Below are 57,671 nucleotides of genomic sequence, written 5' to 3' on the forward strand. Positions count from 1 at the left end.
GCAGGTTGTAGCCGTCCGCCTTCCATTTGGCGGCCTGCCGGGCCGCTGTTTCCATGACCCAGCGGCCGAGCACGCCGATCAGCCCGGACTCTTCCGCATAGCGGATGAAATCAGCCGGCATGATCTGCCCGCGCTCCACCGAGTTCCAGCGTACCAGCGCCTCCGCGCCCTGCACCGCGCCGGTGGCGAGCACGAGCTTGGGCTGATAGTGCAGCGTCAGCTGGCCCTCTTCGATACCGCGGCGCAGGTTGGTGTCGAGCCACATGTACTCGGCGACCTTGCGGTTCATGCCGGGCGAGAACACGCGATAGGTGCGCTTGCCTTCATCTTTGGCAACGTACATCGCCGTGTCCGCGGAACGGATCAGCGATTCGAGACTGTCGCCGTGTTCCGGATGCAGCGCAATGCCGATCGAGCAGCCGGTGTAGACCTCGACGAGCCCCACGCTGAATGGTGCGCGCAGGCGTTCGAGAATGCGCTGCGCGGTGGCTTCGAGATCGTGGGCCGTGCCTTTGGCGGCGAGCACGATGAATTCGTCGCCGCCAAGGCGCGCGAGCGCATCGTCGTCGTTCAGGCAGGTACGGATGGCCGCCGACACATCGCGGATCAGCCGGTCGCCGAAGACGTGGCCGTAGTGGTCGTTGACCCGCTTGAAGTTGTCGAGATCCAGGAACAGCACGCCGACGGATTCGCCCGGGGCCGCCTCTTCGATGGCGGTACGGATTTTGTCCTGGATTGCGTTGCGATTGGCGAGGCCAGTGAGCGAATCCGTGTTCGCCAGTTCGGTGAGCCGTTCCTGCGCGAGCCGTTCTTCGGTGATGTCGGTGCCCGAGCAGATCAGGAATTGTTCTTCGACGCCGCTGCCGCTGTGCACGAACTTGTTGCGAAACAGGAAGAGCCGTTCGCCGTGGAGGGTTTTCACGCGCCGCTCCACTTCGTACGAGACGCCGCGATTGAAAAACCCCGCGATGTTCTGGCTGGAGGCCGCGCCGGCTTCCGTGGACATGAAGAGCGCCCACACATTGCGGCCGATGATGTCTTCTTCCTTGACGCCGGTGAGTTCCTCGGCGAGACGGTTGAAGCGCTGTATACGGCCGTGCCTGTCGACGATGACCACGACCGAATTGACTTCGGAGACGACCTGTTCGGCGAAAGAGAGGCCCTGGACCAGATCGCGCGCGACGGATTCCGTGTCGTCGTAGGCCGAGGCGGTGCCGGCCCACGTATTGCTGGCGAGCTTTTTACCGACGAGATGCAGGCGCAGCGGTTCGCCGAACAGCCGCACGTCGAGGATGAGGTGCGAGGTGATACCGGTGAGGCAACGGATTTGCGAAGCCTGTTGGGGATTCAGCGGAATGGCGACATTGGCCGGCACGTCGCCGGTAACCGGCGCGAGTTCCAGAGCGTTGCTGTCGTTCGACAAACGCCAGCAAGGGCTGCTTGTGCCGAACTGGGCATAAAGCACCTGATCGTGTTGGTCGTCGTTCATGAGATCCCCGGGCCGGTGTGTGCCGATGAGCCCCCCGTGAAGGCGGGCCGGCGGCAAACAGTCTTCATCATACTTAAAGACTCGCCCCATTGTAGCGAAGCGGCTGGCGTTCAGGCTTATAAACATTAACGGTTGGGATGGCCTTCGGCTTTAGGCTTTGGTTCGGGGTGCGCGCTGGCGCGAAGCCTCGAAAACGCATCAAAATTGCCTCAGAACCGCCGGGCCAGCATGCTCCGGGCGTGCTCACGCTCCGAAGGAATCGCTTCCACCGAGGGGTCAAACCAGAAAGCGCCTGCCACAAGCGTCGCGACAACGACCCCATCCCGATACAAAACCCGATTTCCCGCAACAGCGGGCACCCGTTCGCCGACCAGCAACGTACCCGCAAGATTTAAAGGATCCGTTCCGGCGACGCACACAAAAGCACCGTCGTTCGCATGTCGTCGAACTTCCCGCAACAATGGAATCGCTTCCGGTAAAGCAAACTGTTCGCCCGCGAGGCCATTCACAAACCGCCCGCCGCGAATGATGCCGCGCGCTTCGAGCCGCTGCAACACGCGCAACAGATCCCGCCACGGCGGCAACCATTCGGCCTCGCGTTCGAGCAAACGCCAGAACACCACGCCATAGCGGCGTAGCAAGGTCATCGCGACATGCTCGAGTACTTCGGGGGCAAACTTCTGACGGCGCGCGGGCGAAGTTTCCGCTGCAGTAACAACGGGCCGCCGGCTGACTAATGCCCAGCGTCCCGCATCGTCCATTCCTCCGATCAATGCGCTCGTCCTGACACGCCGGCTACTCGAATAAGCACTGCGTTTCGCGACGGGTTTTAATAACGCCCGCAAGCCGGCGAAACTGTCGGAATTGACGAGGCCCGCGGCAACCAGCTCGCCCAGCGCGTTCTCCAGTTCCATACGCAGGCCGCTTACTTCGGTCAGCAATTCGTCGAAGAACATCGCGCCATGTTGCGATAATGTGTCAAAGACGTTTTGCGCGCGAGCCGATAGCTCCGATTGTTTCGACGGGTCGATCAGCGCGCGCCATACGCGCACCTGAGCGCGCGGCAAAAGCACGATCGGCGTGCTGCGCACCGGCCCCGCCGCACTGCGTGCCCGCTCGGTCAGGCGGGTCCAGACGATCTTGCCGGCACGGCATAGTTCGTCCAGCGAACTGTTCGCGTACGCCTTCACGCGCGCAGGCAGAATGTCTTCTTCCCATGCGCCCGCCGCGGCCTGAAAACCCTCCATCTGGTCGAGCACGGCAGCCAGTGCGTCGCGTCCTTCGCTGCGCGTGTCCGGCGTTAAATGCTGCCACTCGAATAGAAAACGCATGAAGTCGTGCCGTTCCACCGGTTCGATTTCGCGTCGCAAGCGTTTCACCGTGTAACGGTGTATCCGTGCCAGTAGATGACGCTCGCACCACTCTTCTTCGGTTGCGCCCGGCGAGAAGCGGCCGCGCATCATGTAGCCTTCCGCTTCGAGACGCGTCAGCGTGAGTTCGACAGATGCCGTGGGCAAACTCAGCGCCTGCGCAATCGCGCGTGCCGGGAGCGGGCCGAAGCCGGTCAGCCGGGCGCGCATCACGTCGAGCAGCGCGTCGTCCGCGCTCCACGTATCGGTGTAGCCCTTCGGGGCGGTGAGCGGCGGTTCAAAAGGGGCGTCGGGGTAGAGCGCCTGGAAGCAGGTCAGGCGCTCGGCGGGCAACCACAGCGCGTCGTCGTCGGTGATTCGCAGGCGCGTCGCGCGGCCGGATTCGGCCAGCGACGCGAGCCATGCCGGCCAGCCTTCATCGTTGCGCACTTCGGCCTCGGTCATGCAGGCGAGGCCGCTCAGCGCTTCGTGCATCTCGTCGGCGCTGCGCGCTTGCGGCCATGCTTCGTCGCGCACGCTGTCGATCGCGTCGGCATCGAGCGCACCGAGGTCGTCCGCGCTGGACGGATCGGTCCAGCGGCGGTTCAGCACGGCTTGCGTGCGGCGCTCTTCGATCGGCGCGTCGTCGAGAAAGGCGTAGGGCTTGGCGTTGAGGATTTCGGCCGCAAGCGGCGAGGGCGCCGGCAAATCGCGGGCGATCAGTTGCACGTCGCCCTGTTCGATACGACGCAGCAAGGCAAGCCAGCTTTCGCTGTCCATCGCTTCGTGCAGACAGTCGTCGACGGTTTGGTCCACTAATGGATGATGCGGCAGTTCGCGTTCACCGACGATGTTCTCCAGGCACGCGGCCTGCTCGGGAAACACGCTTGCCAGCAGATCTTCGCTACGCATGCGCTGCAATTGCGGCGGCGTCTTGCGCCCGCCGGTATAACGCGGCAAGCCGAGTGAGGTGGTCGCGTTCCAGCGCCAGCGCACGCCGAAGAGCGGCGCGTCGAGCAGCGCCTGGATCAGCAGATGCTCGGCCGTGTTCGAATGCAGGTAACGCCACACGTCGTCGAGGATGAACGAATGGCTGCCGGTCAGCGAGAGGACGATGGCGTCTTCGGTGGCGGCGGCTTGCAGTTCGAAGTTGAAGTTCCGGCAAAAACGCTTGCGCAACGCGAGGCCCCACGCGCGGTTCACGCGGCTGCCGAACGGCGCGTGGATCACGAGTTGCGTGCCGCCGGATTCGTCGAAGAAGCGCTCCATCACCAGCGTGTTTTGCGTCGGCAGCACGCTGAGGGCGCCGCGTGCTCGCGCGAGATAGTCGACGATTTGCCGCGCGGCGGCTTCGTGGAGACCAAGCGTGTCGACGAGCCAGTCAATTGCGCGGTGGAGGCGCGCAGTCAGCAACTGACTTTCAGACTGCGTCGCTTCGGCGATAGTCAGTGCTGTCGTGCCGTGAGCGGCGCTCGAATCTGAGTCCGTGCGTGATGCTGCGCGGGCGGACTTGCGCCGTGGCGAATGCGGTTCGACTTGCGACGCCACGGAGTCGCCCTCGGCCTCCTTCCCATCGAGCAAACGCCCAATCTGCTCCCGCAAGCGCGCGACGCCGAACGACAGTTCATCGCTTCGCCCCGGCGCCTCGCCGAGCCAGAACGGAATACTCGGCGGCTGCCCCTGGGCGTCCTCGACCCGCACCCGGCCGCTCTCGATCCGCAGAATCCGGTATGACGCATTGCCGAGTTGAAACACATCGCCGGCAAGACTCTCGACGGCGAAATCCTCGTTGACGGTGCCGATATTGATCGCCTGCGGTTCGAGCACCACCGCATAGTCGGCGTTCTCGGGAATCGTGCCACCTGAGGTTACGGCGACCAGTTTGCCGCCGCGCCGGCCGCGCAAGGTGCCGCTCACCGCGTCACGATGAATATAGGCGCCGCGCGGGCCATTGCGACTCGTATAGCCCTCAGCGAGCATACGCAGCACGGCGTCGTATTGCTCGCGCTCCAGGCCGGCGTAGGGTGCCGCGCGCCGCATCATCTCGAACAGGGCGTCTTCGCTCCATTCGGCGCTCGATACTTCGGCGACGATCTGTTGTGCGAGTACATCGAGCGGTGCGCGCGGAATTCGCAACGCATCGAGTTCGCCACGCCGCACGCAATCGAGCAGCGCCGCGCATTCGATCAGATCGTCGCGCGAAGCCGGAAACAGCCGCCCCTTCGGCATGCCGCCGACATGGTGGCCCGAGCGCCCCACCCGTTGCAGAAACGGCGCGATCGCGCGTGGCGACCCCATCTGGCAGACCAGATCGACGTCGCCGATATCGATACCCAGTTCCAGCGAGGCGGTGGCGATCAGCACACGCAACTCGCCGCGTTTGAGGCGCTGCTCGGCGTCGAAACGATGCTCCTTGGCGAGGCTGCCGTGATGGGCGGCGACGACGTCCTTGCCCAGACGCTCGGTCAGATGGCGCGCGGCGCGTTCGGCCATGCGTCGTGTGTTGACGAAAATCAGCGTGGTTCGATGCATCGCGACCAGTTCAGCGAGGCGGTCGTAGACGCGCTCCCACACTTCGTTGGGCATCACCGCTTCGAGCGGCACAGGTGGAATCTCCAGCGCGAGATCTCGCGCGCGGATGTGACCGACGTCGACGATTGCGCAGTCCGCGGGAATGCCGCTTTCGATGCTTGCGCCGCCCACCAGAAAGCGCGCGACGGCGCTGACCGGCTTTTGCGTTGCCGACAGGCCGATCCGCGGCAAGCGCCGCTGACACAGCGCGTCGAGCCGTTCGAGGCTGAGCGCCAGATGACTGCCGCGCTTGCTGCCGGCGAGCGCATGAATTTCATCGACGATCACCGTGCGCACCGTCGATAGCATGCGGCGGCCCGAATCAGAGCCGAGCAGGACGTACAGCGATTCCGGCGTGGTCACGAGAATATGCGGCGCGCGTTTTTTGAGCGCGTTGCGCTCCTGCTGCGTGGTGTCGCCGGTGCGTACGGCGGTTCGGATGTCGAGCGGCGGCAGGCCGAGCGCGTCGAGTTCCGCCGCGATGCCTTGCAACGGCATTTGCAGATTGAGGCGGATGTCGTTGGAGAGGGCCTTGAGCGGCGAGACGTAGACCACGAGGGTTTCGTCCGGCAAGGCGCCGCCGCTGGCGAGGCCTTGCTGGACGAGTTCGTCGAGCGCGGACAGGAACGCGGTGAGCGTCTTGCCCGATCCGGTGGGCGCGGCGACCAAGGTCGAACGCCCACTGCGAATCTGCGGCCAGGCGGCAGCCTGGGCGTCGGTGGGGGCGGGGAACGCCTTGCGGAACCAGTTGGCGACCGCGGGATGGAGATCATCTAGCGCGCTGGCCGTTAACGGAGTTGAAGCGGGAGTCGAAGCGGGGCTCGAAGCACGGGCCGAAGCGGAGCGCGAGACAGTATCTGAAGTCGCCCGCAATGCCGGATCCAGGCCCGCAGAATCAGAGGGCGCGCCTAAGGCGGTGGCGGATGTCGAGGCCGAAGTCATGCTGGCATAGATGGGGACGCGGCGTGCCATATCCAGAGGGCGGCAAACGCCGGCCTGTTACGAAAATCAGTGACCAGTCTGGCAGGTTTTTACCTGCTTTGCCGAGGGTTGGGTGGCAGCGATCGCGCGGAACGTGGCGGCAATAGCTGCCGGTGCGGACCGGACCGCGCCGCACCCAACGCGCAGCGCTGCGCAAAATTACCAGACCCAGCGTACCCCCGCATCGCCCGTCACGGTTCTCTGATGCGCGCCCCCCAGGTTCGTCACCCAGCCGAGCGTCGCGAATACGCTGCCCGACGTGCTGAATTTGCCGACCACGCCCGCGCCGAGTTGTGCCGCGGTTTGCCCGACGGTGCCCGGAATGACGGTCCCGCCGCCGAAGGTGACTTTGTCGTCGGCGCCGAAAGTGCGTAAGAAGCTGACGCGCAGATAAGGCCGCCATGCTGTCGCGAAGGCATCGAACTGGCCTTGCAGGCGCGCGCCGATTCGTGCGACGAAAGTATTGCCGCTATTGAAGCCGACGCTCGATACGCCATCGTTGAAATCGGAGAGCGCGAGGCGCTGCCACACGAGTTGCGCTTGCGGTTCGAGCGTGAGCCCCGCACCGAGCGGAATCGGCAGACCGCCTTCGAGCGAGCCGGTCACCGCGTTGCCGTGCGTGGTTGTGTTGAGTCCGTCGCGCGAGACCGGATCGACGGTCAACGAACTGCCCATCAGCACGGCGTCCGTGTACCAGCCGCTTGGGCCGATATGCGTCCAGTAGCCGCCGAGGCTGTATGCGTTGATCGCGAGGTGGCCCACGGCCAGATTGGGCATGCCGAGCGCGAAGCCGTCGACGTCGCCGGTCGCCCGCGCGAAACCCACGAACAAACCGTAGTGATTGCGCTGGCCGCTCGCGCTGTGATCCGCGTAAAGATCCTGCCCGGCCTGAATGCCATACACCGAACCGTCGAACTGCGGACTCACCGCACCGTTCTGGCTCAGCACGCTATGGCCGCCCCACACGCGGCCCCATGCGGCAGGCAGTGTGCCGCTCTCGTTCAACAAGGCCTGATCGCCTTGCCGGTCATGAAATGTATCGATCTGCATGAGGCCGAGTTCACGCGCGACGCCGGGCGCTGCTGCGTAGACCGGCACTTCGACGCGATACAGCGGTACGGCGGCCGAGCCCGCTGGCGGCGCGACCGGCAGAGGCGGCGTGCCCTCGGCCGCAATTGGTTCGCCGGGAACGGCTACGGGTGGCTCACCAGGCGTAGTGACGGGCTGGCCTGGCGTGGTGACCGGCGGCGGAGGTGTCACTTGGTTGGGCAGCGGCGCGACTGTATTGCGCAGATACCAGTTGTCCGTCGTGCCGCTGCTCACACCACCTTTGGCGAGATAGTAGGAGTACGCACCGGCCTTCACCGGCGCGGCCAGCGTGAAGGCGCTCGCGTTAGTGGTGGCGCCGTTGGCCGCCTGAATCAGTTGAATACCGTCCGCTACCGTTTGTGCGCCCTGGCCGCCGACATTCGTGACTTGCAGGCGCGTTGAGCCGGTGGCTGTGCCGCCGCTCAGTACGAGGCGATCGGACGCCGCGCCGTCGCCGGCGACGAAGGTGTTCAGTCCGATGGTGCCGTTCTGCCCGGCATAGTTGCCCGTCACATTCAACCGGTTGCCCACACCCGCACCGGCCGGGCCGCCGATCTGCACAAGCCCGGCGTTCACCAGCGAGCCATTGATCGAGAACGCGCCAGTCCCCTCGCTTGCCAACGACGGCAATGCATTCGCCACCGCGAGCGTGCCGTTGTTCGTGACTGCGCCCGTCACGCTGCCATAGCCGCCGAGCGTCGCGCCTGAGGCAACGGTGGTGGCGCCGCCGCCCGTGAGCGCGGCGCCGGCATGGGCTGCATCGCCAATCGCGAGGCTGCCCGCGGCGACCGTGGTGGGGCCGCTATAGGTGCTCACGCCGGTCATCAGCAAGCTGCCGCTGCCGGCTTTCGTCAAGGCGCCGGTCCCGCTCACTGCCTGGGTGAGGGTGGTATTGAACGATTGCGTGTCGATCGTGCCGCCGCCCGCTGCCAACGTGATTGCGCGCGAGCCAGCCAGATCGAAGCTCGTCGTCAATTGCAGCGTGCCGCCGTTGAACGTGAGACCGCCGGTGTTCGCGCCGAGCGCATTGTCCGCGGCGACGGCGATCGTCCCTTGATCGATTGTCGTGCCGCCCGAGTAGGTGTTGCCGTTCGCCGCAGCCGGTGCGAGCGTCAACACGCCGGCGCCGGTTTTATCGACTGCGCCCGTGCCGCTGATCGATCCCGCATAGGTGCCCGCGTTGTCCTGGGCAAACCGCACGAGCCCATTGTCGGTCACGCTGGCGGGCAGGTTCTGCGCGTTCGCCTGCAAGGTCGCGCCACTATCGACCAGCGCTGTCGCACTGGCGCCGAGTGTGCCGGTCAGATTGAGCGTGCCGGTCTGCACATGCGCGAGCGAGAAGGTCCCGCTACCGGTCCAGTTCCACAACGCGCCTTGCATCTGCAAGGTCTGAAAGTTGGTAAACGCATTCGACGCCGTGCCCGAGCCTTGCAAGGTCACCGTGTTGGTTCCCCCTCCGCCGTCGGCCGTGCCGTTGATCACGGAGCCGGTTTGCAGAATCAGCGAATCGTTGCCGTTGCCCATCGTGATCGCCGTGCCGATGCCGCTTTGCACGAGCCCCGCATTGATGATGGTGCTGTTGCCGTTGAGCGTGCGGATGCCGGAGCCGTTCTGGCTGATGATGCTGCCGCCCGCGAGGTTCTGGATCGTCGCCACGAAGCTCGATCCCGCCGTGTTCGAAAACACCGCGTCTGAGCCGCTGCCGCTCGCGCTGATCGTGCCGCTGTTGATCAACTGGTCGTTATTGCCTTGCAGATAGGCGGTTGGACTGGCCGCGCCGGTGGTGGACAGCGTGCCGCTGTTGTTGATGGTGCCGCTGCCGCCCAGAATCGATGCCGCGCGCGCGTTGCTGCCCGAGGTCGTCACCGTGCCGCTGTTGATCAGCGTGTTGTTCGACTGGCCGACGTTCGTTTGTCCCCACGCGGCTGTCATGCCGTACGCGTTGGGGCCGCTGGTGGTGATCGTGCCGCGATTGGTCAGGGTGTTGCCGCTACCGTTGGCGGCCATGCCGTCGTTGTAGGCACCACTCGTGGTGATGACACCGCCGCTCGCGTTGGTAATCTGATTGCCGTTGTTCACGCCGAGCAGGACGGCGCCGCGCACGGTGCCCGACCCGCCGCCGCCGGTCAGTGAGAAGTTGCCACTACTGTTGATCGCGCTATTGGTGTCGACGCTGAAGACGACCGGGTTAGCGCTGCGCAGGAAATTGCCTGAGGTGGTGCTATCGGCATTGATCGTCACACCCGTGCTGCCGGTTTGCGCAATCACGGCAGGAATGCTGCCCGTGCAGGTGACGGTGGTGTTGCCAGGCGGTGCGGTATTGCTGCACGCGGCCATTGCGGAAGGGGTGAGTGCTTTGGAGAGCAGCACGACACTGCCCAGGCCGATTCCTAACTTTTTCTTCTTCTTCATACGCGCGGTCCTTTGTGAAGGCACTACACCATACGAGCGGAATGGTCCGACTTATACACGCCTTACCGAAACTTTCCAAATGCCCCCGGCATAACTTACGGATATGTTGCAAATCGCCGACGCTAGCCGCAGACCCGCATGGCGCCTCGCTTGCGGAGGAGCCGGGCGATTTTTCGAGGAGGGAGAATTGCTGTCACAGGTGCTGTGCGACCCGTAAAGGGTTTGAAACATCCGTTCCCCGGGGCGACCGGTTAACACTCACACCAGGTCCTGCTGAAACTTGCCAGGTGCAGTACTCTGTACGGCTCACTCATCCACGAATCCATGATGGAGTTTCGACGATGCGATACAACCAGTTAGGCCGTACCGGTGTGTTTGTTTCAGAGCTATGCCTCGGCACGATGACCTTCGGTGGCGGCGAGGGCATATGGAAGCAGATCGGCGATCTGCAGCAGGGCGATGCGGAGCGGCTGGTCGGCCGGGCGCTCGACGCGGGTATCAATTTCATCGACACCGCCGACGTCTATGCCGAGGGCTTGTCCGAACAGATCACGGGCCAGGCGCTGAAGAACCTTAAAGTGCCACGCGACAAAGTTGTGGTCGCAACCAAAGTATTCGGCCAGACGGCAGAATTCCCGAACGCACGCGGCGCCTCGCGCTATCACATCATCGACGGTGTCAAGGCGAGTCTGAAGCGCCTGCAACTCGATCACGTCGACCTGTATCAGATCCACGGTTTCGATCCGGCCACGCCAATCGAAGAAACGGTGCGCGCGCTCGATACGCTGGTTCAGCATGGCCATGTGCGCTATGTCGGCGTGTCGAACTGGGCCGCGTGGCAGATCGTGAAGGCCTTGGGTATTGCGGAACGCCTCGGCCTCGCGCGGTTTGAAACCCTGCAGGCCTACTACACGCTGGCGGGCCGCGACCTCGAACGCGAACTCGTGCCGATGCTGCACAGTGAAGGTCTTGGACTGATGGTGTGGAGTCCGCTCGCGGGCGGCTTGCTGAGCGGCAAATTTGGGCGTGAGCAGCAGGGCGAAGCAGGCAGCCGTCGCACGACGTTCGATTTTCCGCCGGTCAATCGCGAGCGCGCTTATGACTGCATCGACGTGATGCGCGATATCGCGGAGGTGAAGAAGGTGTCGGTGGCGCAGATAGCGCTCGCGTGGCTGCTGCATCAACGCGTGGTGACCTCGGTGATCGTCGGCGCGAAGAAAATCGAGCAACTCGACGACAACATCGCCGCCACCGGCGTCACGTTGACCGCCGACGAGCTTGCGAAGCTCGCTCAGGTCAGCACGCTCCCAGCTGAGTACCCGGGCTGGATGCTGGAGCGCCAGGGCGAGCCGCGCCGCAAGCAGCTTGAAGAGGCGCGTCATCCGGTATAACGCGTGCAGACAACTGCCACGGCCGAGGCGTGGTGGGTACGTGGCGGGTAATCGGTAGCGGCTCGCCGGAAATCCGTAGCGGGGTGCGGGCTAGCGGCGCGACAGTGAGCCTGTTTAACGGAAAGCCAGGCTCACTGAGCACCGCCAAACCGCTTCCTTCACGCCGCCGGTTTGCCGTCCGCCTGATAAGCGGCGACGGCGTCCATCGTGCGGGCCGAGTACACCATGGCGGCGCCCGCGTTCACCGCGATCGCCACGCCGAGCGCTTCGGCGATCTCTTCACGTGTCGCGCCGTGTTTCAGCGCTTCGGCGGTGTGCACAGTGATACAGCCGTCGCATCGCACGGTCACGGCCACCGCGAGCGAGATCAGCTCACGCGTCTTCGCGCCGAGCAGATCAGCCATCTGGCCGGCGCCCGACATCGTTTGATAGGCCTTCACGGTATCCGGCGACAGTTTGGCGATCTCGCCGATGCGGCCGAACAGTTCTTTGCGGTAATCGATCCAGTTCAACATGACAGTGCTCCTTTGTTCGCAACGCGCCAGCGGATGCCGGTGCCGTGGGACAAAGTATTGCGCTGTGCCGCGATATCCTGAATACTCGATTCGCTCAACTTTTAGCGCGATCGTCTCATGGATATGCTCAGCCGACTGATCGACCTTGCCCGGCTGCAGGCCAGCCTCGATCTGCGTTGCCTGCTCACGGGTGGCTTCGAGATCGATCATGCGCCGATGGAGGCGGGTATTGCGCCTTTTCATCTGGTGCTCAGCGGGGCGTGCGTTGTCGAGACTGCGGGTGGGGCGCAGATTGCGCTGCACGCGGGGGATTTCATGCTGTTTCCGCGTGGCGCCGCGCACCGGGTGCGCGACACGGGGTGTGCTGCGGCTGCGGCACCGCTGACCTTGAGTCATGACGGCATGCTGCCGTTGCGCCGCAATGATGGCGGCGATGATACGCGCCATCCCCATGGCGAGCGCCACGCTGGCGCCGATCTCGATCTTCTATGCGGCCGGTTCGTCTACGCACCGGGTTCCTCCGCCTTGTTGCTCAACGCGCTACCCGATCCATTTCATGTGTCGCTCGCCGGCAAGCACACGCTCGGTGCGTTGCAGACGGTGATTGCACTGATGCGAGCCGAAGCCGGGCAACGTCAGCCCGGCGCGCTCACGATCGTCACCGCATTGAGTCACGCACTCTTCGCAATGGCCTTGCGCAGGCATGGCGAACAGCATGCATCCCGCTCAGGCGTGTTGGCGCTGCTGGCCGATGCGCGCCTGGGTGCTTCTGTGCAAGGCATGCTGAGCGCCCCCGAGCGGGCGTGGACGATCGCGGAGCTAGGTGAACTCGCGGCGATGTCCCGCGCGACTTACGCGCGCCACTTCAACGCGCGCGCGGGCATGACGGTGATGGACTTCCTCACGCAGATCCGCATGACGATCGCCTGCGATCTGCTGCTGCGCACGCAGCGCAGTGCCGCGGAGATCGGTGAGGCCGTGGGGTATCAATCGGAAGCCGCCTTCGGCAAGGTGTTTCAGCACAGCATCGGTGTGACGCCAGGACGTTACCGGCGTCAACCGCAGGAGAGCGATCAGAAAGCTGGCTAGGCCTTGTTGGGTCTGCCGAACCAGCGCTTCTCTATCATCGACATGATCACGGTCGCCAGCAGCGCGCAGACCGTGCCCAGCGTCACTTCGCCGAGGCGCAGCAGGGCCTTGTCCCAAGGCGAACCCATGCCCGGCACCAGCAGCATGATGGTTGCGGTAATGCCGCCCAGACGCGCCGCGCTGCCCACGTTGACGATCCAGCACGTCACGATTGCCACGGCAACCGTGGCCGCGTAAGCCGCGAGATTGCCGCCGCCGAGCGTTGCGCCGATGAGGCCGCAAACGCCCCCGACCATCGCGCCGATGAACTGATCGCGCGAGAGATTGCGGGTGTCGATATAACTATGCTGGCTGACCGCGATCGCCGTAATCGCGGCCCAGAAGGCTTGTTCGGTATGCAGCCACTGGCCGATTGCGAACGCGAGGATGGCGCCGGCCACCGCCTGCGCGGCCATCACGCCGCCTTCGGCCAGCCGGTCGCCCAGCGGCAGCGACTTGAGAAAAGCAAACAGCGAGTTGGCAGCGCTCGTGCGCGCTTCACGTCTTGAATCTTTGGGAGAGGTCATCGAATGGGGAGGCGACCGTTGCAGCATGAAGGAGTCGTATTTTAGCGACTCCGATTTGCACTCGACCAGAACGACGGCGATGGCGTAGTCTTGCATTGTGGACTGTTCAGAGTGGAAGGCATGGAGCCCGATCGCGGCACCACCGCGTAGTTCGGGCGTGTGCTTATCGCCTGTGCGCATTTTTCAGCGCTGCGCTGTGCGGCGGCATGGTCCGCAAAACGCGATTCAACGATGTAAGGAGGCCTTATGTCACTTATCGTCGCAGCACGGTTTACGACTTTCCCCGCCGCTGAAGATGCGGCGCAAAAGCTCTTCGACGCAGGTTTCGTGGAGGAAGACGTCACGCTGTTTTTTGTCAATCCGCGCGGCCAGCACGCGCGTTATTCGATCGGCGGCGATACCCATACCGATGCGGGCGCGAGGGACGCGCCGAAACGCGCAAGAATGGGGGTCACCATTGGCGCGGTTGTGGGTGCGATGGTCGGCGTCGCGATATTTGCAGCGTTTTCGACGCCGCTTCTCATCTCGCTGATCGCGGCCGGCGTCGGCGCATACGTCGGCTCGATGGTCGGGGCGATGTCGCACGCTCACGAAGGCGGCAAGACAGGCCACCATTTGCCATTTCATGAAGAGAGGCGCGATTCCGGCGTGCTGGTAGCCGTGCATGTATCGCCTGACAATCAGTTCGACGCTGCTCGCGTTTTGCGCGAAGCAGGGGGCGCGGCGATCGAACGCGCGAGTGGGCGCTGGCAACAAGGGCGCTGGGCCGACTTCGACCCACGCAAAACCCCCGAGCCGCTCAACGAATTCAGCGAGAAACATGCCTGAGTGAGGTGAAAAATTTCGTGTGGATCGGAATGCGGTAAACGACAGAACGGCCCGACGAATGTCGGGCCGTTTTGCGTTCGGATCGCCCGCGCTTATTCCGCTGCGATCTTCAAATGGTTCCTCACGCCCGAGACGCCGTCGATGCCTTTCACGACTTCGCCCGCTGCGGCCTTGTCGTCGGCCGACGGCACCGACCCCGTGAGCCACACCACGCCCTTGCGGGTCTTCACGTGAATGTGGGTCGACTTGACGTTTTTCGCGCTGAGCAGTTCGGCCTTGGCCTTGGTGGTGATCGTGCCGTCGTCGACGTGCTGGCCGATGGTCTCGGATGCTGCCGACGGGGCCGAAGCGCTGGTTTGCGCCGTGGCGTTCAGTGCGAATGCGACACAAGCGATGCTGCCTGCGGTCTTTAAGAGTTGGATGGTCTTCATGGTTTCTCCTTCGGATGTTGATGAAAAATGCGGTCTTGTTGTCTGCGACCCATTCGCGTGAAAAGACCCGCGTCCGTCCACATCGAGTTCATTCGCAAGGGATGTGCCCGACCCGTCGCACAGGCGCTCGATGCCGGGAAATGCCGTTACGGCACGGGCATTTAGGCTGAGGAATAGCGAGGAGGGTACGTTCGGCGCGCTGTCTGGCGACCCGAAAGGCTCGCGACCGGAAATTGCCGGGTTCTTGTAAAAATGGCGCTCGCCTGCTACGCAAGCGGCGGACCTGAAAAGGCAAAACTTAGAAAAAACAGTGTGTTGGGCGAACTGGTATGACAGTTGCTCTATAGAGGCCACGTGCCATTTCTCAGCGCTTAACGGGATCTCACTACAATGCCTTCCATTGAACTACGCACAAGGCAGTCTCTCGCACTCACGCCGCGTCTGCAGCAATCCGTGCGTCTGTTGCAGTTGTCGTCTCTGGAGTTCCAGCAGGAGTTGCGCACCGCGCTCGACACCAATCCGTTCCTCGAGTACGACTCGACAGACACGGAAGACGTCGCGCTCGCCGCTGCAACGCCATTCGATGACGCCGGCGCGATGCCAGGCACGGAGCCGGTCGCCGCGGCCGAACCTGAATCGTTGCCGGCTGAACCCAACAGCAGCGACACGATGGAGAGCACGGGTCAGGATGACGTGCCCGGCGACTTTTCAGGCGACTACAGTAGCCGCAGTTCGACGCGTCAGAACGGCGACGCCGAGCGTAGCGATCCCGCTGAATGGGCGCGTTCCCAACCCACCTTGCGCGAGCAGTTGCACGACTCGCTACGCCTCTATCGACTTGACGACCGCGACCGCGCGGTGGCCCGCTTCATCATCGAGGCGCTCGACGACGACGGCTATCTGCGTCAGTCGCTCTCCGATCTTGCGGCTAGTGTCGACCTTCAACCTGAACTGACCGAAGCAGAATTGCTGGTGGCGCTGCGTCTCGTGCAATCGCTCGATCGTCCCGGTCTCGGCGCGCGCTCGCTGTCTGAATGTCTGTCGCTGCAATTGAACGCGTTATCCCCGGATACGCCGGGACGCGATGTCGCGTGCCAGGTCGTCGAACAGCATCTCGAACGCCTCGCGCGCCGCGAACAGGCTGAACTGCAAAAGCAGATCGGCTGCAGCGCCGAGGAACTGCGGGTGGCCTGCGCACTGGTGCGCAAGCTCGACCCGAAGCCGGGCAACTGCTACGGCTGCACTGAAGACAACTACGTGGTGCCGGACGTGATCGTGCGTCAGGTGCGCAACAAATGGATGGTATCGGTCAATCCGGCCGTGCAGCCGCGCGCGCGCATTCATCGCATGTATGCCGAGCTGTTCGCGCAGTCGGCCGGCGCAAGCCGCTCGCCGCTCGCGCAGCAGTTGCAGGAAGCACGCTGGCTGATCCGCAATGCGCAGCAACGCTTCGATACGATTCAACGCGTGGCCGAATGCATCGTCGCGCATCAGCGGGCCTTCTTCCAGTACGGTGAAATCGCGCTCAAGCCGATGGTGCTGCGCGATGTGGCCGAGGAACTCGGTCTGCATGAGTCCACCATCTCGCGCGCGACCGGCAACAAATATATGGCCACGCCGCGCGGCATTTTCGAGTTCAAGCACTTTTTCCCGCGAGAACTCGGCACGGAAAGTGGCGGCACCTGTTCGGCCGCGGCGGTGCGCGCACTGCTCAAGGAAATGATCGCCGCCGAGAACACGCACGATCCGCTATCGGATGTGACGCTCGCGAGGATGCTCGCGGATCAGGGGGTGCTGGTGGCACGGCGCACGGTGGCGAAATATCGCCATATGATGAAAGTGCCGCCGGCGGACCTGCGCCGCCAAGTTTAAGCGTACCTTGCCTCGGTTAAAGCGGGGCTTCATTGAAGAATCACGTGAGACGGAGTGCTCGCGTGACTCTTTTTCGTATCTGGACGTTTCGCACGCGCCCCATTACATTGGCGGCTCAAGTCGAAACGGGGTGAGTCAATGAAGTACTCGAATCTGGTCGAGCGTTTGCAGGGCCGGCGTACGTCGGCGTGGGAGATCCACCGTGTCGCTCAACAGGCGCTGGCCAATGGCGAAGACGTGATCGTGCTGAGTGTTGGCGACCCCGACTTCGCGACCCCCGCGCCGATCGTCGAGCGTGCAATCGAGGCATTGCGCGACGGCGATACGCATTACAGCGCCGTGTCCGGGCGTGAGCCGCTGCGTGCGGCGATTGCGGAAGAACACGCGCGCACCACCGGTTGCGCTGTGAGCGCGGTCAACGTGATCCTGACGGCGGGTGCGCAGAACGGCGTGTTCGCTACATCGCTGTGCCTGCTGGAAGCGGGCGACGAAGTGATCGTCCCCGAGCCGATGTACCTCACGTACGAGGCCTGCGTGCGCGCCGCGGGCGCCACGCTCGTGCCGATGCCGGTCGATGCCGCGCGGGCATTTCACCTCGACTGCGACGCGCTCGAAGCGGCGATCACGCCGCGCACTCAGGCCATTTTCTTTGCCACACCCTGCAATCCGACCGGGGTGGTGATGCCGCGTGCCGACCTCGAGCGCATCGCGCGGCTCGCCGTCGAGCACGACCTATGGGTGCTGTCCGACGAGGTCTATGCGGATCTCACCTTCGAACGGGAACATGTGAGCATTGCTGCGTTGCCCGGCATCGCGGAACGCACGGTGACGCTCGGCAGTCTGTCGAAATCGCATGCCATGGCGGGTTGGCGTGTGGGCTGGGCGATCGGGCCTGCTACGTTGATCGAGCATATGGGGCGGCTCGCGCTGGCCATGCTCTATGGCTTGCCGGGTTTCATCCAGCAGGCTGCATTGACGGCCCTGCGGAACAAGGCCCCGATCGTCGCCGAAATGCGCGAGGTTTACCGGCGCCGCCGCGATGTCGTGTTCGAGCGCCTGCATCGCGTGGCGGGCTTGCGTTGCCTGCTGCCCGAAGCCGGTATGTTCATGATGGTCGACGTCAGCGGTACGGGCCTCGACACGGTCGATTTCACCTGGCAACTGTTTCGCGCACAAGGTGTGTCGCTGCTCGACGCCAGCGCCTTCGGCGAAACCGCGAACGGCTTCGTGCGGCTGGGTTTCGTGGTCGATGAAGCGAGCCTGATCGACGCGTGCGAACGGATTGCCGCGTTTGTCGGCGGATTGCCGGTGCGTGCTCAGGCGTAGGCCAGGAAGAGGAAAGCTGCCTCAACCTTGAACGCCAGGCGATGTTTTTGCGGCGTCACAATAGCGGAGCAGCTTTCTTGAGTATTTCGAATGGCTTTCGTTTTCCTCGGTGAAACGATGCGGCGTGGGAGAGGTGCGCGTGGCAGCCAGTTTTCGATTGACGTCTTCGATGCTTACATCAAGAATCGTTCGCCGAGTTCGTCTTAACCTGGACAACCGGGACATCGACACCTACCGACTCGCAGCCGGACACCCCATGGCCCTTCGCTTCTATCTCTCGTTGCGCCGATCATTGATGGCAGGGTCCGTGGCGGCCGCTCTGGTGGCGATGGCGCTGGTTCTCGCCGTTCTCGCCACGTTCAGTCAGATGTGCGCGGCGGCCGAACTGGACGACGCATCCGCTGCCACCGCCAGCCCTGAAACAGCCACGTCGCCGGCCAGCTCGGTGGACGTGCCCGGCGTGCCCAACGCTCAGGCAGAGACTTTGGGGCAAACCGTCGATGCGAACGGTCAGCCAGTCAAGGCGCCACGCGCCAATCCGTCGCGTACCGGCCGTCCGCCACGGGTGGCCGCGGCCGCCCAGAACGAGTCGCAAGACAACCCGCAGCACGGCGCCAAGCCCGAGACCCCGGCGATCCCCGTGCCGCCGGAAAGCGCCGCCGTGACACAGCATTCGATCCGGCTCGACGGCCGCAAGATCGACTACACGGCGACCGCCGGCAACCTGCTGCTGCGCGACAAAACCGGGCAGGCCAATGCGAGCGTTTTCTATGTCGCCTACACGGTCGCCACCAAAGCGCCCTCGACGCGCCCCGTCACGTTCCTCTTCAACGGCGGACCGGGGGCGGGCAGTGTGTTCCTGATGATCGGCTCGTTCGGGCCGAAGCGGGTGCGCACGGCGAGTCCCGCGATCACACCGCCCGCGCCGTATGTGCTGGACGACAACCCCGATAGCCTGCTCGATACCACCGATCTGGTCTTTATCGATGCCGTGGGCGCGGGCTTGTCGAGGGCCGTTGGGCATGGCACCGGGAAGGACTTCTGGGGTGTCGATCAAGACCTCGGCGCGTTTTCGCAATTCATCGAACGCTATCTGACGGTGAACCAGCGCTGGAATTCGCCGAAGTACCTGCTCGGCGAATCGTACGGCACCGCGCGCGCCGCGATGCTCGCGTATCAGTTGGGGCAGGACAATATCGCGCTCAACGGCGTGATCCTGATGTCGTCGGTGCTCGATTCCGCGGCGTTTTCACCCGGCTCCGATTTCCAGAGCGAGAGCTACTTGCCGAGCTTCGCGGCGATCGCGTGGTACCACGACAAGATCGTGCCGAAGCCGGCCAGTCTGTCGGCCTTTCTCGAAGAGGCCCGCGCCTTTGCACGCGGGCCTTATGCGCAAGCGCTCGCCGAGGGCGACGCGTTGCCCGACGCACAGCGCGACGAGATTGCCGTACGTGTCGCGCAGTTCACCGGGCTCGACGTCGACTACGTGAAGCGAAGCCGCCTGCGTCTCTATCCATCGCGCTTTCGCAATCAATTGCTGCGCGATCAATCGCGCAGCGTCGGCCGTTACGACGCCCGTTTCGAAGGACTCGAATATGACGGCGCGTCCGAGCGTCCCGATTTCGACGCCTCGGTGAGCAGCGTGTCGAGCGCGTTCGACGCCGCGCTGCATCAGCATTTTGCGCAAGACCTGCATTTCACGCCTGCTGACAGCTATCGCGTCTTCAACGACGATGCGTTGAAGCAGTGGGACTGGAAACATCGTGCGTGGTGGGGCGAGCGCTTGAACGAGCCGTATGCGGCGGGCGATCTCGCCGAAGCGATGCGCCAGAATCCGCAACTGCGCGTGATGTCACTGAACGGTTATTTCGACCTCGCCACGCCGTTCTATGCGACCGAGTACGCGCTCGCGCATCTGGGTGTCGATGCGCCACTGCGGGCCAACGTTCGACTTACCTACTACCGGACCGGTCACATGATCTATCTCGACGATGCCGCGTTGCATACGCTCAAGCGGGATCTGGCGAGCTTCTACGGTGCGGGCGCGGGCTAGCGTTGTAAGCGGTGGCAAGTCGTTGAAAGGTATAATTCGTCCACTTTGGCGCGCGCGTTCGACGGTGCGTCCACGCCGTTGTCTGCGGCTTCGCCAACCCGGCTTCATCAATCCAGGCTTCACCCGCGCTGCCCATGCCATTTCTCCCGATCCAATCCTTCACGCGCAAACGACTTTCCGACGTGGTGTCCGACCAGATCAAGCAACTGATCTCGGACGGCTCGCTGATGCCCGGCGACCGGTTGCCGGCCGAACGCGATCTGGCCACGCAGCTCGGTGTGTCGCGGCCGTCGTTGCGGGAAGCGCTGATCAGGCTGGAAGCGGACGGTTATATCGAAACCTCGGGGCGGGGCGGTTTCACGGTTGTCGACGTCACCGCGCCGATCATCTCCAAGCCGCTCGCCGAACTGCTGCTGCAGAATCCGCGCACCAGTGCCGATATTCTCGAACTACGCCAGGGTCTCGAATCGATTTCCACGGTGTATGCCGCGGAGCGAGCGACGGCAGCGGATCTGCGGAAGATCACTGAAGCGTTTGAAGCATTGAAGGCCGGCTCCCAGTCGCAAGACCGCGTGAATCTCGCGGAACTGGACGCTGCGTTTCACCTCGCCATTGCCGACTCCACGCATAACATCGCGCTCGCTCATGTGATGCACGGTATCCATACGCTGATCCGCGAAGGCATGCGCCAGTACCATCGCCTGATCGACTACGACGACGCGATGGAAAAACAGTTGATGAGCCAGCATCAGGCCATCTATGACGCGATCATCGCGCGTGACGCACAAAAGGCGCGCAAGGCCGCCGAGCGTCATCTGACCTATGTGCGCGAAATGTACAAGGAAGACGCGGCGAAACCTTCGCCGAGCGTGATTTCCTGAGTTTGCCGGGCTTCTGATCTTCCGATTTATCTGACCTTCTGAGCCCTGCTCGCGCTCGCCTCGCGAGCGGCGGATCGCACACCTGCGCTGCCGCGTAGCGACCCACGCAGCCCGTTCCACCAGCGATTTCCGGTTGACACCGCCCGGCGGCTTCCCTATATAATTTTTGGTCAGACCAACATGACCAGTCTGACTGAGTGATCGCAATGAGCGGCCACGCTGACCGGCCAGACGCATGGCGTCGGCGGGAAACGCCTGCGCCGCCGTGATTCCCGCAGTAGAGTGGGTGAATCACCGGCCGCCGCCTTTCTTTTCAATGAGCCTATGAAAGTCGCCCTGTTTATCCCGTGCTTCATCGACGCGTTCTATCCCGAGGTGGGGATCGCCACGCTCGAATTGCTCGAACGCTTCGGCATCGAGGTCGACTATCCGCAGGAGCAAACCTGCTGCGGCCAGCCGATGGCCAACAGCGGTGCGCATGCCGAGGCAGCCGGTGCCGAGCGCGTGTTTGCGCGCAACTTCGCCGGCTACGACTACATCGTCGGGCCGTCGGCGAGTTGCATCCATCACGTGCGCGAGCATTTGATCGCGCTCGAGCAGACCGATGAAGTCAGGAAGGTCCGCGCCAGCGCGTACGAACTCGTCGAGTTTCTGCATGACGTGGTTGGCGCGCGCGAATTTCCATGGGCCGAATTTCCGCATCGTGTCGGCCTGCACAACAGTTGCAGCGCGTTGCGGCATCTGAAGGAAGCGTCAGTGTCGGAGATTGCCGGCGCGCCGTTTTCGAAGCCACGCACCTTGCTCGAGGGCGTCAAAGGCATCGAATTCGTCAAACCGTCGCGGCCGGACGAATGCTGCGGTTTTGGCGGCACCTTCTCGGTGACCGAAGAGCCGGTGTCGGTGCGCATGGGGCAGGACAAGGTCCGCGATCATCTGAACGCGGGCGCGGAGTACATCGTGTCGGGCGATATGTCGTGCCTGATGCACCAGCAAGGCTGCGCGGAGCGGATGAAAGCCGACGCGCGCTTCATCCATATCGCGCAGGTCCTTAACGGAGCACGCGCATGAGCCGGATCGATCACGCGAAAGCCGCAGGCGCTTTCATCAAGAAGACCGAGCACGTTGCGTTTCACGACAAGCGTCTGTGGGATTTGCGCGAAAAGCGCGATGCCCAGGCGCACGGCATCCCGGAATGGGAGACGTTGCGCGAACTGGCATCGGGCATCAAGGAACACACGCTGTCGCATCTGTCCGACTACCTCGAACAGTTCGCCGCTGCGGCTGAAGCCAATGGCGTCCTCGTGCATTGGGCCGCGACGGCTGAAGAGCACAATGCGCTAGTCCACACGATCATGTCCGAGCGCGGCATGACCACACTCGTCAAAAGCAAGTCGATGCTCACCGACGAATGCAAGATGCGCGAGTATCTCGAACCGCGTGGCATCACGGTGATGGAGACCGATCTCGGCGAGCGCATCCAGCAACTCGATCATCAGGACCCGAGCCATATGGTGGTGCCCGCGGTCCATAAACTGCGTGGCGACGTGGCCGAACTGTTCGGCCGAACAATCGGCACCGATCCGCAAAACAGCGATATTCACTACCTTGCGGAAAGCCAGAGAATGAACACGCGGCCGTACTTCGTGCGCGAGAAAACGGCCGGCATGACAGGCTGTAATTTCGCGGTGGCGGAGACCGGCACGGTCGTGGTGTGTACGAACGAAGGCAATGCCGACCTGTCGGCGAATGTGCCGCCGCTGCATATCGCGTCGATCGGTATCGAGAAGCTGATTCCGAAGGTGTCGGACCTCGGCGTGTTCATCCGCATGTTGTCACGCAGTGCGCTCGGTTCACCGATTACGCAGTACACCTCGCATTTTCGCGCGCCGCGTCCGGGCACCGAGATGCATTTCATCCTAGTCGATCATGGCCGCTCGGAGCGGCTCGCGATGGAGGACTTCTGGTATTCGCTCAAATGCATCCGCTGCGGCGCGTGTATGAACACGTGCCCGGTGTACCGGCGCAGTGGCGGCTTGTCGTATGGCGGCACGTATTCAGGGCCGATCGGCGCGATCATCAATCCGACCTTCGATCTGAAGCGTTATAGCGCGTTGCCGTTCGCGTCGACGCTCAACGGCAGCTGCACGAATGTGTGTCCGGTGAAGATCAATATTCACGAGCAGATCTACAAATGGCGCACGGTGATCGCCGAACGTCATGAGGTGCCGTTCGTGAAGCAGGAAGTGCTGAAGATGGCAGGGCGCTTGCTCGCGAGTCCGACGCTGTATCGGGCGACGGTGTCGTCGATGGGCGGCGCGCTGCGGCGGCTGCCGAATTTCGTGCTGTACAACCCGCTCAATATCTGGGGCCGGCAGCGTGAGTTGCCGGAGGCGCCGAAGCTGACCTTCCACGCCTGGTACAAGAAGAATCGTGGAGATGTCAATGGCAACCCGTGAAGCGTTTCTGGCGAAGGTGCGTGAGGCGCAGCCGCCAGCGCGGCCACGGCCTGATGTGCAGTTGTTCACTTCGGTGGGCGGGGATTTGCGAGCGCGCTTCACGACGGCATTGCAGGCGATGGGCGGCACCTGTGTCGAAGCATCGGCTGCGGGTGACGTGCTTGCGCTGGTCCGTGAGCGGTTCGGCGATGCGGCGTCGGTGGCGTCGGCGACGCCCGAAATGCCAGGCACCCGTGTGATCACGGCCGAAACCGAACCGGCTTCGTTGCAGGATATCGATGTGGGTGTGGTGCGGGCGCGCTTCGGCGTCGCTGAAACGGGCTCGGTGTGGTTCAGCGAGCGCGAGTATGTCGTCAACGCGCTGGGGTACATCGTGCAGCATCTGGTGGTGCTGCTCGATCCGGCGCAATTGCTCGACGGCTTGCAGGACGTGTACCGCCGTGACGACTTCCGCGATGCGCGCTATGCGGCGCTGGTCACCGGCCCGTCGGCCACGGCGGATATCGAAGGCGTGCTGATTCGCGGCGCGCAGGGGGTGCGGTCGTTGACGGTGGTGTGGGTGGCCGAACCGTAAGAAATCTAGTGGTCACCTTGGATCGAGGGAGCAATGCCTGTTCTCTTGTGCATCAACGAGCGCTTTGCGATGAGTGGGTGATCAGGTCGTCCACTCTTGAAAGGAACAGCTTCAAGACGGGCGACATATTCGCGTTGCTGTAGCCGATAGCCAGATCAACTTCCGGCACATTGCCAGCCAGGGGGCGGCTAACCACCGACCACGGCATCAAGTTCTCGAGGTACGAAGGAATGAGCGTCAGACTTCGGGTCGATGCCACCAACGACATGACCATCGCAGGGTTATCGACGTTTTGGGTCGGCACGATTTCGATGCCGGAACGCTTCAGGTAGCCGTCGATCACCGCACGCACCACCTTCGCCTTGCTCGCCATGGCGATAAAAGGGTAATCGGCAAGGTCATGGGGAGAGACTACGTCGCGTGATGTCAACTCGTGGTCGCTGGGCATCAGCACCACCAGTGGCTCCTGACTTACGACTTGATAGGCGAGATCGAAGTCTGGCTCAGCGCGCATGAACGCCAGATCCAGCTTGCCTCGTTCAACGCCTTCGGCAAGGTCTGGCGAATATCCACTGGACACCGTGACATCCACGTTGGGCAATTCATCTCGAAGGATGTGCATGGCTCTGGGTAGCCAGGTCATCTCCTGCCCGGTGAGAAATCCGAGCGCAAATCGCTGCTTGGATGGCTGTGCTGCCTGCCTGGCCGCTTCAATGGCGGCATCCACCTGATTCAGCGCCAGCCGCGCGTGATCGATGAAGGCCTTTCCAGCGGCAGTCAGTTCCACGCCGCGCGTACTGCGGCTTAGCAATTCGATCCCGACCTGGCCTTCCAGATCCCGAATTTGCCGGCTCAGCGACGGCTGCGACGTGTGCAAACGGTGTTTGGCTGCGACCGTCAGGCTTCCTGTCTCGGCGACGGCGATGAAGTATCGAAGGTGCCGCAATTCCATGATCCCTCCACGATATCGCTTTTGCCTGGCCATGCCCTCCAAGCATGCCCCACAGCTTATTAAGTCTTTCCATATTCTGCAATAAACCCCTAATTTCCCCCTCAAGGCATTGCATCTCCACTTCAATAACGTAATGACAGGGATCAGCCCATGTCCTCAGAACTGAAACTCTATCAATCGAACGCCTCCCCGAACTCTCGTCGTGTGCGAATCTATCTCGCGGAGAGAGGAGTATCAGTGGAGACCGTGCCTGTTGACCTTGGCGCGAAGGAGCAATTCTCCGAAGCCTACGGCGCGATCAACCCGCGTCGTGAAGTGCCTACGCTGGTTCTGAGCGATGGGACGTCCATCGGTGAAGTGCCGGCAATCTGGCGCTACCTCGAGGAAGCGTATCCGAAGAATCTGCCCCTGCTGGGCACGACACCCAAAGCGAAGGCGCTGGTCAGTATGTGGGAGCGGCGCGCTGAACTGAACGGATTTGCGGCGGTCATGGAGGGGGTGCGAAACGCCGTTGCCGGTCTGAAAGGCCGTGCCTTGTCGGGGCCGCATGCCTACGAACAGATCCCCGAGATCGTCGAGCGCAGCAAGCTGCGTGTGGCCAACTTCTTTGCCGACTTCAATGAGCGCCTTCGGGCCGTTCCGTTCGTGGCGGGTGACGAATTTTCTGCAGCCGATATTACGACGCTGGTAACGATCGACTTTGCGGCGACCGGCATGAAAGTGACGGTGCCCTCCGAACACACGGCATTGCAGGCATGGTACGAGAAGGTATCGAACCGTCCTGCCTCGAAGGCCTAACGAGGCAGGCGTTCATCCACCAGCCAGACCCGTTATACGGCGCAAGCAATTTTTCTGAGTAGTGGTTTGCGCCGCCATTCACTCTGCTGATTCACTGGATTACATCATGAGTCAACCTGTTGTACTTATCACTGGCGCGCTGACGGGTATTGGTCGTGCGACTGCTGTAGCGTTTGCGCGCGAAGGTGCGCAGATTGTGGTTTCGGGTCGCCGTGCGGACGCGGGTGAGGATCTCGCCCGCGAACTGCGCCAGCACGGCGGTACCGAGGCCGAGTTCGTGAAGACGGACGTACGGTACGAGAATGAAGTCAGTGCCTTGATCGACTACACGGTTCAGCGCTTTGGCCGAATCGATGTTGCCGTGAACAACGCAGGGACCGAGGGTGTGCCGGGTCCCGTGGTCGAGCAGACTCTCGAGACGTACGCAACTGCATTCGACACCAATGTCCTTGGCACACTCCTGTGCCTTAAACACGAGATGCGCGTGATGCTGGCGCAGCAGAGCGGCAGCATCATCAACATCTCGTCGACCATGGGCAGCCGTGGTGCGGCGGGTGCTTCGATGTATGTCGCGAGCAAGCATGCCGTCGAGGGGCTGACAAAAGCGGCTGCGCTGGAAGGCGCACCTGCCGGCGTGCGTGTGAACGCTGTTGCGCCGGGTCCGGTAGAAACGGGCATGCTCGACCGTTTTAGTGGAAGCGCCGAGCGCAAGCAGGCCGTGCAAGCCGGTGTCCCGGCAAAGCGTTTCGGCACACCGGATGAAATCGCCGATGCTATTTTGTTCCTTGCGTCGCCCAAGTCGACGTTCGTGGTGGGGCAGATTATTGGCGTGAACGGCGGTAAGACTGCGCTTTGATTCTGATTAAGGACTGCGTCGAATTCGATCGCGGAGAGTTTCACCACCACACGGCGTTTGTCGGAAATCCGAAGCAATCCCTGGCGACCGCGGAAACTGAAGAGCAGACGAAACGCGATTATGACCAGGTGCTGCTACCGCTTGTCTACGGGGCGACGAGGCTGACCTTCAGGGAGGTCTTCGCGGTATTCAAGTCGATGGCGTTGAAGCTTCTGGCGACACTTTGACAACCGCCGGGCCTCGCGCCACTTTCGGCAAAGCGGTTGTCAGCCGTCCCTCCCACGGATTTTGATATCATCACTGTATAAACATATGGGCTATCCATTTAGCTCCACTTGCGCCATGATCGAGTGGTGAGCGAACTCAAGCATACCCCGACTGCCGGTGAAGATTTCCCTCGAACATGGAGCCAGTTTCTGGACTGGTTTGCAACCGAGGATGACTGTCTTCGCTATCTCGAACGGTTGCGCTGGCGTGACGGGTTTGTGTGCCCGTCCTGTGCAAGCACGGACGCCCCCTATCGTGCCAGCCGCGCCCGGCTAATGTGCCAATCCTGCCGTCATCAGGGCACGGTCACGGCGGGCACAATCTTCGAGAAGACGCGCACACCCTTAAAGGTCTGGCTGGCGGCGGCCTGGTATATAACCAGCCAGAAACATGGCGTCAGCGCTTTGGGATTGCAGCGGGTATTGGGGCTGGGCAGTTATCAAACGGCATGGACCATGCTGCACCGCTTTCGTCGGGCGATGGTCAGGCCGGGGCGCGAGCGGCTGGCCGGCATGGTTGAGGTTGATGAGGTCTATCTGGCCATTCACGACCGGCGAGTCGCCCAGTCAAGTGCCGGGCGCAAGAGCCACACGACCAAGGCTCTCATTGCGGTGGCCGTGGAAATCCTGGAACCCAAAGGTTTCGGACGTATCCGTTTGCAACCCATTGCCGACGATACCTCCGCATGCGTTTTGCCCTTCGTGCGGGAGGTTGTGGAACCCGGCTCGTTACTTCACACCGATGGCTCCTCCATCTATCATGGCCTGACCGAAGAGGGTTATCAGCATAAGCGGATCGTCATGAGTGGCGCTGACAGCCCCGCACATATCTCGATGCCGGGCGTGCACCGCGTGTCGGCACTGCTTAAGCGCTGGCTGCTTGGCACCCACCACGGTGCCGTGAAGCCACTCCAACTCGACCATTATCTCGACGAGTTTGTGTTTCGCTTCAACCGCCGGACCTCGCGTTCCCGCGGCCAGCTCTTTTACCGCCTGCTTGAGCAGGCCGTAGTGGCCGAACCCGTCACGTATCGCCAGATCGCGCAACGTCCGCCAAAGGTCAAAGCTTCACCATAATGTGAAATTGTGGAGCTAAATGGATAGCCCTTATAAACATACAGGTTTCGTGAAGACCCCCGTGGCGACAAGTGCTCCGTCAGACATGCGCTCTGATGCTCCTTATTACCTGTTGAACTTCGAGCGTGCGCTGGCGTGGCTCGCCGAGCGTTACGACGATCTGCTGGACGCGCACGAGCATGGCTTCCTGCGCGATTTCGCCGCTTTGCCGCAGCCCTCGCGCGCGTTGCTGGTTCGCATGCTGATGCGCAAGGGCACGCTGTTCCGCTCCAGCCGTCTTTCTTATGACGAGATCGGTTGCCCTTTGCAAGCCGTTGCGCCCCTGGCTGCGCTCGGTTGGGTCGACACTGAACCGGGCCTGACGCTTGACGATCTGTTCGCGCTCACCACGCGTCCCGAGTTGCTGCTGATCTTTGCGGACGCCATCGCGTTGATTCCCGGCGCGAAGAGCTTGCGCAAACCCGATCTGCTGGAAACGCTGCGGCCGTTTTACGAAGGTGGCGGCGAAGGCGAGGGCGGGGAACGAGGCGCCACGGCGTATCCGTTGTCCACATGGCACAGCCAACCCACCGACCGCGTCTTCCACGTCGCCATCGCGCCGCTTTGCGAGCGTCTGCGCCTGATGTTCTTCGGCAATCTGCAGCAGGACTGGTCGGAGTTCGTGCTGGCCGATCTCGGTGTGTTCCAGTACGAGAAGGTTGCCTTCGCGCCGTCGTCGCGCGCATTCCAGCAGCGCGGGGACGTCGATGTCTACCTTGCGTTGCATGAATGCCGCGAAGCGCTCGAATGGCTGCCCACGGGGGACGCCGAAGCCGAGGCGATCGACGAGCTCGTCGCCGTGATCGCCGCGATCGACACCTCGAACCCCTGGCTCGAAACGCGTCGCGCGAAACTGCTGTTTCGTATCGGGCAGCATTGCGAGCGTCAACAGAACTGGCCCGCTGCACTTGCCGTCTATGCGCGTTGCGCGTGGCCCGGCGCACGCCATCGGCGCTTGCGTGTGCTGGAACGCAGCGAACAATTCGACGATGCCTTCGCCCTTGCTACGCAAGCCGCTGCCAAGCCCGAAAGCGAAGAGGAAGCGCAACGCGTTGCTCGCATGTTGCCTCGTTTGCAGCGCAAGCGCGGCGAGCGGGTGGCGCGTGTGGCTGCCGCACGGCCGGTCGAGCGCAGCACACTGGTGCTGCCGAGGCCTGACGCGTCGCAACCGGTCGAGTACGTCGCACGCGATCATTTGACTTGCGACTCAGCGCCCGTTCATTACGTCGAAAACGCGCTGATCAACTCGCTGTTCGGTTTGCTGTGCTGGGAGCCGGTGTTCGCGGCGCTGCCCGGCGCGTTTTTCCATCCGTTCCAGCGCGGGCCGGCCGATCTGCATGCGCCGGATTTCCACGCGCGCCGCGCCGAACAATTCGCCGCGTGTCTCGCGCAACTCGACAGCGGTGCCTATCGCGAGACGATTCTGCGGCATCTGCAAAGCAAGGCAGGTCTGCAATCGCCATTCGTATTCTGGGGCTTGCTGACGCCGGAACTGGTCGCATTGGCGCTCGATTGCCTGCCTGCCGCGCATCTGAAATTGTGGTTTGAGCGTTTGCTGCGCGACATCCGCGGCAACCGTTCAGGCCTGCCTGACCTGATCCGTTTCTGGCCGGCCGAGCGCCGTTATGAGTTGATCGAGGTAAAGGGGCCCGGCGACCGCTTGCAGGACAACCAGATCCGCTGGCTCGCCTACTGCGCTCAGCACGGCATGCCGGTGCGCGTACTCGACGTGCGATGGGCCGATGAAGACAGGGTCGTGTCCGAAGTCGTGATGGCGGTGACGACAGCAGTCACGACAGATGTCACGGCAGCGACTCCGAAAGAAGCCACCGCAGAGGTCACCCCAGCGACCACAAAAGAATCCACCGCTGAGGCTCGCACGTGACCTACATCGTCGCCGTACGTGCGATGTGCGAATTCACCGCACGGCGCGGCGATCTGGATCTGCGCTTCACGCCCGCGCCGACTTCGCTGGAAGGCATGGCTGGCCACGTGACGGTCGCCGGCCGTCGCGCGGGTGGCTATGAAACCGAGATCACGCTGACCGGCACGCATCGCGGTTTGACCGTGCGTGGCCGCGCCGACGGTTACGACCCCTTGTCGAACCGGCTGGAAGAGGTCAAGACTCATCGTGGCGCGCTCGAACGGATGCCCGCCAATCACCGCACGCTGCATTGGGCGCAGGCGCTGGTGTATGGCCATCTGCTATGCCGCGCCCGCGGGCTCGCCGAATTGACGGTCACGCTGGTGTACTTCGATATTGGCAGTCAGAAGGAAACCTTGCTGACTGAAACGCACACCGCGCGTGAGCTGGAGATTTTCTTCGTCGAGCAATGCGAACGCTTTCTCGATTGGGCCGTGCAGGAAGAGGCACATCGCGCCGCGCGCAATGCCGCGCTCAGTGCTTTGCAGTTTCCGCATGGCCAGTTCCGCAGCGGGCAGCGCGAGCTGGCGGTGTCGGTGTATCGCGCGGCGCGTGACGGCAAGCCGTTGATGGCGCAGGCGCCTACCGGCATCGGCAAGACACTGGCGACGATTTTTCCGCTGCTCAAAGCGTGTGCCTCGGATCAGATCGACCGCGTGTTCTTCCTCACTGCCAAGACGCCGGGCCGCGCGCTTGCGCTCGATGCGATCGAAACGCTCCATCAAAGCGCCGAACTGTCTTCTGCGCGCTTGCCGCTGCGAACCCTGGAACTGGTCGCGCGCGACAAGGCCTGCGAGCATCCCGACAAGGCCTGCAACGGCGAGTCCTGTCCGCTCGCGCGCGGCTTCTACGACCGGCTCGACGCGGCCCGCAGCGCGGCGTTGGCAGGGCCGAGGCTCGACCGCGCGTCGGTACGTGAAGCGGCCCGCGAGCACGAGGTCTGCCCGTACTATCTCGCGCAGGAACTGGCGCGCTGGTCCGATGTGGTAGTCGGCGATTACAACTACTACTACGACAGCAGCGCGATGCTGTACGCGCTCACGCAGATCAATCAGTGGCGCGTCGGCGTGCTGGTTGACGAGGCGCACAACCTGCTCGACCGGGCACGGCGCATGTACAGCGCGTCGCTCGATCAGGCGGCGTTCCGGCTCGCACGCAAAACCGCGCCTGCGTCGTTGAAGAAGCCGCTTGAACGGCTTCAGCGCGAATGGAGCGCCGGCAAGCGCGCACAGACCGACACCTATCAGGTCTACGCCGACGTACCTGGCAAACTGCTTTTGGCCGCGCAGAACCTGATCGGCGCGGTGACGGACCAACTCGCCGAAGCACCGCTTTCAATCGACGAAGCGTCGCTGCGGTTTTTCTTCGACGCCATGCATTTCGTCGCGTTGGCGGAGCAATTCGGCGAGCATTCGATTTTCGACATCACGCTCACTGCGGATCGCTACGCGCCGCGCGACAAAACCAGCGCCACCTTGTGCGTGCGCAACGTGATTCCGGCACCGTTCCTCGCGGGGCGCTACGCTGCGGCGCGCACCACGGTGATGTTTTCCGGCACGCTCAATCCGCATCATTTCTATCGCGACACGCTGGGTCTGCCGGAGCAGACGAGTTGGCTCGACGTCGAAGGGCCGTTCCGCGCCGAGCAATTGCAGGTGCGCGTGGCCGGTAATGTATCGACGCGCTGGCGTGACCGCGAGCGTTCGCTCGTGCCCATTGTCGATCTGATTGCAAAGCAGTACGCGGCGCTGCCGGGCAACTATCTCGGGTTCCTGAGCAGCTTCGAGTATCTGCAGCGAGTGGTGGCATTGATGCGCGAGCGTCATCCGGAACTGCCGGTATGGGCGCAGGAACCGGGCATGGACGAGGCCGCGCGCGACGCGTTCCTCGCGCGCTTTCGCACCACGAACCAGGGTGTCGGCTTCGCGGTGTTAGGCGGCGCGTTCTCCGAGGGCGTCGATCTGGTCGGTCAGCAGTTGATCGGCGCTTTCATTGCGACGCTGGGTCTGCCGCAGATGAACGACGTCAACGAACAGATGCGCCGCACGATGGACGCGAAGTTCGGCAACGGCTACGACTACATGTATCTGTATCCGGGCTTGCAGAAGGTCGTGCAGGCCGCCGGCCGCGTCATTCGCACGGAGCACGACCTGGGGGTGGTGCATCTGATCGACGACCGCTACCGGCGGCCGGAAGTGCAGCGGTTGTTGCCGCGCTGGTGGCAGGTGCAATAAGCGGCTTACCGACGGCTCGCAAGCCGTTCTCTTTACCTGTCAGGTAATCGACCTGCCTACCGCCGCCAGGCAAAGTGGCGTCACGGCACAACGATCCCAACCCAAGGTAAAGAGGCTTCCATGAACGCGACCGCACCGCATCTCACCGACGATCCCAACATCATCCGCACCGCCGACCACACGCGCCTTTTCTACCGCGACTGGGGACACGGCACGCCGCTCGTGTTCCTGTCCGGCTGGACGCTGAATTCCGACATGTGGGCCTATCAGATGGAACCGCTGTCACGCCTCGGCTGCCGCTGCATCGCGTATGACCGCCGCGGCCATGGCCGTTCGAGCGACCCGGGGCGCGGCTACGACTTCGACACGCTCGCCGACGATCTCGATAGCGTGCTGAGCACACTCGAACTAAGCAACGTGACGCTGGTCGCGCATTCGATCGCAAGCGGCGAAGCGGTGCGCTACCTGACGCGGCATGGTTCAGCGCGCGTGGCCCGAATTGCGTTCATCGCGCCCGCCGCCACGCCGTATTTGCTGAAAACGGAAGACAACCCGAACGGGATCGACGCCGCACTGTTCGAGCAAGGCCGCCTCGCGCTGAGCCGTTCCTTCCCCGACTGGATCGAGGCCAATGCAGCACCGTACTTCGGCACGGGCGTGTCGCGCGCGCCGCTCGACTGGACGATCCGCATGATGCTGCAAACCTCACATCAGGCCATGCTCGAACTCGCCCATGTTCAGACCATCACCGATTTCCGTGCGGAGCTGGCCCGCGTCCGGGTGCCGTCGCTGGTCGTGCATGGCGACCGGGACGCCTCTGCGCCGCTCGAGCTGACCGGGCGGCCGACCGCGGCGCTGATAGCAGGCGCTTCACTGAACGTCTACGAAGGCGCCGGCCACGGCCTGTACTTCACGCATGCGGAGAAGTTGAACCAGGATTTGCTGGCGTTCCTGGGCCACCGGCCGGCTTAGGGTCGACGGGCAGTTGATCTTCCACCGGCGCGTCGGCTTTCCCGGCCGCCGCCTTCAACGAAGCTTCAGCAGGCGCCGTTGAAGGCGGTTGGTCCTTCGCTGCGCCCTTGGGGCTGTCATCCGGCGCGCCGTTCGATTCCACTTTGACCGGTTCGCTTTGCGGGTCCCACGTCAGCAAATGCCGCTGCGGGTTCGCGATTTCGATGCCGCGCGCGCTGAACTGGTCGAGAATGCGCCGGTTGAATTCACGCTGCACGCCCCAGCGCGCGGTGTCGCGGCATTGGATCTGGCCGGCCAGTGCCACCGCCGAGCCATCCACGCCATCCACGCCCCAGAAGCTGAAGTCGGACAGGATGCCGTCCTTGAACTTTTCGTCTTCGCGCAGCGCGGCGCCGATTTCCTTCAGCGTGGCGATCGCCAGATCGACATCCTCGCCGAACACGATATTCACTTTCACCGCCGCATTGCCGAGTCCGCGATTGGTGTTGTTCACCGTCGTGACCGAACTGAACGGCACGGTGTACAGCGAACCGTCGCTGCCGCGCAACCGCACGGTGCGGATCGATAGATATTCAACCGTACCGGACACGCCCGCGAGGGTGACCCAGTCGCCGACCTGCATGGCGTTTTCCATCAGCAGGAACATGCCGGTGATGAAATCCTGCACCAGCTTTTGCGAGCCGAAACCGAGCGCCACGCCGAAAATACTCGCGCCCGCCAGCAGCGGCCCGATGTTCACACCGAGTTCGCTCAGGCCGGTGAGCGCCACCACCAGCGCGATCACGCAAAAGAGCGCGCTGCGCAGCATCGGCAGCAGCGTACGCAAGCGTGCGGCACGCACGAGGTCGCCGCTGGTGGTCCAGCGGTCCAGCCGCCGTTCGATCGCCACGTTGGCGCTTTCCCACACCACCAGCGCGATCACCGCGGCCACACCGATCGTGACGATCGCCGAAGCCAGCCGATGGCCGATCGAACCGGTCTGGAACAGATCGCCCACGTCGACGCCCCATACCTGCAGCAGCGCGAGCGCGGTGACGATGCCGATGATCCAGGAGACGACCCGCCGCAGCAGCGGGTAATAGCGGTAAGCATGCTGCTGCACGAGCGTCTTTTCCGCGTCGCCCTCTACATGGAATAGCCGCGCCATGGCGCCGAAGATCACGATCGCGATGACCCGCGCGCCCACCAGGATCGCCAGCGTAAAACCGCCGAGATGCAGCAGGGTGCGATAGCCGTTCTGCACGTCGAGCGCCCAGATGAACCACAGTGCCATCACCACGAACACCGCGAACCATGCCCACGCATCGGCGAGCGCATTGCCGAACATTTGCAGCGATTTGCTCGCGGCAAAGCGGTTGCGGATCAATTCGCCGACCGGCTTCGCGCATTTCAGAATCAGGATCGAGATCATGATGTGGCCGGCGAGCGCGACGACCTTCATCAGCGCGAGATGCGCCGCTTCGTTCAACCCGAGCGACTGCGCGATCTCCGCGATTGCCGAACCGGCGCCGACCACGGCGACGATCCGCACGATCCAGCGCTGCACGAAAACGGCCCACGCATCGCTCATGCGCAAGAGACGCAGGCGTGGCGCAGTCGGCTGCAGGAAGAAGCCGCTGACTATCACGATCAGGCGGCATAGCACGTAGATGTCGATCAGCGAATCGAGCGCGCGGTCTTGCGGCGTGCCGTCGTCGGTGACGATCGACATCAGTGCGCTCGCCGCACCGATAAATACCGCCAACGGCAACAGGCGCAGCACCATTGTCAGCAGCGCGCGCGGCAGGCGTTGCAGGAGCGTCAAGTGATGTATGGCACGCTGCTTGACTTTGGCTTCGGGCACTTGGCCGGTTGCGGCAGGCGTGGGCGAGAACGTTCCGGGCGTCGCTGCCTGCGCCGTGCCGTCTTCATCGCCACGTTCGCGGCGCGCGGCGAGGGCCGTGTACGCGCGGCGCAACAGGCGGCGCGCGAACCATTCGAGCACGAGCGCGGGCAGCAGCGCCGCCAGCAGCGACCAGACGACCTGACCCAGCACGCTACGCGCTTGCGGGTTGGTCGATTGCCAATGCCACCAGGCACGCACCGACGCTACGTCGAGCAGCGCGGCGACCGAACTGCGCAATGACGTGCCGAGGTGCGCGGCCCAATGCGCGCCCTGACGCGCCAGTTGCGAGGCGAGGCCATTGGACTGGAACGTGGCGGGAACGAACGCGGCCGCGCCGCTGGCGGCGTGTGCCGGCGTGGCCGCAACCGCCGATGCAGGCGGCGCGCTGAGGGCGCCCGCTGCTGCGATCGCCTGGAGCGTGTCGCTGACTTGCGCGCGGCGAGTGGGGTCATTGAGGACGCTGAGGGCCTGGCGGGCTTGTTCGGGCGTCAGGGTGAGCGCGGCGCCGGATGCCGCGGATGCGGCGGCGGGTTGCGCCGCGGTGGCAAAGGCCGGCGACGCGCTCAGGAAGAGAAAAAGGAGAAACCAGGCGTGAAATATTTTGCGCATAGGGTGTAAGGCGGGGTACCAGGTGCGTACGGCGGTGCCGGAACCCGTGGATCGGTTCGGCGGCGTGACCCTGAACCGACACGGGTTTGATCGTACAAGTTCCATCCGCGGCGGCTTTCGGTGCTTTCGGCGGTCATGCGAAAGTTCGGCCAGTCGGATCGAATTGTAACGTCAGGTAGCAGAAAGCTTGCCTGCCCGGCGACGCCGCCTATTCCGTTGCTTCCACCGAGCCCGTCGCCGCCACCCCGAGCGTGCCTTCGACCACCTCGGTGAAGGTGCGCTCCTCGCGCAGAATGAAGCGCTGCGTTTGCGCGAACCTGAAATTTTCCCGCGCCTCGGCGTCGGCTCGCAGCCGCGCCCGATAGGCTTCATACGCGGCGAGGCTGTCGAATGCGATCAATCCCCAGGCGATGTCGTTGGTCCCTTCATGGGGCAGAAAGTAGCCGATCAGATGACCGCCACAGCGGGGAATAATGCGGCCCCAGTTGCGCGCGTATTCGTTGAAGGCATCGCGTTGGAATGGGTCGATCTGGTAACGGATGAAGCAGGTAATCGTCATGTGCAAGCTCCCGTTCGGGTAAGGGTGATGTTAAATACCTGAGCATCAGTATGGCGATCGGTTGGCCGCGACGTTTCACTGCACTCTGAACTGTCGATGGGATGGCACGACCACGCTACGGCTCGCTTCGCGAGCGGATCGTCACAGCCGCCAACGCCGCGCCGGCCAGCGCACAAAGCGCCGACACCAGCGCTACCGCCCGCAGCGCCGTACCCAACGCCTCGGCCTGGGCCACGATCACTTTGGGCTGCGAAGCGCTTTGCGTGGCGGCGGGTGGCGCTGAGCCTGCATGCATGCCGGTTTGTGCCAGCCGCGCTGCCTGACGCGCCGCTTGCGGCATATTCAACGCATCGAGCCGCGCGTCGAGCGCCGCGTCGTGCGACCACACGAACACAATCCCGAGTACCGCGATCGCCAGCAGACTCGCCACCCTGGCGACGGCGTTATTGATGCCCGAGGCGACACCCGTACGCGCGGCGGACACCGACGTCATCACGGTCGTCGTCAGCGGGGCGACGGTAATTGTCATGCCGAGTCCGAGCACCACAAGCGCTGGAAAGAAGCCGCGCCAATATTCACCGCGTACCCAGGGCAGCGCGAGCATCGCAAAGCCAATCGCTGCGATTCCCGGCCCAATGCCCAGCAGGGCCCGTGCGCCATAACGTCCCGTCAGGCCACCGGTGAAACGCGACAACAGGCCGATTGTGACCGGCACCGGCAGCAGCGCGGCGCCTGCCTCGGTCGCGCTATAGCCATACGCGCGGATCAACGTGAACGGCAGGAAAAACAGTGCGCCACCCAGCCCAAAGTAGAGCAGCAGCGTGACGAGGTTGGCGCCAACAAAGTCGCGCGAATGGAACACGTCGAGCGGCATCATCGGATTGCGGGTCTTCGCTTCGAGCGCGACGAAGCCGGTCAGCACGAGCAGGCCGCCGAGGATCGACGCCAGCACCCAATGGTCGCCGAAGCCGTGCGCCGAGGCGCGGGTCAGGCCGTAGGTCAACGCGGCGAGCCCCGCGGCGGCTGCGACCGCGCCCGGCCAGTCGAGCCTGGGCAGCGTGTGCCCCGGGAGCGCGGCGTCTGGGTTGGATGGATTGTCTTCCTGCCGGCTATCCGGCACCGCGATGATCGCCAGCGCGATGGTTGCGCACGCAATCGGTACGTTCAGGAAGAAAATCGCCCGCCATGAAAACGCATCGACGAGCCAGCCGCCCGCCACCGGCCCTACCGCTGACGTAATCGCGCCGACACCGGCCCAAGTGCCGATCGCCTTGCCGCGCTCCTTGTCATCGAACACCGCGCCAATGATGGAGAGGCTGCTCGGAACCAGCAGCGCCGCGCCGATGCCTTGTGCGGCACGCGTCGCAATCAGGGCGCCGACACCCGGCGCGAGTCCGCAGCCGATCGAGGCCAGCGTGAACAAGCCAATCCCCGCGATAAACACGGTGCGCCGGCCGAGCTTGTCGCCGAGCGAGCCGCCCACCAGCACCAGCGAGCCGAGAAACAGCAGATATGCGTTGACCACCCACTGGATCGCCGCGACGCTCGCGCCCAGTTCGGTCTGGATCGACGGCAGCGCGACGTTGACCACGGAGCCGTCGATGAACGCCATGCTCGAGCCGAGGATGGTCGCGGCGAGCGCGAGCTTCTTGCGCCTGCACGGGTGTTCGAAGCTGGGAGGCTGCGCGTCGATGGCGAGCGCGTCGCACGGGCTCGCCTGGGCGGGGAGGACGGAGGAGGGGCGGCGCGCTAGCGCCGGAGCGTGCTGATCGGCCAAGTCCACTCCCGCGTGGATGAACGGCTTTCAGCATAGCAACGCCAGGCGGGATCCGATAGGCGGTTGCGATGTCCGGCGCTACGGGCCGCGGCAATATCCGCGGAGGTCTGCGCGCTCAGGCCGCCTGTCAGATCAAACCAGCGACCGCGCGTGCCGCTCCGCCTCGTCGTCGGCGTCCGCGCCGTTGGCGTGCGACGCGCGCCCGGCCGCGGGTTCCTGATGCAGCCGGTTCGCATGGATCAGGCGATACAGGGTGGCCCGCGAAATGCCGAGCTCGGCCGCGGCCTCGGATAATCGGTAGCCGTGCCGCTGCAACGCGTGCTCAATGGCGTCCTTTTCGGCCTTGCTGCGGATCTCCGCCAGCGTCACTGCCGGCCCGTTTTCGGCTTCCGGCAGGCCGAGGTCGTTTGCCGTGATAAAGCGCCCCTCGCTCATCACCACGGCGCGGCGCACGCAGTTGATCAACTCGCGCACGTTGCCCGGCCACGGATAGTTCGACATGGCGACGATCGCGTCGCTCGACAGGCCACGCAATTTGCGCGCCCCGTCCTGCCGGTACATGCTGAGCGCGTAGTTGGCGAGCAGCTTGATGTCGCCGCCGCGCTCGCGCAACGGGGGTTCGATGAGCCGCAGCACGCACAGGCGGTGATACAGGTCGGAGCGGAAGCGGCCGTCTTCGACGGCGCGGTCCAGATCGACGTGCGTCGCCGAAATCACCCGTACGTCGACCTTGATCGGCCCATTGCCGCCCAACCGTTCGATGGTGCCTTCCTGCAGGAAACGCAGCAGCACGGCCTGGCATTCGTGCGGCATGTCGCCGATTTCGTCCAGAAACAGCGTGCCTTCGTTAGCGCTTTCGATCCGGCCGATCTTGCGCTGTAACGCACCGGTAAAGGCACCGCGTTCGTGGCCGAACAATTCGGCTTGCAGCAAGCTCGGCGGAATGGCTGCGCAATTGATCGCGACAAACGCCTGGCCGGCGCGCGGCGAGCGCTCATGAATCGCACGGGCGGTCAGTTCCTTGCCGGTGCCCGATTCGCCGGCGACGAACACCGGCGCTTCGGTCGCGCTGCATTTGTCGATGCGCCGGTAGAGCTGCTGCATCGCCTCGCATTGCCCAACCATGCCGTGCCGGCCGAGCGATGGCTCCGGCGCGGCTGGCGGGTGCCGCAGGCTCGACAGCCCGTGCGCGTGGCCGAGCGCGAACACGAGCCGGTCGTTCAGCCAGGGCCGGGTAACGAAATCAAAGCAATAGTCGAGGATGAAGCGGCTGATCAGTTCGTTTTCCGCCTGGCCCGGCGCGATCTGCGCGACCCAATTGGTTTCGACTCGCCGCATGCAGGAGGCCAGCACGGACAAATGCTGGGACGTGCAGTCGCTGGGCAATTCGACGAGACCGACCTTGATATTGCCGCGCTCGATCAGGCGTTCGGCAGTCGCCGTGTTCTTCGCGTGCATCACTTGCCAGCCCGATGCGGCCAGGAAGCTGGCGAGATCCTGATCGGGCGAGTTCGACACGTATAGAACGGTGCGTTCGGTCTCGACAGGCGTGCAAGTCGTATTCATGTTACCCCCGAATCGTTGCAACTCTCATAACGGCTCTTTGACGTACTGGACAGACCGGCAATGACAATTTCACGGTAGCGGCAATGGCGGGGGGCATGGTGCGGCCGTGCGAGCCGCGGGGTGCTACACATCGGACAGGCGGTAGAACGGCGTTCAGCACTGAAACCGCCTGACTATTTCATCCCCGAATTACAAATATGCCGTTTTCTAGCTCGGTGGCCTGACATCGGCGCTCTACGTGGCGCATGGCTTAACGATAAGCGAAAGCGCATTCGAGCGCTATACAAACAAATCTGGATTCAGAAACGATTTTCTCGCGGCAACGCATGCGCTTCCCGTTCAAAAATAGCCAGTCAACCCCGGCTATGCGCGGTGTGCCACAGAGCGTTGCAAACCAGATTGTCGTCATCGCGCCGAGGACACCGCGCCTTCGGCTCGCGGTGTCTCAAGCTTGCGACATATTAGGCAACTGCTGCAATGGCTGTTTCGGGTCCCGAAGCATCGGCACATTTGACCGGGTCACGCCGCCCAGGCGCGGCCGGATGCGGTTCGATGAGGATCGCGTCCAGTCATGCAAACAGGTCGATCCCTCTGCAACGCGCTAACGGGTGAATCCGTCGTGTGTCGAATCCGAATCAACCTGTGACGCAATGCTTGGTCTGGCACGGTGCGGCGCAGCAACAATCGCCACGCGGCAAGGGATTGAGGGTGCATGGCACAGCCATTGCCTTAGGAGCTTCACAAGCAAATGCATTGCCACAGGTTCCTGAAGCACGGGGAAAGCAGACGGAGCCCGGCGGCAAACATTAGCTTCGTAAGCACGGCCGGGGTAGCCAATGTGTCTTACGAGGGTGCGGCGGGGCCACTGAAAAACGGACGTCAAAAAAAACGGGGCAAATGGCCGATACGAAGTATCGGCCATTCGTCACCGGACGACGTGAAGCACTGATCCCGCCACTTTTTCCGTCAAGCTGGACGGATTCGGGGTTGATGGGCGAAGTTGATGGCCGTAGCGACAGATATCGTGCTCGTGCAATTCGCGAGCGCACGTCAGGCAGAACAGGGAAGGGGCGCGTACGGTCAGGATCGGCCGGCGCGAAAGCAGCGGGGAGGAATGGTCAGAGCCTCCATAGAGGGGCATAGGTTACGAGGTGAACGGGGTGCCGTGCCCGCGCGTTAGCGCGGGCACGGCTTACCCGGGCGCGGCCTTGAAAATGACTCACCATTCGGGGGTTGTCATGAAAACAATCAGCAAGCCGGCCGCATCGCGGCTGGCCCACCACACCGAGGCGCATGGCGCCGGTCTCTCATATCGGCGTCACTTTGCGCGGCAGCAGCCATTGTTCGCCGCGCCGTCGGTGGATCTGCTCACGCTGGTGATCGCCGAGGCGATAAAGCGCAAAGCGCAGCCCGAGATTCAGCGCGACGTGCTGCGCGACGCGATCTATGAGATCCCCGTTTCGCCCGAACGACGCCAGGATCGCGGTGCGGACACCTATCCATCCGACCCCGACGACTACGTCTGAATGTCGGCTCTCATTGACGCGGCCTTTCTAACTGAAAGGCCTCGGGCCGGTGGAGCCCCGACATGATCGATATTTTCCTGATTTCGTCCAGCGCGGAGCGTGCGCCGCAGATCGCCGCGCACCTCGCGCAAAGCGGTGTGGTGTATCGCTTGCGCACCGCTTACTGCACGGTACGGCAGTTGGGCATGCACGCCCGCGCAATAAGGAGTGCCGATCTGCTGATCGTCGACGATGTCGATCTGAGCGCGCGCGAACTGGACGGCGTCGAAGAGGCGCTGGCCTGCTCGCCGGCGTTGAATTGCATACTGGTCACGCCGGAGCCGTCCACCGCCTTGCTGACCGCGGCGATGCGTGTCGGCGTGCGCCACGTGTTGCCATGGCCGCTCGATGCCTGCGAGATCGCCGCCGCGCTCACGCAGATCGCCGCGAAAAAAAGCGCGGGCGTGCGCCGTGCCGGGCGGGTCGTCTCGCTTGTCTCGTGCAAGGGCGGCAGCGGCACGACGCTGATTGCCGTGAATCTCGCCTGGTCGCTTTCCGCATTGCGCCACCGGCGCGTGTTGCTGATCGATCTCAGCCAGCAATTCGCCGATGCCAGCCTGCTCATGGCCGACAAGCCGCCGCCCGTAACGCTTGCCGATCTGTGCTCGCAGATCGACCGCCTCGACGCCGCGTTGCTGGACGCCTGTGTGATGCATGTCCACGCCAACCTCGACGTGCTGGCGGGCGCCGGCGACCCGCTCAAGGCAGCCGGGTTGCTGCCCGCGCAACTGGAGCAGATTCTCGTGCTGGTGCGCGAGCGGTACGACGCGGTGCTGATCGACATCGGCCAGAGCCTCAATCCACTGACGATCCATGCACTCGATTACAGCGACGCAATCTGTATGGTGGTGCGGCAGAACCCGCTTTACCTGCACGGCGGGCGCCGGATGCTCGATATTTTCAAGGAACTGGGTTATCCGCCCAACAAGGTGCGGGTCGTGGTGAATCAATACGACAAGAACGCGCGCATCAACCTGGCGACGCTCGAACAGACCCTCGGCGCGAAGGTCGCGCACCAGCTTCCGCGTGACGAAAAACAGGCCAACGAGGCGCTCAACCGCGGCGTGCCGCTCGTCACCTCCGCCCACGACAGCGCGCTGGCGCAAGGCATCTGCCTGCTCGCCGACATGCTGTGGCCGGCCATCGCCGAGCCCCGCAAAGGCATGCTCGGCCGCCTGTTCGCGACGCGGCCGCAGGTGCCGCCCCGGCTGAAGCCCGGTCACTGAGCCCATCCGACCGCTGGGCCTCGCTCGCCCGCATTAGAGCCCGGCGCCCGTGGCATGATATGGACATCCGGCCGATGCGACTGCTACGCTGCGGTACTAACGGACCGGAAGCCTTCACGCAGCGGGCTTGAAGAATAATTCGCATATCGAAATGAGCATCCCATGACAAAGACCACACCCTCGCGGGAATTCGATACTGAGGGTTGTCTCCAGGATGACACGATTGGCGGCCCGGCGGGCGCAGTCCCTTGCGCCGACAGTCGAGACGCTGTGATGCCGGCGAGCGGCTTGCGCGAGGCGTCGATCGAAATCCTCGCACGCAGTGCCGCGGCGCTCATGCTGAGCATCTTTACTTACTCGGCCGTCAGGCAATGGCTCGCGGCGCCCACCCGCATCACCTTGTTGCTGCTCGTGGTGAGCGCGTTCATGACCCTCGGTTTGTCGCTATTTGCGCGGGTGCCCATCAAACGTGACTGGACGCCTTTCGCTTTCATCTGCTCGGTGGGTGGGACGTTCTATTTTCTTGCCGTGCGGCTTTCGCCCGGCACCCAGCTCATTCCCGAGGTGGCCGGCGCGGCGTTGCAACTGCTGGGGATTGGCTGGCAACTGTTCGCGAAGGTGTCGCTGCGCAGGTCCTTTGGCATTTTGCCCGCCAATCGCGGGGTGGTGTCTCGCGGGGCTTACCGGTTCGTGCGCCACCCCATGTACCTGGGGTATTTCGTTACGGATATCGGCTTTTTGCTGGCGAACTTCGGGATTCAGAACGTGATTGTTTACGGATGCCAGTTTGCGCTGCAGGTTGGGCGCATTGTGCGGGAGGAGCGGCTCCTGTCCAACGACGAGCAGTATCGGGCTTACAGGTGTAAGGTGCGGTGCCGGGTGATTCCCGGCGTGTTTTGACGCGTTATGGTGTAGTTTGGCCTATGGCGTAAGGGGCAAGACCCCCAGCCTGCCTGATTACCCTTGAGAGAGCCGCACGCGCGCAGCATCATCCATGCAAAACGATATCAAGCCGTTCAACGACATGGCGTCGATCCTGTCCAATCCGATCCTCAACACGGATTCGTACAAGGCGTCGCACTACCTGCAATATCCGCCGGAAGCGTCGGCGATGTTTTCATACATCGAGTCGCGCGGCGGGCGCTATGACCGCACGCTGTTCTTCGGCCTTCAGATGTTGATCAAGGAATATCTGTGCCGTCCCATTACGCCGGCCATGATCGGGCAAGCAAAGGCGTTTTTCGCGGCGCATGGCGAGCCGTTCAACGAAGCCGGCTGGCGCTACGTCGTCGAGCACTATGCGGGTTATCTGCCGGTGCGGATTCGTGCGGTACCAGAAGGCTCGGTCGTGCCCACGCACAACGTTCTGGTCACGGTTGAATGTGACGATCCCCAGGTGTTCTGGCTGACCTCGTATCTGGAAACGATGCTGATGCGTGTGTGGTATCCGATTACGGTTGCGACGCAAAGTTGGCATCTGCGCAAGACGATTCGCGCTTATCTGGAGAAGAGTAGCGACGACCTCACGCAATTACCGTTCAAACTGCACGATTTCGGTGCGCGCGGCGTCTCGAGTGCGGAGTCGGCTGCGATCGGCGGTGCGGCGCATCTCGTCAGTTTCATGGGCTCGGATACGGTGCTTGGGGTGGTTGCGGCGAACCACTACTACAACGAAGCGATGGCGGCGTTTTCGGTGCCGGCCGCGGAGCACAGCACGATCACGTCATGGGGGCGCGAGCGTGAAACCGAAGCATTCCGCAACATGATCACGACGTTCGGCAAGCCGGGGGCGATCGTTTCGGTGGTGTCCGATTCCTACGACCTGTTTGCCGCGCTCGAGGTATGGGGCACGGAGTTGAAGCAGGCGGTGCTCGATTCTGGGGGCACCCTGGTGATCCGGCCAGATTCCGGCGATCCGCGCACGATTGTCCTGCAGACCCTGCGGGCGCTCGAGGCGTCGTTCGGTTCGACGGTGAACAGCAAGGGGCGGCGCGTGCTCAACAGCGTGCGCGTGATTCAGGGCGACGGCGTGAATCCGGATTCGATTGAGGCGATCCTGGCGGGCATGGACGAGGCCGGTTTTGCGGCGGACAACATCGTCTTCGGCATGGGCGGTGCGTTGCTGCAGCAGATCAACCGCGATACGCAGCGGTTCGCCATGAAGTGTTCGGCCATCCGGCTTGGGGATGAATGGCACGACGTACACAAGGACCCGGTCACGGATGCCGGTAAGCGCTCGATGAAAGGGCGGCTGACGTTGCTGGTGAATCGTCACACAGGCGAGTATCGGACGGCGACGCTGCCGCTGGCTTGGGATGACCGTACCGTGGAAGGCGATTGGGACGAAGCGCTCGTCACTGTGTTTGATTCTGGAAAATTGCTGGTCGACGTCGCGTTTTCTGAGGTCAGGAAGTGGGCTCACGCGGGCGAGGGTTAGTCGGGTGTTGGGATTTAGCCGCGTTGACGGCTAAATCGTCATGCCGCTGCGGGAGCTAAAACAAACGTGTCAGCTCACATTCCAAACCGAAACGCCGAGGGTATCAATATCAATCCGGCAAGGGCTACCTTCCCGCAGCCGGGCATCTTCGTTCGCGATATCGAACCGCACCCCTGCGATATTCAGGCGGACATAGCGCTCACCGCGCCGTAACTCGACCGCGTCGACCACGCCGGCGTGAGCGCCATTAGGCAAAATCACCACGGCGTGGGAAGAGATGCGCCACATCACCCGCCGCCCGGCAGGCATGACAGCACCGCGATCGTCCGTCGCGATCGCCAGTCCCTTGCCAATCTGGACTTGCCCCGGCGCCGTCATCAAGCCTTCGCCGACGTTGTGCAAGCCGAGCAACTCAGCAACGCGCATCGAAGCCGGCCGTTCGAACACGGCATCGATGGAACCCGCCTGCAGCACGCGCCCTTGTTCGACGACCAGCACCTCGTCGGCAAGCAGCGCCGCTTCGTCGGGATCGTGCGTGACGATGATCGTCACCGCCGTAATCTCGCGCTGCAACGCCCGCAGCGACTGCTGTAAACGGCGCCGCCGCGGCGTATCGAGCGCCGCGAACGGCTCATCGAACAGCAACAATTCGCTATGACGTGTGAGCGCCCGTGCCAGCGCCACGCGTTGCCGCTGCCCGAACGACAATTGATGCGGTAAGCGCGCCACCAGTCGCGCGAGGCCCAGATGATCGAGCCAGTAACGCGCGCTGGCCGCGTCGGCGTCGACGGGAAACGCGAGTTGCTGCGCGACCGTCATGTGTGGGAATAGACCGTAGTCTTGCGGCATATAACCGATCTGGCGGCGCTCGGGCGGCAGCGTGCTCAGGTCAGTTGCGCCGAGCCGGACGGAACAGGATGCATTGGATTCGAGCCCTGCAATCAGACGCAATGCCAGGGATTTGCCGGAGCCCGACGGCCCGATGATCGCAAGCCGCCGCGTTGCAGGCGTCCACGCTATGTCGAGTTCGAACGCGCCCAATTGGCGCTGCAAATGAAAGGCGAGTCGACGATCGGACGTCTCGCCACGACTCGCCGTTAGATCCGCGCCGGGTTCCGGCGCGTCGTCGCCGTTTTCGGTCTGTTCGAGCGCGGCCTTTTGCCGAAGGCTATAAATCGACAGCGCCGCGCAGACAATCGCAATCGCGAGCGTCGGCAGCAGCAGCGGCATCATCGCCGGCAGGCCTTGGCCACCGAATACGACGTACGTGTACACCGGCAGCGAATACGGGTGATAGGCCACCATCACAGTCGCGCCGAATTCGCCAAACGCACGCAACCATGCGAGCGCAAGTCCGGCGCGAATCGCTGGCCACGCAACCGGCAACATCACGCGGAAGAAGCGGCTGCCCGCATGATGGCCGAGCGTCGCGGCCACGTCGTCGAGCACGGGATCCACGGCGGCGAACGCCGATTTCGCCGCGATGATCAGGAAGGGCGCGGCGACGAAGACTTCCGCGAGCACGATGCCGGCAAACGAATCCGTCAGCGCCCCGTTAGTGAATCGGCCGACCCAGCTATACGGGCCGAGCAGAAACAATAGCAGCACGCCGCTCGTGAGCGGCGGCAAGGCAAGCGGCAACTGCACGACGAAGCCGAGCAGCGCCATCTTGCGCGAACTCGAGCGCGCCAGAAAATAGCCGAGCGGCACGCCGCCCAGCAGAATCACGAGCGAGGCCACACTGGCACTCGCCGCCGAAATGCCGACCGCTGACCACACCGCTTGCCAGTCGACATTCGGCCAATCAGCCGCGCCGAGTTGCGGCACGCTCGCGATAAACGGGGCGCACAGATAGACGGCAAGCAGCGCCGCCAGCCACAGCAGCGGCCGCGCGGTGGACCGTTTCGCCGCCTGGTTCACCACCTTACTGCGCGGCGTCGATCACGGCTTGCACCGAAGGCGGCATCGCTTGCACGTTGCCGGTCACGGTGGGTTTGATCACATCCACGCCGTGCTGCTTGAGCAGCGCGCGCCCTTGTGCGCTCAGCAGGAAGTCGACGAAGCTGCTTGCGCCCGCACGGTTAGGCGCATCGCTGAGAATCGTCAGCGTGTAGCTCGCTTTGGCCTGCAATTCGGGCGCCGGCTGGATCGCCGGGATTTTCAGGTCGGACGTTTCGGTCGAGTAGAAGAAGCCGGCATCGAGTTGGCCGGATTGGAGGCGGCCCACCAGGGTTTCCTCAGGCAAAACCTGTGCGGGATTTTCCGCGGCGCCCAGCGTCTTCTCGACGAGGTCCGGCTGATGGTAGAGCTCTGCGGCCTTTGTCATCATCTCGACGGTGAATGCGCCCTTCGGATCGAGCTTCGGATCGGTACGGCCGATACGGATACCCGGCTCCTGCAATACCTGATCCCAGCGCTTGTTCTTGAAGTCCGCAGCGAACTTGCTTTGCGGGTCGTAGCCGATCATCAAAGGCGATTCGGCGAAGTTGACGTACCACGTGACGTGGTCGCCGTTCGCCTCGCCCATCAGGCTGGTATTCACCTTCGGGCTCGCGCTGATGAACACGTCGCCGCGGCGCAGCTTGCCCTTGATCTCGTTCGCGATCTTGTTCGAACCCGCCGCGTAGCCGCGGAAGTGCTGGCCGGTGGCCTTTTCGAAGGCCGGGCCCACGCTGCGCTCCATCAGATTGACGAGCGAACCGGCGTACAGCACGTTGACCGTGTCGTCCTGCGCGAAGGCGGGCGGGGCCGTCGCCACCCCGGCAACGACCACGAAAGATGCGAGCAGCTTGCGAATCATGTGACTAATCCCGATGCGTTATTAAGAGCGCTATATTACGACGCCATCGCGTTGCGTTGTGCGGCGCTGCGCGCGTCGTGTGATCAATTGAGCGGGAAAATCCGCACGTAACTGGTGCCGCCAGTGCTGCCAGCGCGGTCGATGGCGTACAACTGGTGCCGGGGCGCGTCCACGGCCACGCCGCGAACGTCCTGAAAGTCATTTGCAAGCAGGCTGATGGTGCCGTCCGGCGCGATCCGGCAGAGGTCGGCCGCGAAGCCGGCTTGTCGATGCGAGCCGTGAATTTTTATCGATGGGGATGACGCTGGCGGAGTGCCCGATATGCCTGGCGATATAGTGCGTATCGAGGCATTTTTGCGCCGCGGCGGCCATCGCAGCGTAATATACACACCGACATAACGAGTGAACAAGCCGCTCAGGCATCAATGCTGGAGATAAGCGCAGATGGATAGTGTGAATGTGATTGCCGCGCCTGCCGTTGAAGGCGCGCTCGTCTTGAGCGGACGGTTCCAGCGCCCGCTGTCTTTCGACCTCGAGCGGCTCAAGGCTTACGAAAGCGTGCTGGCCACGCCATTCGATCTACGCTGCTATACGACGAACCGTTTCATCCGCAGCGTCGATTCTTACCGCGGCGTGCGTTTGACGACCTTGATCTCGGAAGCGGGCCTGCCGAACGACGTGCCAGGCGAGTTCAAGCGTACGGTGTTCGTGGCGGTGGGACACGATGGCTACGTCGTGACATTCTCGTGGCATGAACTGTTCAACACGCTGGTCGGCGAGAACGTGCTGGTTGCGTACGAATGCGGTGGCCGCGCGCTCGATGCTGAAGACGGTGCGCCGATTCTGTTTTCCGGTTCGGACATTCTGCCCGCGCCTCGCCACGTCAAGCGCCTCGCGCGTATCGAGGCGCATGTTTTGAAGCCATTGGCGTAGGGGATTCGAGCGACTGGCGTAATATGGTTCGCTGTTCTTCATCGCGTTGCCGCCATGTCTGACGAACCGCTTTCGCCTGCTGTTGGCGTTGCTGCGTCCCGCCCCGCACCGCTGCGTGCGCCACTCGATGCGCGGGTCGACGAGCGCACGACAAAGTGGCTGGCCGCGGCCACGGACGCCGCATTGCCCGATACGCAACTGTTCGCCAGGCTGATTGCCGCGCGCGACGTGCGCGACGAGCTTGCGCTGTTGGGGTTGCCGCAGCAGGTGTGGCGGGCGCTACTGGAGCGGCACTTTGTGCACGCCGCCGCGCTCGCAGCCGTGCCAGCGCCTTTGTCTGCATTGCCGCCCGTCGATACTAGCGAACACGCGGCATTCGTCGACACGCTGCGTGCGTTGCTGCTCACGTATTCCAGTCCCACCGTCGACGCGAACGACGCCCACTGTCTCGCCTCGATCATCGCTCACGCGTGCTTGCGGCCGGATCACCTGTGGCGCGACCTCGGCCTTGCGGGCCGTGAAGAAGTCACATGGATGCTGACGCGTTATTTCCCGACGCTCGTTGTGCTGAATGTTGACAATCTGCGCTGGAAGAAATTCCTCGCCCAGCAACGCGCGCTGTCCTTAGGGCTTGAGCCCGGCCCGGCGCCCGGTTGCCCGGGCTGCGAAGACTACGGGCATTGCTTCCCGGACCACCCTTGAAGACTCACTCAGCCAGGGTGGCAGGGCGAGGCGGTTCGTGTATCCTTTCGCGCATGGCTGATACCGCGAAAACCACACCAAGACCCGCGACAAAATCCGCGACAAAGTCTGCGAAGCCGCGCCCCGAAGTGCGCTTCAGAATGCGCATCCGCAACGGCGATGCCGTCGCGCTCGGGCCGGGCAAAGTCGAACTGCTCGAAGCCGTGCGCGAATACGGCTCGATCTCGGCTGCGGCGCGCAGCCTCGGCATGTCGTACCGGCGCGCCTGGCTGCTGATCGACGAGCTGAACCGCTCGCTCAAAGCGCCCGCCACCCACTCGGAGCAGGGCGGTCAAAGCGGTGGCGGCTGTACGCTGACGCCGGTGGGCGAACGGATTATTCATCTGTACCGCGAGGTCGAAGTCGAGGCGCAACGAAGTTGCGCGAAACAGATCGCCGAGTTGACCAAACTGATTCGCGCCTGAGTGGTGGAGGGGCGTTCGGTTTAGGCTTCAACGCTCAGCCGTGGCGCAGGCAAAACGCCGACGGTGGCGGATTGCCCAACTGGGCACGATGCTCGGGGCGCAGGCGGCCCACCAGTTCGACGAAGCTCGCCACGCTCGCCGTGCGCAACGGGTGATAGTCGATCTGATGGCGTTCGCAAACCCGCTTGAGCGTATTCATCGAATCGTGATCGACGCAGTCGACCGGAAACACGACGATATCCGCACCCGGCAGCGCAGCGGCAAGCAGACCTTTGCGATCTTCCACGCCGCCGTCGTGCACCACGAAATCACCGCCGGCCGCTTCCACCAGCCGCTTGAGCGCGGCATTCGAGCCGGGCCGGCCGCCCACATACACAATCCGTTTGCCGCGCACGTTGTCGAGGCTCGCTTGCCGTGTCCCCGCGCCATGGCTGTCCGCTGCATCCACGGTCGCGCATTCCAACGCGTCGCACTCGCTTTGCACCAGCTTGAGAAGCGCTAACGCCTGATCGAGGCTCTTGCGTAACGCGAGCGCCGCGCCTTGTTCCTGGAGCACGCGCTGTTCAGCGGCCTCACGGCGGCTCGTGTGCAGCGCCACCCGCTGGTCGATGTCGGCCAGCTTGTCGCGCAGCCTTGATATCTCGGCTTCGGGATTGGTGGGATCCGTCGGCGTCTGTCGCGTGGACAAGGCTGTGAGCTGCGCGATCTGCGCATTGAGCGCGGCGATCGATGCGTCGCGCTGCGTGCTGATCTCCTGCAAGCGGCTTTGCTGCCGCTCGACTTTCTCTTTCAACTCGGCGTTTTCGGCCTCGAGCGCAACCAGCCTGCGGATGTCCGCGCGATTTGCCGCGCCGACCAGATGCGACAGCATGTGCAATTCGCCGAACGCTTTCTGGCGCACGTGCAAGGTCGCGTGCGGATGTGTCATCAAGGCCCAGTAAGCAGGTGGGATGTCACCGCTTTTCAGTGCTTCGTCCCAGAGCTTCAGCAACTCGACGCCGTCAGTGGCTTTGTCGAAGCGGCGGATCGCCGCCGCATAGTGCTCGTCGAGCAACTTATGCAGCGCTTTGGCGCCCGCGCCGCCGTCGATCGCGAGTTCTACGGCCGAGTGATGAACCTCCAGATCGCTCGCATCCCGGCGATCGAGGCCTGTGAATTTGGGCACCAGCCTGCGCAGTTCGTGCGTGCTGAGACAGGTGCCGATGATCGAACAATGCAGTTGGCCGTCGAGCTCTCCGAGGCGCGCGCGCCGTTTGGCGTTCGAAAGCGAACCCTTGGCGGGCGTGCAGCACGGATCGGCCGCGCGCAGGCCCGTGCCGGCGAGCTCGTCGCTGGACAGTTTGAGGCGCGATGGCTGGGCGAGACGAAACGGGGGCGTGTGCATGGGTACCTCGAATCCGGTTCTGGCGTCAGGCTGCCTGAAGGTGCGTGCTGGACACCCTCGCCACGCAAGCGCCGCTGGCGATGTATATGGAAATATATAACGATGGACGCACGAAAACGTTCATGTGACGCAATGACGATCCAGAACATGCCCAACGCACAGGCCGATAAAGGCGGCGTCGAGCCGTTCGAGTTCCGCCACCACCTTGCGTAACGCGGCCAGGTCGTTGCTTAACGCATCCGAGAAAATCGCGTCGCGAAGCTGCTCGGCCGAGCGCGCTTCTTCGATCGACGCTTTCAGATCGCGCAGACGAACGAAAGCCGCCGCCTTGGCCTGCTCGGCGAGGATCGACAACAACTGGTTCAATGAGTGCGAGCGCGAGGTACCCACCGACGCGAAATTCAACTGATCGTCTGTCAGCATCAGCACGAAGCGCTGCACGCTGCCATAAAGGCGCCGGTACGCGTCGACGACATCGCGGATCAGCTCGGCGCGGCCACGCTCGGACGCCGACTTCACCGCGACGATGGTCGACGAAAGCCCTTTCGGGAACCGTTCCGCCGGGTCGGACAAGGTGGATCGCAATGGGGGTTGCGATGGGGATCGCGCTGTGGATCGACTAGGCACCGCTGCTGGCTCCTGCTTGCTTGTTTCGCTTCGTCGTGCGCGGCGGCGGCCGGGCCGCCACGCTCCACGAAGCAGACCGTGATATTCGACAGGATATAACGAAAGGCGGCGTGAGTGTAGCGCAGGCGGTTTTACCCGGGGGAGCGCGAACGCCAGAAACGCCCGCACGGAGGGCGCCCGTTCGAACTTTCGATAGGCAATGGCGATTTCCGAGGCGATGGGTTTGCCGGCGATGTTTCGGTAGACGACGCCCGGCAATGCGATGCAATCCGCCAGCGTATGCGGCACGACCGCCACATTGCCGCCGAGCGATACGCAGGCCAGAACCGCCGCAAGCGTGCCGGGGCGTGACCCCAGCCGCGGCGAAAAACGCCCGCGCCGGGCGACTTCGAAGGTACCGGATTCCTGTTCCGGCAACACGAAACACTGGTCGCACAGTTGCGCAGGCTTGATGTCCGGCGAGCCAGCCAGTGCACAGTTTTCCGGCAGGGCGAGGACGAACGTATCGCGGTGGACGGTGGTTGCCTGAATGCCGTCGACGAGCGGTATCGGCGGGCGCACGTAGGCTGCGTCGAGCAGGCCGTCGCGCAGCATCTCGGCCGCGCTGTCCATCGGCACCTCGCGAATCGAGATGTCGACGCCCGGATATTGAGTGCGAAAACCGCCGACCGCCTGTTGCAATACGCCGGCATAAGCGGCCGAAGCCACATAGCCGACTTCGATCCGGCCCAACTCGCCACGCTCGGCGAGAATCGCGCGTTCTTCGCCGCGCACGAGGTGATCGAGCGCGCTGAGCGCTTCGGCGAGGTAGGCACTGCCTGCCGCACTCAAGGCCACCGACCGCTTGGTGCGATGAAAGAGCCGCACGCCGAGCAGCCGTTCTGCTTCCTGGATCAGCTTGGTTAGCGTGGGTGCCGCGATGCCTAATTCGTCCGCGGCGCGAGAGAAGTGCAGATGCTTCGCGACGCAAACGAATGCGTGGATATGGCGGAGTTCGAGCTTTCGCATGATTTTCAGTATTGCCGCTTGCGCTAATTATTCTGTAATTCTATGGCAATGACAGCTAATAGTCGTTTCGTTACTATTGAATGACTTCGATTCGACTCCGCCTGTCTGTATGTCATCCACGTCCGCCCGTCCCACACTGCCCGCGCAGCCGTCCGGCTGCAACGGCTCAAAATCCGTCAACCCCGCGTTCGTGCTGGCCACCGCCTCGGCGACCTGTGCGCTGATCGTGCTCGATACCAATGTCGTGGCTGTCTCCTTGCCGTCGATTGCGCGCTCGTTTCACGCGAGTTTCGCCGACGTCGAATGGGTAGTCAGCGCGTATATGGTCGCTTTCGCATCGTGCCTGCTGCCCGCGGGCGGTCTCGCCGATCGCGTCGGCCGTAAGCGGATGCTCCTGCTCGGGCTTGCCGTGTTCTTTCTGGCGTCGCTGGGTTGCGGGGCGGCGCCATCGGCGGCGATGCTGAACGTGGCGCGCGCGGTCAAAGGGGTCGGCGCCGCGATGCTGCTCACCGCGGCGCTCGCCGTGATCGCGAATACCTTTCACGAAGGTCCCGCGCGCGTGCGAGCATGGGCCGTGTGGGGCACCTGTATGGGCCTCGCGACGACGGTGGCGCCGCTCGTCGGCGGCGTGATTACGCAATGGCTGGGGTGGCGCTGGATTTTCCTGCTCAATCTGCCCGTGTGCGCGGTGCTCGCGTGGTGCGCGTCACGCTCGATTCGCGAGTCGCGTAATGCCGAACCCGGTCCGCTCGATGCCGCCGGCAGTATTCTGTTCGGCCTTGCGCTCGCGCTCGGCATCTGGGCGTTGATCGAGGTGCCGACCGACGGACTCGCGAGCTGGACAACGGGCGCGAGGCTCACGGCATGCGCGCTGCTGTTTGGCGCATTCGTCCACGTGCAACGCTCGCGGGCGCATGCGATGGTCGATCTTGCGCTGTTCCGCCAGCCGCGCTTTGTCGCCGCTGTGCTCGCAATGTTCGGGTACGCCGCCTGCGCGCAGGTGATGATGACGTTTTTGCCGCTCTACCTGCAGAACGCGTTCGGTCTGTCGGCGGTGATGGCAGGCGTCGGCATGCTGCCGTTCGCGCTGGCGATGGTGCTCGGGCCATACATCGGCGCGACGCTCGCGAGGCGCTTGCCGGGCATGGCGTTGCTGTCGACCGGGCTGTTGCTGATCGGGGCCGGCAATCTGTTGACGGCGCTGGTTGCCGGCGACGGACGTTATGCGCTGGTTGCCGGCGACGGACGTTATGCGCTGGTGGCGCTCGGCATGGTCGTGACCGGGCTGGGGGCAGGGATGATGAATGGCGATACGCAGAAGGCCATCATGGCGTGCGTGCCACCCGACCGAACCGGCATGGCGTCCGGCATCAGTACGACGACGCGCTTCACGGCCATCGTCACGTCGGTGGGGGTGCTGGGCGCGGTACTCGCGGCACGAACCCACGCTGCGTTCCTCGCCGGCACGCCCATGACGCCCGATGTCAGGGCCGCGCTCGATGAGGGCTTGATGTCACGCGTGCTGGCCGGCGATATCGCCCAGGCCACCGCGCATCTGCGGCCTGCGCTGCGGGCCACGCTGGCGTCGGCCGCACACGCGAGCTTCGCCAGCGGCTTTGCTGCGGCACTTTATCTGGCTGGCGCGGCGGCGGTGTCGATTGCGGCGGGAATGTGGCTGCTGGGGCGCAAGGGTGAAGCCGTGCAGGTGCGTCGGGTCGCGTCGAACGGGTAGCCTGCGCCGCCTGCCGCCTGCCGCCTGCCGCCTGCCGCCTGCCGCCAGTCGCTCCTGCTGCTTCAGCCGTTCCAGCGGCCCCGGCGGCCCAAGCCGTCCCAGTTGCCTCATCCCTCCGCGCCCCATTTTCCGATATTGTGTGCTGCTCGGGCGCGCTCAAACCTTGGCACGCGCTCCTTTCCATGCCGCTTCCACAACCGGGCACGCACAGCACAAGAAAATGAGTCATCCCAACACCGAACTGATCGAGCGTTTTTACACCGCGTTCCAGCAGCGCGACGCCGAAACAATGGCCGCCTGCTATGCCGACGATGTGGTCTTCAGCGATCCAGCCTTTGGCGAGCTGCGCGGCGAAGAAGCGCGCGACATGTGGCGCATGCTGGTGGCGCGCGCACAGGACTTCTCGCTGACGTTTGACGGCGTCGAAGCGGACGAGCGCAACGGCCGCGCCAACTGGGTGGCCCGTTACACATTCAGTCAGACGGACCGCACGGTGGTCAACCGCATCGACGCCCGCTTCGTGTTTCGCGGGGGGCGCATTGCCGAACATCGCGATACGTTCGACCTTTGGCGCTGGGCCCGTCAGGCGCTGGGAATCAAGGGCACGCTGCTCGGTTGGACGCCTTTCGTGCAGCGCGCAATCAGGGCACAAGCGAGAAAAGGCCTCGACCTCTATCGACGCCGGCAGCGCCGCGCATAGCAGTTCAGCCCGGCGCAATCCCCCCAGCCTTGCTATGAGCCGGCCAGTTGATGCAGTATTTCGTGATACGGACAAGCAGGGGAGTTCTATGCCGGTAGTGGATGCGTCATGGGAAGGCTGGCTGAGCAGCAACGTAGCGCGCGGTTGCAGCATCGACTCGATGGTCGACGCGATGGTGCAAGCCGGTTTCACCACGGAATCCGCGCGCGCGGAGGTGCACAAAGCGTTCGGCAGGGATCCGGCCGACGCAGCGGTCCCGGTACCCGCGGCATCCGAGGCTGCGCTGGAAAAAGCCTCGCCGCAAACGTACCAGTACGACGAGTCGCCCGTATCGCGCGGCAATGTGATCCGCGCACACGATCGCGACGTCCGCGTGGTGATGCGCTGCGAGCGGCCGCAAGTGATCGTGTTCGCGGATGTGCTGTCGCCTGACGAGTGCAAGGAGGTGATCGAACGCTCGCGTCATCGGCTGAAACGCTCGACCACGGTCAATCCCGCCACCGGCAAGGAAGACGTGATCCGCAATCGCACCAGCGAAGGCATCTGGTACCAGCGCGGCGAGGACCCGTTCATCGAGCAGATGGACCGCCGCATCTCGAGTCTGATGAACTGGCCGGTTGAAAACGGCGAAGGGCTGCAGATTCTGCATTACGGCACGACCGGTGAGTATCGCCCGCACTTTGACTATTTCCCGCCCGATCAGCCCGGCAGCGCGGTGCATACCGCCCAGGGCGGCCAGCGGGTGGCGACACTCGTGATCTATCTGAACGACGTCCCCGACGGCGGCGAAACGATTTTCCCGGAAGCGGGTATGTCAGTCGCCGCGACACAAGGTGGCGCGGTGTATTTCCGCTACATGAACGGCCAGCGTCAACTCGACCCCCTGACCTTGCACGGCGGCGCGCCGGTGCTCGGTGGCGACAAATGGATCATGACGAAATGGATGCGCGAGCGGGCCTACGGCTGAGGCACGCGTTATTCGGCTGCGGGGCGTGCGGCGGCTTTAAGCAAAGCGGCCGCCTTGTACAGCAGGGCTGTGACAGTCGCTGTCTCGCACGGCGGAAGACTCTGGCATTGGGTCGGGACGTTTTATGTTGTCGCAGGAAATTACCTGTCGAAGGTGGCCTCCAGATGACAGTGCCGCAGCCGCTATAGGCGATCAGATGTATCTCGTTTGCCCGGACTTGGGCGAGTGGGGCGCCCGGCTTGTGCCTACGGCGCGAAGCGCGAGCGGCCAGCGACTAGGCGCCCGCGCTTCGCTCAAGCCGTCTTGCTGTAAACGTCCGGATTGTGCAGTTCCATATAGCGCTCCGGCGTCACCAGTTCCTTGAAGCCGTGCGGCTTGTAGACGTGGTGGGCGTCTGTCGTCACCAGCACGATTCTGCGCAAACCGGTCAGCGATGGGCTGGCGAATACGTGCGTCATCAGCGCTGACGCGTATCCCTTGCCACGGTACGCCGGCAGCACGAAAACATCGCACAGGTAGGCGAATGTCGCCTGATCCGTTATCAGGCGAGCAAACGCGATTTGCTTGCCTTCGATGTAGGCGCCGAAACATAGCGACCCCTCGATCGCCCGGTCGAACGTCTCGCGTGGCATGCCCTTCGCCCATGCTGTCTCTTGCGACAGGAACGCGTAGATCATCTCTATGTCGAGGTCGGTCTTGTGGCTCGAAATCGTCAGATCGTTGGCTTGCACCGCGCGTCTCCACCTGTTTTGATCAAGCAATCAAAGGACGCGGCGCCGGTTGAGCGCCGCCGCTTCAAACCCTGGCTTCCAGCCCACTTGGCGCTCAGCTTTTCGCCGGGTCTTCGGTGCCGCGCGAACCGCCGCCGATGCTCTGTCCGGCGTTGCGCGCGAGACCCAGGTAGCCGGTCACGGACAGCAGCGTCAGCACACCGGCAAACAGAAACGCCAGGCGGAAATCGTCCAGGGTGAAGACACGGCCGGTCGTCTCGCCGTTGAAGACCGCTGCCGCGCGCAGCGAGACGGCGCCGAAGGCAATGCCCAAGCCGATTGTCATCTGCGCGGCGGCGCTCCATAGCGTGCTCGCCGCGCTCATCTGCGGCTGTGCGACGTCGGCATAGGCGAGCGTGGCAAGCGTCGAGAATTGCATCGAGCGCGCTACGCCGTAAATGAACACGACGAACAACACCAGCACGAGCGGCACGTTCGGCGTCAACAGCCCGCACGCAATGATGAAAACACCGGCCACCATGACGTCGATAATCGACACCATCCGGAAACCGTAGCGTTGCAGGATGCGCGTGGTCAGTGCCTTCATGCCGAGGTTGCCGAGCGCGCTCGCGAGCAATAACAAACCCGACTTGAACGCCGACAAGCCGAACCCGACCTGGAACAGCAGCGGCATCAGATAGGGCACTGCGCCAATGCCGATACGTGTGAACGAGCCCGTCACCACCGTCACGGAAAAAGTCGGGATTTTCAGCGTGGATACGTCGATCAGCGGATGCGGGTGACGCTTCGCGTGCTGGAACGCCACCACGCCCATCAGCAATCCACCGGCGATGAGCGCGCCAGCCACCCACGGGTTTTCGCCGGGTTGGCTCGCCAGTTCGGCGCCATACAGAATCGCCGTCAGCGTCGTGGCGCTCAACACGAGGCCGACGACGTCGAGCGGCTTGCGTTCGGTGCCGCGCAGGTTCGGCACCAGCGCGAGCGCCACAGCCATCGCTGCCAAACCGA

General features: G+C 63.5%; 44 protein-coding genes and 2 pseudogenes (2 of these 46 cut by a window edge). 28 read left to right on the forward strand and 18 right to left on the reverse strand.

Annotated elements, in window-relative coordinates; genetic code table 11:
• From pdeR to GNZ12_RS20010, 3 genes are all read right to left on the reverse strand, one after another.
• Positions 1-1,489, reverse strand: partial view of a cyclic di-GMP phosphodiesterase gene (gene pdeR, locus GNZ12_RS20000; RefSeq protein ID WP_172312854.1) — the 5' portion only. Its footprint begins 515 nt before the window's first position; 1,489 of the gene's 2,004 nt are visible here — the first part of the coding sequence; its start codon is at positions 1,487-1,489; the stop codon falls past the left edge of the window.
• A gap of 209 nt (positions 1,490-1,698) precedes the next feature.
• Positions 1,699-6,381, reverse strand: coding sequence for a DEAD/DEAH box helicase (locus GNZ12_RS20005; RefSeq protein WP_172312856.1), 4,683 nt, complete (start codon positions 6,379-6,381; stop codon positions 1,699-1,701).
• A 168-nt stretch (positions 6,382-6,549) separates the two neighbouring features.
• On the reverse strand, positions 6,550-9,891 hold the full coding sequence (locus tag GNZ12_RS20010; protein ID WP_172312858.1) for an autotransporter domain-containing protein: 3,342 nt from the start codon (positions 9,889-9,891) through the stop codon (positions 6,550-6,552).
• A gap of 341 nt (positions 9,892-10,232) precedes the next feature.
• On the opposite strand from GNZ12_RS20010, the gene GNZ12_RS20015 reads away from it, so the two are divergent.
• Positions 10,233-11,282 (forward strand): aldo/keto reductase, encoded by a 1,050-nt coding sequence (locus GNZ12_RS20015; protein WP_172312860.1) that lies wholly within the window; start codon positions 10,233-10,235, stop codon positions 11,280-11,282.
• A 158-nt stretch (positions 11,283-11,440) separates the two neighbouring features.
• Here the strand turns inward: GNZ12_RS20015 and GNZ12_RS20020 are convergent, their stop codons facing one another.
• Positions 11,441-11,797, reverse strand: a complete 357-nt coding sequence (locus tag GNZ12_RS20020) for a carboxymuconolactone decarboxylase family protein (RefSeq protein WP_172312862.1) — start codon at positions 11,795-11,797, stop codon at positions 11,441-11,443.
• A 117-nt stretch (positions 11,798-11,914) separates the two neighbouring features.
• Here GNZ12_RS20020 and GNZ12_RS20025 point away from each other — a divergent pair, with 117 nt between their 5' ends.
• Positions 11,915-12,886 (forward strand): cupin domain-containing protein, encoded by a 972-nt coding sequence (locus GNZ12_RS20025; RefSeq protein WP_172312864.1) that lies wholly within the window; start codon positions 11,915-11,917, stop codon positions 12,884-12,886.
• Here the strand turns inward: GNZ12_RS20025 and GNZ12_RS20030 are convergent.
• Positions 12,883-13,452 carry an FUSC family protein gene (locus tag GNZ12_RS20030; RefSeq protein ID WP_172312947.1) on the reverse strand — a complete coding sequence of 190 codons (570 nt, stop codon included), beginning with the start codon at positions 13,450-13,452 and terminating at the stop codon, positions 12,883-12,885. The two genes, GNZ12_RS20025 and GNZ12_RS20030, sit on opposite strands and share 4 nt — an antisense overlap.
• Before the next feature lie 57 nt (positions 13,453-13,509).
• Here GNZ12_RS20030 and GNZ12_RS45310 point away from each other — a divergent pair.
• Positions 13,510-13,602: pseudogene (locus GNZ12_RS45310) on the forward strand (DUF1488 domain-containing protein); the annotation flags it as partial.
• A gap of 96 nt (positions 13,603-13,698) precedes the next feature.
• Complete coding sequence (locus GNZ12_RS20035; protein ID WP_172312866.1) at positions 13,699-14,280, forward strand: glycine zipper domain-containing protein; 582 nt, start codon at positions 13,699-13,701, stop codon at positions 14,278-14,280.
• 92 nt (positions 14,281-14,372) lie between these two features.
• Here GNZ12_RS20035 and GNZ12_RS20040 read toward each other — a convergent pair whose 3' ends face one another.
• The gene (locus tag GNZ12_RS20040; protein ID WP_172312868.1) at positions 14,373-14,711 is read right to left on the reverse strand and encodes a BON domain-containing protein; all 339 of its coding nucleotides are present in this window, start codon (positions 14,709-14,711) and stop codon (positions 14,373-14,375) included.
• Between the two features lie 390 nt (positions 14,712-15,101).
• Here GNZ12_RS20040 and GNZ12_RS20045 point away from each other — a divergent pair, with 390 nt between their 5' ends.
• The 7 genes from GNZ12_RS20045 (at position 15,102) to GNZ12_RS20075 (ending at position 23,873) form a co-directional block, all read left to right on the forward strand.
• A complete protein-coding gene (locus tag GNZ12_RS20045; RefSeq protein WP_172312870.1) occupies positions 15,102-16,583 on the forward strand; it encodes an RNA polymerase factor sigma-54 in 1,482 nt (493 codons plus the stop codon).
• A 138-nt stretch (positions 16,584-16,721) separates the two neighbouring features.
• Positions 16,722-17,909, forward strand: coding sequence for a pyridoxal phosphate-dependent aminotransferase (locus GNZ12_RS20050; protein WP_172312872.1), 1,188 nt, complete (start codon positions 16,722-16,724; stop codon positions 17,907-17,909).
• 256 nt (positions 17,910-18,165) lie between these two features.
• Positions 18,166-19,962 carry a S10 family peptidase gene (locus GNZ12_RS20055; protein ID WP_172312874.1) on the forward strand — a complete coding sequence of 599 codons (1,797 nt, stop codon included), beginning with the start codon at positions 18,166-18,168 and terminating at the stop codon, positions 19,960-19,962.
• Between the two features lie 134 nt (positions 19,963-20,096).
• On the forward strand, positions 20,097-20,843 hold the full coding sequence (locus GNZ12_RS20060; protein WP_172312876.1) for a FadR/GntR family transcriptional regulator: 747 nt from the start codon (positions 20,097-20,099) through the stop codon (positions 20,841-20,843).
• 324 nt (positions 20,844-21,167) lie between these two features.
• Positions 21,168-21,911 carry a (Fe-S)-binding protein gene (locus tag GNZ12_RS20065; protein WP_172312878.1) on the forward strand — a complete coding sequence of 248 codons (744 nt, stop codon included), beginning with the start codon at positions 21,168-21,170 and terminating at the stop codon, positions 21,909-21,911.
• The gene (locus GNZ12_RS20070; protein WP_172312880.1) at positions 21,908-23,299 is read left to right on the forward strand and encodes a lactate utilization protein B; all 1,392 of its coding nucleotides are present in this window, start codon (positions 21,908-21,910) and stop codon (positions 23,297-23,299) included. Before GNZ12_RS20065 ends, GNZ12_RS20070 begins: the two co-directional genes overlap by 4 nt.
• Complete coding sequence (locus GNZ12_RS20075) at positions 23,286-23,873, forward strand: LutC/YkgG family protein (protein WP_172312882.1); 588 nt, start codon at positions 23,286-23,288, stop codon at positions 23,871-23,873. Before GNZ12_RS20070 ends, GNZ12_RS20075 begins: the two co-directional genes overlap by 14 nt.
• Before the next feature lie 52 nt (positions 23,874-23,925).
• Here the strand turns inward: GNZ12_RS20075 and GNZ12_RS20080 are convergent, their stop codons facing one another.
• Positions 23,926-24,825 carry a LysR family transcriptional regulator gene (locus tag GNZ12_RS20080; RefSeq protein WP_172312884.1) on the reverse strand — a complete coding sequence of 300 codons (900 nt, stop codon included), beginning with the start codon at positions 24,823-24,825 and terminating at the stop codon, positions 23,926-23,928.
• Positions 24,826-24,975: 150 nt separating this feature from the next.
• Between GNZ12_RS20080 and GNZ12_RS20085 the strand changes: the two genes are divergently transcribed.
• From GNZ12_RS20085 to GNZ12_RS20115, 7 genes are all read left to right on the forward strand, one after another.
• The gene (locus GNZ12_RS20085; protein WP_172312886.1) at positions 24,976-25,623 is read left to right on the forward strand and encodes a glutathione S-transferase family protein; all 648 of its coding nucleotides are present in this window, start codon (positions 24,976-24,978) and stop codon (positions 25,621-25,623) included.
• A gap of 106 nt (positions 25,624-25,729) precedes the next feature.
• A complete protein-coding gene (locus tag GNZ12_RS20090; RefSeq protein ID WP_172312888.1) occupies positions 25,730-26,479 on the forward strand; it encodes an SDR family NAD(P)-dependent oxidoreductase in 750 nt (249 codons plus the stop codon).
• A complete protein-coding gene (locus GNZ12_RS20095) occupies positions 26,476-26,706 on the forward strand; it encodes a hypothetical protein (RefSeq protein WP_172312890.1) in 231 nt (76 codons plus the stop codon). The genes GNZ12_RS20090 and GNZ12_RS20095 overlap by 4 nt, the downstream gene beginning before the upstream one ends.
• Before the next feature lie 126 nt (positions 26,707-26,832).
• Positions 26,833-27,822: an IS1595 family transposase gene (locus GNZ12_RS20100; RefSeq protein ID WP_172311230.1), complete on the forward strand. Its 990-nt coding sequence runs from the start codon at positions 26,833-26,835 to the stop codon at positions 27,820-27,822.
• A gap of 85 nt (positions 27,823-27,907) precedes the next feature.
• Positions 27,908-29,746, forward strand: coding sequence for a VRR-NUC domain-containing protein (locus tag GNZ12_RS20105; protein ID WP_172312892.1), 1,839 nt, complete (start codon positions 27,908-27,910; stop codon positions 29,744-29,746).
• Entirely contained in the window at positions 29,743-32,019 is a 2,277-nt protein-coding gene (locus tag GNZ12_RS20110) for an ATP-dependent DNA helicase (RefSeq protein WP_172312894.1), read from the forward strand. The genes GNZ12_RS20105 and GNZ12_RS20110 overlap by 4 nt, the downstream gene beginning before the upstream one ends.
• A 120-nt stretch (positions 32,020-32,139) precedes the next feature.
• Positions 32,140-32,991: an alpha/beta fold hydrolase gene (locus GNZ12_RS20115; protein WP_172312896.1), complete on the forward strand. Its 852-nt coding sequence runs from the start codon at positions 32,140-32,142 to the stop codon at positions 32,989-32,991.
• Here GNZ12_RS20115 and GNZ12_RS20120 read toward each other — a convergent pair.
• From GNZ12_RS20120 to GNZ12_RS20135, 4 genes are all read right to left on the reverse strand, one after another.
• Positions 32,930-35,485: a mechanosensitive ion channel family protein gene (locus GNZ12_RS20120; protein ID WP_172312898.1), complete on the reverse strand. Its 2,556-nt coding sequence runs from the start codon at positions 35,483-35,485 to the stop codon at positions 32,930-32,932. The genes GNZ12_RS20115 and GNZ12_RS20120 overlap by 62 nt on opposite strands.
• Before the next feature lie 208 nt (positions 35,486-35,693).
• Positions 35,694-36,044 (reverse strand): NIPSNAP family protein, encoded by a 351-nt coding sequence (locus GNZ12_RS20125; protein ID WP_172312900.1) that lies wholly within the window; start codon positions 36,042-36,044, stop codon positions 35,694-35,696.
• Positions 36,045-36,159: 115 nt separating this feature from the next.
• On the reverse strand, positions 36,160-37,821 hold the full coding sequence (locus tag GNZ12_RS20130; protein WP_172312902.1) for an MFS transporter: 1,662 nt from the start codon (positions 37,819-37,821) through the stop codon (positions 36,160-36,162).
• Positions 37,822-37,953: 132 nt separating this feature from the next.
• On the reverse strand, positions 37,954-39,387 hold the full coding sequence (locus GNZ12_RS20135) for a sigma-54-dependent transcriptional regulator (RefSeq protein ID WP_172312904.1): 1,434 nt from the start codon (positions 39,385-39,387) through the stop codon (positions 37,954-37,956).
• Positions 39,388-40,625: 1,238 nt separating this feature from the next.
• On the opposite strand from GNZ12_RS20135, the gene GNZ12_RS20140 reads away from it, so the two are divergent.
• The 4 genes from GNZ12_RS20140 (at position 40,626) to GNZ12_RS20155 (ending at position 44,615) form a co-directional block, all read left to right on the forward strand.
• Entirely contained in the window at positions 40,626-40,913 is a 288-nt protein-coding gene (locus tag GNZ12_RS20140; RefSeq protein ID WP_235993821.1) for a hypothetical protein, read from the forward strand.
• A gap of 62 nt (positions 40,914-40,975) precedes the next feature.
• Positions 40,976-42,178 (forward strand): AAA family ATPase, encoded by a 1,203-nt coding sequence (locus GNZ12_RS20145; RefSeq protein ID WP_172312906.1) that lies wholly within the window; start codon positions 40,976-40,978, stop codon positions 42,176-42,178.
• 273 nt (positions 42,179-42,451) lie between these two features.
• Positions 42,452-43,078: a methyltransferase family protein gene (locus GNZ12_RS20150; protein ID WP_172312949.1), complete on the forward strand. Its 627-nt coding sequence runs from the start codon at positions 42,452-42,454 to the stop codon at positions 43,076-43,078.
• 94 nt (positions 43,079-43,172) lie between these two features.
• A complete protein-coding gene (locus tag GNZ12_RS20155) occupies positions 43,173-44,615 on the forward strand; it encodes a nicotinate phosphoribosyltransferase (RefSeq protein WP_172312908.1) in 1,443 nt (480 codons plus the stop codon).
• Positions 44,616-44,684: 69 nt separating this feature from the next.
• Here the strand turns inward: GNZ12_RS20155 and GNZ12_RS20160 are convergent, their stop codons facing one another.
• The 3 genes from GNZ12_RS20160 to GNZ12_RS20170 all read right to left on the reverse strand — a co-directional run bounded on the left by GNZ12_RS20160 (position 44,685) and on the right by GNZ12_RS20170 (position 47,825).
• Positions 44,685-46,535 (reverse strand): ABC transporter ATP-binding protein/permease, encoded by a 1,851-nt coding sequence (locus GNZ12_RS20160; protein ID WP_407947717.1) that lies wholly within the window; start codon positions 46,533-46,535, stop codon positions 44,685-44,687.
• A gap of 4 nt (positions 46,536-46,539) precedes the next feature.
• Positions 46,540-47,415, reverse strand: a complete 876-nt coding sequence (locus tag GNZ12_RS20165) for an extracellular solute-binding protein (RefSeq protein ID WP_172312912.1) — start codon at positions 47,413-47,415, stop codon at positions 46,540-46,542.
• Between the two features lie 83 nt (positions 47,416-47,498).
• On the reverse strand, positions 47,499-47,825 hold the full coding sequence (locus tag GNZ12_RS20170) for a hypothetical protein (RefSeq protein ID WP_172312767.1): 327 nt from the start codon (positions 47,823-47,825) through the stop codon (positions 47,499-47,501).
• 34 nt (positions 47,826-47,859) lie between these two features.
• On the opposite strand from GNZ12_RS20170, the gene GNZ12_RS20175 reads away from it, so the two are divergent.
• Genes GNZ12_RS20175 through GNZ12_RS20185 form a run of 3 tightly spaced genes read left to right on the forward strand, consistent with a single transcriptional unit; the run spans position 47,860 to position 49,514 of the window.
• Positions 47,860-48,348 (forward strand): molybdopterin-dependent oxidoreductase, encoded by a 489-nt coding sequence (locus tag GNZ12_RS20175; protein ID WP_172312914.1) that lies wholly within the window; start codon positions 47,860-47,862, stop codon positions 48,346-48,348.
• Positions 48,349-48,402: 54 nt separating this feature from the next.
• Complete coding sequence (locus GNZ12_RS20180; protein ID WP_172312916.1) at positions 48,403-49,050, forward strand: nitrogen fixation protein NifQ; 648 nt, start codon at positions 48,403-48,405, stop codon at positions 49,048-49,050.
• 53 nt (positions 49,051-49,103) lie between these two features.
• The gene (locus tag GNZ12_RS20185) at positions 49,104-49,514 is read left to right on the forward strand and encodes a winged helix-turn-helix domain-containing protein (RefSeq protein WP_172312918.1); all 411 of its coding nucleotides are present in this window, start codon (positions 49,104-49,106) and stop codon (positions 49,512-49,514) included.
• Positions 49,515-49,548: 34 nt separating this feature from the next.
• On the opposite strand, the gene GNZ12_RS20190 is transcribed toward GNZ12_RS20185, so the two are convergent.
• Entirely contained in the window at positions 49,549-50,898 is a 1,350-nt protein-coding gene (locus GNZ12_RS20190) for a DUF2325 domain-containing protein (RefSeq protein ID WP_172312920.1), read from the reverse strand.
• A 774-nt stretch (positions 50,899-51,672) separates the two neighbouring features.
• Positions 51,673-52,533, reverse strand: a pseudogene (locus GNZ12_RS20200) (LysR family transcriptional regulator); the annotation flags it as partial.
• A gap of 109 nt (positions 52,534-52,642) precedes the next feature.
• Here GNZ12_RS20200 and GNZ12_RS20205 point away from each other — a divergent pair.
• The 3 genes from GNZ12_RS20205 to GNZ12_RS20215 all read left to right on the forward strand — a co-directional run bounded on the left by GNZ12_RS20205 (position 52,643) and on the right by GNZ12_RS20215 (position 55,932).
• A complete protein-coding gene (locus GNZ12_RS20205) occupies positions 52,643-54,265 on the forward strand; it encodes an MFS transporter (RefSeq protein ID WP_172312922.1) in 1,623 nt (540 codons plus the stop codon).
• Between the two features lie 220 nt (positions 54,266-54,485).
• Positions 54,486-54,965 carry a nuclear transport factor 2 family protein gene (locus GNZ12_RS20210; protein WP_172312951.1) on the forward strand — a complete coding sequence of 160 codons (480 nt, stop codon included), beginning with the start codon at positions 54,486-54,488 and terminating at the stop codon, positions 54,963-54,965.
• An 88-nt stretch (positions 54,966-55,053) separates the two neighbouring features.
• Positions 55,054-55,932, forward strand: a complete 879-nt coding sequence (locus GNZ12_RS20215) for a 2OG-Fe(II) oxygenase (protein ID WP_172312924.1) — start codon at positions 55,054-55,056, stop codon at positions 55,930-55,932.
• 293 nt (positions 55,933-56,225) lie between these two features.
• On the opposite strand, the gene GNZ12_RS20220 is transcribed toward GNZ12_RS20215, so the two are convergent.
• Together GNZ12_RS20220 and GNZ12_RS20225 are read right to left on the reverse strand one after the other, a co-directional pair.
• Positions 56,226-56,663 carry a GNAT family N-acetyltransferase gene (locus GNZ12_RS20220; RefSeq protein ID WP_172312927.1) on the reverse strand — a complete coding sequence of 146 codons (438 nt, stop codon included), beginning with the start codon at positions 56,661-56,663 and terminating at the stop codon, positions 56,226-56,228.
• A 94-nt stretch (positions 56,664-56,757) separates the two neighbouring features.
• Positions 56,758-57,671 carry the 3' portion of an MFS transporter gene (locus GNZ12_RS20225; protein WP_172312929.1) on the reverse strand. Its footprint extends 523 nt past the window's final position, so 914 of the gene's 1,437 nt are visible here — the last part of the coding sequence; its start codon lies beyond the right edge, outside the window; its stop codon occupies positions 56,758-56,760.

This window comes from Paraburkholderia solitsugae, from assembly GCF_013177695.1.
Lineage (GTDB): Bacteria > Pseudomonadota > Gammaproteobacteria > Burkholderiales > Burkholderiaceae > Paraburkholderia > Paraburkholderia solitsugae.

Excerpts from the sequence above, each read along its gene's own strand:
- GNZ12_RS20050 (WP_172312872.1), top strand. The coding sequence starts at position 16,722 with ATGAAGTACTCGAATCTGGTCGAGCGTTTGCAGGGCCGGCGTACGTCG.
- GNZ12_RS20025 (WP_172312864.1), top strand. The coding sequence starts at position 11,915 with ATGGATATGCTCAGCCGACTGATCGACCTTGCCCGGCTGCAGGCCAGC.
- GNZ12_RS20075 (WP_172312882.1), top strand. The coding sequence starts at position 23,286 with ATGGCAACCCGTGAAGCGTTTCTGGCGAAGGTGCGTGAGGCGCAGCCG.
- GNZ12_RS20135 (WP_172312904.1), bottom strand. The coding sequence starts at position 39,387 with ATGAATACGACTTGCACGCCTGTCGAGACCGAACGCACCGTTCTATAC.
- GNZ12_RS20215 (WP_172312924.1), top strand. The coding sequence starts at position 55,054 with ATGCCGGTAGTGGATGCGTCATGGGAAGGCTGGCTGAGCAGCAACGTA.
- GNZ12_RS20120 (WP_172312898.1), bottom strand. The coding sequence starts at position 35,485 with ATGCGCAAAATATTTCACGCCTGGTTTCTCCTTTTTCTCTTCCTGAGC.
- GNZ12_RS20090 (WP_172312888.1), top strand. The coding sequence starts at position 25,730 with ATGAGTCAACCTGTTGTACTTATCACTGGCGCGCTGACGGGTATTGGT.
- GNZ12_RS20055 (WP_172312874.1), top strand. The coding sequence starts at position 18,166 with ATGGCCCTTCGCTTCTATCTCTCGTTGCGCCGATCATTGATGGCAGGG.
- GNZ12_RS20065 (WP_172312878.1), top strand. The coding sequence starts at position 21,168 with ATGAAAGTCGCCCTGTTTATCCCGTGCTTCATCGACGCGTTCTATCCC.
- GNZ12_RS20020 (WP_172312862.1), bottom strand. The coding sequence starts at position 11,797 with ATGTTGAACTGGATCGATTACCGCAAAGAACTGTTCGGCCGCATCGGC.
- GNZ12_RS20145 (WP_172312906.1), top strand. The coding sequence starts at position 40,976 with ATGATCGATATTTTCCTGATTTCGTCCAGCGCGGAGCGTGCGCCGCAG.
- GNZ12_RS20115 (WP_172312896.1), top strand. The coding sequence starts at position 32,140 with ATGAACGCGACCGCACCGCATCTCACCGACGATCCCAACATCATCCGC.
- GNZ12_RS20040 (WP_172312868.1), bottom strand. The coding sequence starts at position 14,711 with ATGAAGACCATCCAACTCTTAAAGACCGCAGGCAGCATCGCTTGTGTC.
- GNZ12_RS20175 (WP_172312914.1), top strand. The coding sequence starts at position 47,860 with ATGGATAGTGTGAATGTGATTGCCGCGCCTGCCGTTGAAGGCGCGCTC.
- GNZ12_RS20205 (WP_172312922.1), top strand. The coding sequence starts at position 52,643 with ATGTCATCCACGTCCGCCCGTCCCACACTGCCCGCGCAGCCGTCCGGC.
- GNZ12_RS20070 (WP_172312880.1), top strand. The coding sequence starts at position 21,908 with ATGAGCCGGATCGATCACGCGAAAGCCGCAGGCGCTTTCATCAAGAAG.
- GNZ12_RS20155 (WP_172312908.1), top strand. The coding sequence starts at position 43,173 with ATGCAAAACGATATCAAGCCGTTCAACGACATGGCGTCGATCCTGTCC.
- GNZ12_RS20210 (WP_172312951.1), top strand. The coding sequence starts at position 54,486 with ATGAGTCATCCCAACACCGAACTGATCGAGCGTTTTTACACCGCGTTC.
- GNZ12_RS20015 (WP_172312860.1), top strand. The coding sequence starts at position 10,233 with ATGCGATACAACCAGTTAGGCCGTACCGGTGTGTTTGTTTCAGAGCTA.
- GNZ12_RS20150 (WP_172312949.1), top strand. The coding sequence starts at position 42,452 with ATGCCGGCGAGCGGCTTGCGCGAGGCGTCGATCGAAATCCTCGCACGC.
- GNZ12_RS20010 (WP_172312858.1), bottom strand. The coding sequence starts at position 9,891 with ATGAAGAAGAAGAAAAAGTTAGGAATCGGCCTGGGCAGTGTCGTGCTG.
- GNZ12_RS20125 (WP_172312900.1), bottom strand. The coding sequence starts at position 36,044 with ATGACGATTACCTGCTTCATCCGTTACCAGATCGACCCATTCCAACGC.
- GNZ12_RS20085 (WP_172312886.1), top strand. The coding sequence starts at position 24,976 with ATGTCCTCAGAACTGAAACTCTATCAATCGAACGCCTCCCCGAACTCT.
- GNZ12_RS20105 (WP_172312892.1), top strand. The coding sequence starts at position 27,908 with ATGCGCTCTGATGCTCCTTATTACCTGTTGAACTTCGAGCGTGCGCTG.
- GNZ12_RS20140 (WP_235993821.1), top strand. The coding sequence starts at position 40,626 with ATGAAAACAATCAGCAAGCCGGCCGCATCGCGGCTGGCCCACCACACC.
- GNZ12_RS20030 (WP_172312947.1), bottom strand. The coding sequence starts at position 13,452 with ATGACCTCTCCCAAAGATTCAAGACGTGAAGCGCGCACGAGCGCTGCC.
- GNZ12_RS20045 (WP_172312870.1), top strand. The coding sequence starts at position 15,102 with ATGCCTTCCATTGAACTACGCACAAGGCAGTCTCTCGCACTCACGCCG.
- GNZ12_RS20180 (WP_172312916.1), top strand. The coding sequence starts at position 48,403 with ATGTCTGACGAACCGCTTTCGCCTGCTGTTGGCGTTGCTGCGTCCCGC.
- GNZ12_RS20185 (WP_172312918.1), top strand. The coding sequence starts at position 49,104 with ATGGCTGATACCGCGAAAACCACACCAAGACCCGCGACAAAATCCGCG.
- GNZ12_RS20060 (WP_172312876.1), top strand. The coding sequence starts at position 20,097 with ATGCCATTTCTCCCGATCCAATCCTTCACGCGCAAACGACTTTCCGAC.
- GNZ12_RS20190 (WP_172312920.1), bottom strand. The coding sequence starts at position 50,898 with ATGCACACGCCCCCGTTTCGTCTCGCCCAGCCATCGCGCCTCAAACTG.
- GNZ12_RS20005 (WP_172312856.1), bottom strand. The coding sequence starts at position 6,381 with ATGGCACGCCGCGTCCCCATCTATGCCAGCATGACTTCGGCCTCGACA.
- GNZ12_RS20035 (WP_172312866.1), top strand. The coding sequence starts at position 13,699 with ATGTCACTTATCGTCGCAGCACGGTTTACGACTTTCCCCGCCGCTGAA.
- GNZ12_RS20080 (WP_172312884.1), bottom strand. The coding sequence starts at position 24,825 with ATGGAATTGCGGCACCTTCGATACTTCATCGCCGTCGCCGAGACAGGA.
- GNZ12_RS20165 (WP_172312912.1), bottom strand. The coding sequence starts at position 47,415 with ATGATTCGCAAGCTGCTCGCATCTTTCGTGGTCGTTGCCGGGGTGGCG.